This is a genomic window from Arthrobacter sp. UNC362MFTsu5.1 (assembly GCF_000685965.1).
Taxonomy (GTDB): domain Bacteria; phylum Actinomycetota; class Actinomycetes; order Actinomycetales; family Micrococcaceae; genus Arthrobacter.
Genome location: NZ_JMLE01000006.1, coordinates 54,458 through 109,384, shown reverse-complemented (window position 1 = coordinate 109,384; position 54,927 = coordinate 54,458). Strand labels below are relative to the sequence as shown.

The window sequence follows — 54,927 nt, the reverse complement described above, 5'->3', positions numbered from 1 at the left end:
TTCCTTGGAGAGCCAGACTTCGCGGAAGTCGCGCTTGCGGATATCCCGGAAGACGTGGGCGATCTCGGCCTGGTTGAGGGTTTCCCGCTCCAGGAGCTCAAGGGCCAGGGAATCGAGGATGTCGCGGTTCTCGGTGAGGATCGCGTAGGCCTCGTCGTGCGCCTGGTCGATCAGGCGGCGCACTTCCTCGTCCACAATGTAGGCGATCTGGTCCGAGTAGTTGCGCTCGTGGCCGGCGTCGCGGCCCAGGAACGGCTCCCCGCCGCCCTGTCCGAGGCGGACGGCGCCGACGCGTTCGCTCATGCCGAACTCCGTGACCATCTTGCGGGCCGTTCCGGTGGCCTTCTCAATGTCGTTGGAGGCGCCGGTGGACGGATCGTGGAAGACGATTTCCTCGGCCACGCGGCCGCCCATCGCATAGGCCATCTGGTCCAGCAGTTCGTTGCGGGTAATGGAGTACTTGTCGTTCTCCGGGACCACCATCGTGTAGCCCAGGGCGCGGCCGCGGGGCAGGATGGTGATCTTGGTGACCGGGGCGGAGTTCCGCAGGGCGGCTGCCACCAGGGCGTGTCCGCCTTCGTGGTAGGCGGTGATCTTCCGCTCGTGTTCCTTCATGACGCGGCTGCGCTTCTGCGGGCCGGCCATAACGCGGTCAATGGCTTCATCGAGGGCGCGGTCGTCAATCAGGTTGGCGTTGGAGCGGGCCGTCAGCAGGGCGGCTTCGTTGAGGACGTTGGCGAGGTCGGCGCCGGTGTAGCCGGGGGTCTTCTTGGCGACGGCCTTCAGGTCGACGCCGGGAGCCATCGGCTTGCCCTTGGCGTGCACCTGCAGGATCTGGTCGCGGCCCACGAGGTCGGGTGCCTCAACGGTGATCTGGCGGTCGAAGCGGCCGGGGCGCAGCAGGGCCGGGTCCAGCACGTCAGGACGGTTGGTGGCGGCGATCAGGATAACGTTGGTCTTGACGTCGAAGCCGTCCATTTCAACCAGCAGCTGGTTGAGGGTCTGCTCGCGTTCGTCGTTGCCGCCGCCGATGCCGGCGCCGCGGTGGCGGCCGACGGCGTCGATCTCGTCCACGAAGATGATGGCGGGCGAGCTGGCCTTGGCCTGCTCGAAGAGGTCGCGGACACGGGACGCGCCCACGCCGACGAACATTTCGACGAAGTCGGAACCGGAGATGGAGAAGAACGGCACGCCCGCTTCACCGGCGACGGCACGGGCCAGCAGGGTCTTGCCGGTGCCCGGAGGGCCGTAGAGCAGCACGCCCTTGGGGATCTTGGCACCCACGGCCTGGAACTTGGCCGGTTCCTGGAGGAATTCCTTGATTTCCTGGAGCTCTTCGACGGCTTCGTCGGCACCGGCGACGTCGCTGAAGGTCACCTGGGGCATGTCCTTGTTGACCAGCTTGGCCTTGGACTTGCCGAACTGCATGATCTTGGATCCGCCGCCCTGCATGCGGGAAAGCAGGAACCAGAAGAGGACACCCAGCAGCAGTACCGGAATCAGGAGGGAGAACAGGCCGGAGAACCAGTTGTTTTCGATCGGCTGGTCAGTGAAACCGCTTGAGGGGTTGGCGTCGGTGACTGCCTTGACCACGTCCGCGGCGCGGGCGTTGACGAAGAAGAACTGGACGTTCTTGCCCTTGTCCTGGCCGTCGATGACCAGGTTGTCCTTGAGGACCAGGTCCACGCGGTTTTCCGCGTCGAAGATCTTGGCCTGTTCCACCTTGCCGCTGTCTGCAAGAAGCTCGAGGCCCGGCTTGGTGTCGATCCGGGTAGCCCCGCCGGGGGCGAGCGTGGCAAAGGCCAGCAGGAGCATTCCGACCACAACTACGATCCAGATGCCCGGGCCCTTGAAGAAACTCTTAGCTTTCATCTGATCGGGGGCTGGCCCCGTCCCTCCTGGTAGTGCTGCACGGCGACTGGTCTGCGCGCGTGTGGTGCTGCGTCAGCTTCTAGCTATACACCGTTCGGAGTGAATCACGCACGGTGTAGGGCAAAAGTTCCCTCTAGGCGTAGCGGTGCATGGCCGCGGCCTTTTCGGGCCCAGCCGGCCGGGAGGGATCCCGGGGAGTGTGCCTACTCGTAGACGTGGGGGGCCAGGGTGCCCACGAAGTCCAGGTTGCGGTATTTCTCGGCGTAGTCCAGGCCGTAGCCCACCACGAACTCGTTGGGGATGTCGTAGCCGACGTACTTGACGTCGATCTGGACCTTCGCGGCCGTGGGCTTGCGGAAGGCGGTGCAGATTTCCACAGAGGCGGTGCCGCGGGATTCCAGGTTGGTCTTGAGCCAGGACAGCGTCAGGCCGGAATCGATGATGTCTTCAACGATCAGCACGTCCTTGCCCATCAGGTCCGTGTCGAGGTCCTTCAGGATCCGCACCACACCGGATGACTGGGTGCCGGAACCGTAGGAGGAAACTGCCATCCAGTCCATGGAAACGTGGCTGTGAAGTGCCCGCGCCAGGTCCGCCATGACCATCACCGCGCCCTTCAAAACGCCGACGATGAGGAGCTCCCGGCCCTCGTAGTCCTTGTCGATCTCGGCAGCGAGCTCGGTAATCCGCTGCTGGATCTGATCCTTGGTGTAGAGAACGTGCTTGAGGTCTGCCTGGACGTCGTTTGAATCCACCAATGGCTCCTGTGTAGATGCGGGTGCGACTATTTTTGGGGCGGCTTGTGAAGCCGGAATACTAGCTTCCCACAGCGGGCGGCTTCGCGGGGACCGCCGTTGGGAGCGTCCTGCGCCCCGGCCAGCTGATTCTGCCCTTCGCCGGCGAGGATCTGCGCTAGGGAAAGCCGGTAGGCACTCACGCCGCCGGGAAGTTCCACGGGACCGGCGGAGCCCTGCCGGCGCAGGAGCGCTTCCGCGGCGAGCAGCCGTTGATAGCTTGGTTGCTGGCCCCCGACGGCGGCGGCCGCCTTCGCGATCACCCGGAACCGGATGGCGGGGGCCAGCTCGCCCAGGGCTTTCTCAGGCAGGCTGACTTCGTCGCCGGATTGCTCGGCCAGTTGCCCATAAGTGCTGTTCGCCACGTCGTCGAGGTAATCGGCGTCCAGCTGCAGGATGGCCGCCGTCCGGGCGAGGGACTCCGCGACGCCGGGACCAAGTTTTTCCTCCAGCATCGGAAGGACCTCCACCCGCGTCCTTGACCGTGCAAAGGACGGATCGGCATTGCTCGGATCGTGCCACGGGTCCAGGCCTTCGACGGCGCAGATCTCCAGGGTGTCGGCACGGCGGAGGCCCAGGAAAGGCCGGAGCAGGAGTCCGCGGACCGGCCGCATTCCCGCGAGCGAGCGTGTTCCGGAGCCCCGGGCCAGTCCCAGCAGCACCTGTTCCGCCTGGTCATCCAGGGTGTGGCCGAGGAGGATCGCGCCGGCACCGGCCTGGGCGGCGGCTTCCTCCAGGGCGGCGTGCCGGGCGTCCCGCGCAGCGGCTTCGGGGCCGATCCCGGTGGACGCGACGTCAACCCGCCGGATGTCCACGGGAGAGAGTCCCAGGCCCCGGAGGATGTCTGCGGTCTGGGCGGCAACGCCGGCTGAGCCGGGCTGCAGCTGATGGTCCACGACGACGGCGCCCACCGATACGGGGTGCCCGTCCACGTGGCCGCGGCGCCCGAAGTAGGACGCGACGGCGGCCAGGGCCAGGGAGTCCGGGCCGCCGCTGCAGGCGACGAGCACCCGGCCGGGGTAGCCGGCGTCGGCCAGGGCGTTCTGCAACATTTTGCGCGCCTTGCCGACGACGGGCGACAGCCGGCCGGGACGCCGTCGTCCGGTTGCGGGTTGGGACAACTAGAGCCCCATCCGCTCGAGCCAGAGCTTGGCGTCATGGATTTCCGGTTCGGTGGGCAGGTTCCCGGCGGATTCCCAGACCCGGTTGAAGCCGTCCATGCCGGCGACGTCCACCACGGCGCGGACAAACTTGGCGCCGTCCGTGTACTGCCGCATCTTGGCATCGAGGCCCAGCAGGCCGCGGATGAACTTCTCCACGACGCCGCGGTCCTTGCCACGGGCGTTGAAGCGTTGCCGGATGGTCTTGACGGACGGGACGATGCTGGAATCCACGGCGTCCATCACCACGTTGGCGTGGCCCTCCAGCAGGCTCATCACGGCAGTCAGGTGCGAGAGGGAAGCTTTTTCCTCCGGGTCCTGCAGCAGGTCCAGGATGGCGCCGCGGCCGGGCGCTGTTCCGGCGGCCGTGCGGTCCTTCAGCGACCGGGCCGCGGCCGATGCTCGTTCGAGGAGCGTGTCCACGTTGCCCAGCAGGTGTTCGCTGAGATTGTCGATTTCGTTGAGCATGTGGTGGCGGAGCCAGGGCGCGGCGGCGAACTGGACGCGGTGGGTCTGTTCGTGCAGGCAGACCCACAGCCGGAAATCCTCGGGGGCAACGTTGAGTTCGCGCTCCACCTGGACGATGTTCGGCGCCACCAGCAGCAGGCGCCCGGCGGCGGGGGCGGTGGAGTCCTCGGCGAGCGCCGAGAAAGGATCGTACTGGCCCAGGACCTTGCTGGAGAGGAAGGCGAGCACGGCGCCCAGCTGGCTTCCGGTGATGGCTCCGCTCACGGATGCGGCACCGGGGCTCATGGTTCCGCGCCGGCCTTCGAGCATCTTTTCCATGGCCGGTTTCAGCATGACGGCAAAGCTCTGGGTGTTGGCCTTGGCCCAGGAAGCGCGGTCCACCACCAGCACGGACGAATCACGGAGGTCCCGTGCCGCCTCCAGCCCGGTGATGTCGTGGACGTGCGGCACGGAAATGTCCGCCATGAGGCGCAGGTTCTCCACGGCCGCCCCGATTTCGGCGGACCCCAGCGCGGGGCCCGCGGGAGCCAGCCGCGCGGCTGTTGACGCTGCGAGCTCCCAGTTGATCAGTGCCTGGGCCTGTGCTGATGAATCGCCTGCAGTTGACTCCATAGCGTCCATCAGATCACAGCACCCTGCGGTTACGCCTTAAGTTCGCTGACCGGCGAACGGGTTCAACGCACAGGCAGGGCACAGGATCGGAACAGAGGAACACAAATGTTCCGGACCAGAGTTGGTACCGAAGTCCACACCACCAAGGAGAGTCCGATGATTGCGTACCGTCCGATCCCGCCGCTGAGCCTGGGTAAGAGCACCGGCTGGAGGTCCGTCCTGTCGGCTGTGCTGATGGCTGCGCTGCTGGGCACCGCCGCGTTTGGGGCTGCGGAGGCATCACCCGGAACCGGAGTGCGGCTGAGTTCCGCTTCAGAAAACTAGCGGCACCCGCAGGAAGCCAGGGCCGACGCCGTGCGGTCCAGCGCGGTCCGGTTGCCCGCAGCGCCGGGCTGCAGCCCGTTTCCTATAAAGGAGAACACCAGGAGGCGCCCGTCGGCGTCCACCACGTAGCCGCTCAGGGCGATCACGGAATTCAGGGTTCCGGTTTTGGCCCGGACCAGCCCGGCACCGCGCTCCGTCGATGCGTCGGTGTACCTGCTGCCCAGGGTTCCGGTCAGGCCGGCCACGGGGAAGCCGCCGATGGCCGCCCGCAGGCTGGGGTCCGTGCCGGAGGTGATGGCCCGGACGATCTCGGCCAGTTGCCCGGCCGAGACCTGGTTGCCCAGCGACAGCCCCGAGACGTCGGCCACGCGAAGGCCGTCCGTGGGGATTCCGAGGTCCTGCACCTGTTTGAACACCGCGGCCGTGGCGCCGTCATTGCTGCCGGGCTGTCCGGCGGCGACGGCCGCCAGCCGGCCCAGCACCTCGGCGAGGTAGTTGTCCGAGGTCTGAAGCATCAGGTCCACCTGCTGGCGGAGCGTGGCGGACTGGACCTCGGCCAGCACCTTGCTGCTTTCCGGTGCCTGGCCACGCACGACGCCGGGCGTGACGGACAGCCCGGCGGCGGCGGCCGCCGTCGTGAGCTGGGCGGAGAACGCCTCTGCCGCTGTCATGGCGGCGTCCTGCGGACGCGGTCCGGTGGTCACTGCGGGGTCGTATCTGGCCGAATTGAGGGCGAGCGGGAACAGGGGTGCGGTCTCGCCGGCTGCCACATCGTCCGGACTCCACGTCGGGTTCAGCGCCGGACCGGTGAACAAGGAATCGTCCAGCCGTACCTGCACCGGGCCCTTGACGCCGCTTTCCTGCAGGGCCTTGACCGTGAGCTGGGCCAGCGTGGCCAGTCCGGCGTGGCCCAGCACGCCGTCCCGGGACGACTCCCCCGCACCCAGCAGGACGTCGCCGCCGCCGGTGAGAACCACCGACTCCGGCTCAGCCCCGGACACAACCTTGGTGCTGAAGCGCTGGTCCGGGCCGATGGCACGGACGGCGGCGGCGGCCGTCAGGAGCTTCATGTTGGAGGCGGGCACCCGGGCTTCCGCACCGCCGCGGTCAAACAGCACCTGCCCGGTGGCGGCGTCCTGCACCACGCCGGTAAAGGACCCGCCGCCGTCGGCCTGCAGTGTGGTGTTGAGCTGGGCGCCGAGGGCGTCCGGCCAGGGCACCGGAGCCGAGTCCTTGAGGGGGGCGATTCCCTGCGGAAGGGAGAGGTCCCGCGGGACCTGCTGCCAGGCGGGAACAGCAGACTCAGTGTTTGCCGGCTCCGGGCCGCGCCCGGTGAAGGCAGGGGCGATCAGCATGGCCGCGGGGACGGCGAGCGCCACAATCAGGATGGTGAGCAGCGCGAGCGGCAGTTGCCGCCTGATGATGGCGGCCCAGGGATGGCTGGCCACGTGGCTCATCATGCGTTTCATGCTGCTGCTGGTCCTTATAGTCCTGAAATGTCCCCACTAGTTCATGAAACCTGGGCCTATCGCTATATCCTCAATAGTAGTCGGCGGCACCGACACTCCTTTTGCTGGTCATTCTGTGTGCCGCGAACACCCTGAAGTCGAGGAGCATTCCATGAAGCATGACGTGACCATCGAGATCCCCAAGGGATCACGCGTCAAGTACGAAGTCGATCACGAGACCGGCCGCGTCCGCCTGGACCGTGTCCTGTTTACGTCCATGCAGTACCCCACCCACTACGGTTTCTTCGAGAACACGCTCGGCGAAGACGGCGACCCGCTGGACGCACTGGTGCTCCTGCAGGACTTCGATCTGCACCCGGGCGTCATCGTTGAAGCCCGCCCCATCGGCGTGTTCAACATGACCGACGACGGCGGCGGGGACGCCAAGGTCCTCTGCGTTCCCACCGACGCCCGCTTCGACCACATCAAAGAGGTCAGCGACGTCAGCGAATACCTGATCAAGGAAATCGAGCACTTCTTCACCCGCTACAAGGACCTGGAGCCGGGCAAGTGGGTCAAGGCTGAAGGCTGGGGCGACCGCGCCGCTGCCGAAGCCGAGCTGGAAGCTTCCATCAAGCGCTACGTTCCGGCAGCACACTAGTTACGCCATCGCCGCGCATTAGCGCGAACGGACACTTGAGGCCCTGGAATCTGCGGATTCCGGGGCCTCAAGTGTCCGCTCGCGCTCTGGCGGGGAGCACGGGAACCCGGCACCCGCCGTCGTCGTTCTCAGGAGTGTGCCAGCCTTCCGTGAAATCGTTGCCTTATGAGTGACGTTCCTGCCTTCAATCCTCCGTGCTTCAGTCCGCCCTGCGGGCCGGTCAGCGGCTGGCGCGACGGCGACGTCGTGCGCGCCACGGGAATCCCGTACGCCACGGCGGGCCGCTTCCAGCCGCCGGCCAGTGCACCCGACTGGACCGAAGTCCTGGCCGCAACCTCGCTCTCCCCCGCGTGCCCGCAGGGCCCGGTGCCGTTCCTCGACGACATCCTCGGAACCCGCTACGGTGAGCTTCCCGGCAGCGAAGACTGCCAGCGCCTCTCGATCACCATCCCGGCCGGCCTTGCCGACGGCGAGCGCGTTCCGGTCATGGTGTGGCTCCACGGCGGGTCCTACACCTCGGGCTCCGGCGACCTGGCCATTTTCGATCCCAAGACCCTGGTGGCCGAGAACCGGGTCATCGTTGTCTCCGTGACGTACCGCCTGGGCCTGTTCGGATATCTCGCGACCGGCACAGGCCGGCCCGGAAATCTCGGCCTGCTGGACCAGCTTGAGGCGTTCCGCTGGGTGCAGCGCAATATCCGCGCCTTCGGCGGCGATCCAGAGCGCGTGACCGCCTTTGGCCAGTCGGCGGGAGGCGACGCCGTCGCGCATCTGATGGCGACGCCGGAGGCAGCCTCGCTGTTCCAGCGCGCCATCATCCAGAGTGCGCCCCTGGGCATTACCCGGGGCCGGGAGAAGATGAACGCCGCGATGGGCGTCGCTGCGGAACATGTCACCGAAGACACCCCCGCGATGGACGTGGTTGCCATCGAAGGGCGTGTTTCCCAGGTGGCCCGGAAGTACGGGCTGAAGGCCGCCATGCCCTTCGGCACGCAGTACGGACACGCACCGCTGCCGCCGGAACACGAGATTGAAGCCGCGTGGAACTCGGCCGCGCCCGGCATCGAGGTCCTGATCGGCCATACCGCCGACGAGGCACGGATGTTCCTGCCGGGAAACCCCGTCGCCGAACGCCTGGCCAAAATCCCGGTGCTAGGAACCGCCGTCGTTAACGCAGTCAGCCGTGCCGTGACCCAAGCCGTTTACGGCCGGGCCGCCCGCAAGTTCGCCCGGCGGCATGCCCGGGCCGGAGGAAAAGCGTACAGCTACGTGCTCACGTGGGCCGCGCCCGGGAACTACTTTGGGGCCGCCCACACGGTTGACCTGCCGCTGCTGTTCGGAAACAAACAGACGTGGGCCACGGCCGGCCTTGTCGCGGGCGCCACCTGGGACGACATCGACGCCCAGGGCCGCGCCCTCCGCGCCATCTGGGCCCGGTTCGCTTCCGGGGAGGGCCTCGATACCCGGGGAGAACTCCCCGGCACGCTCCGCTACCGTTCCGCCTGACCCGTGAGGACCCTGGGCGTGGACCTCGCTGCGGCCACCAGGAAAACCGCGGCGGCGGTTCTCGAGTGGACGGAAGGTGGTGCGCGGCTTGTCCACCTCTCCCTGGACGTCACCGACGAGGAGATCGTGGAGCTGTTCGGCAGCAGCGACTTGACGGGCGTCGACTGCCCGCTGGGCTGGCCGGACGCACTCCTTCCGTTCCTTGCCGGGCACCTGGAGTTCGACCCGCATCCGGTCCTGGACCACGACGGGATTGCGGGCCGCCGGCTGCTGGCCTACAGGGACACCGACAGGTTCGTCACGGGCGCCACCGGCCTCATTCCGCTCAGCGTCTCCGCGGACCGGCTGGCCCATCCCGCCATGCGCTGCGCGGTCATCCAGGCCAAGATCGCACAGGATTACGGCCCGCAGGCCAGGGACGGCTCCGGGCGGCTGGCGGAGGTCTACCCCGCCGCCTCGCTGAAACTCTGGGGAATCCGCGCCCGCGGCTACAAAGGGCGCGGCACCGCGGAGGCGGAGCGGCTGGGCGTGATCCTGGACAGCCTGACCGCCGCTGCGCCCTGGCTGGACCTGGCCGGATACCGTGATGCCCTCGAAGCCTCCGACGACATGTTCGACGCCGTCATCGCCTCGCTCACGGCCCGCGCCGTGAGCCTCCGCCAGACCCTGATGCCGCCGGATGACCATGCCGCCGCGGCCCTCAGCGAAGGCTGGATCCATGTGCCGTCCGGCCCGCTCGCGGGCCTGCCCGGGACCGGGTAACCTGCGTTCACCGGACTACCCTTCCCGGGCTACGCCCCGAGCGCTGCCCGCCCCGGGGCTACCCGCCAAGCGTCCAGTCGCGGATCTCCGCCATGTCCTCGCCGTGGCTGCGCGTGTGGTTGTGCGCCCGGATGCGCTGGTCCTGCAGCGACTGGCGCAGCAGGGAGTGCCGCTCCGCCAGTCCGGGAACCCGGTCGATGGCGTCGATGGCCAGCTGGAAGCGGTCAATCCCGTTGAGCATGGCCATGTCGAACGCCGTCGTGGTGGTGCCTTCTTCCTTGTAGCCGCGGACGTGCAGGCCTTCCTGGTTGGTGCGCCGGTAGGCCAGCCGGTGGATCAGGGACGGGTAGCCGTGGTAGGCGAAGATGATCGGCTTGTCCGCGGTGAAGATGCCGTCGAAGTCGCGTGAGCTCAGCCCGTGGGGGTGTTCTCGGTCGTCCTGGAGCCGCATCAGGTCCACCACGTTGACCACCCGGATCTTCAGCCCGGGGGCGCCTTCCTTCAGCAACTCCGCGGCGGCGACGGTCTCCACCGTGGGTACGTCCCCGGCGCAGGCCAGCACCACGTCCGGCTCTTCTCCCGGCACCTCGGATCCGGCAAACTCCCAGATCCCCAGTCCGCGCTGGCAGTGGTGGGCGGCATCGGCGGGTCCCAGCCAGGTGGGTGAGGGCTGCTTGCCGCTGACCACGATGTTGACGTAGTCCCTGGATCCGAGGCAGTGCTCCATGACGGAGAGCAGCGTGTTGGCATCCGGCGGCAGGTACACCCGGATGACCTCGGCCTTCTTGTTGACGGCGTGGTCGATGAAGCCCGGGTCCTGGTGCGAGAAGCCGTTGTGGTCCTGCTGCCACACGTGCGAGGACAGGACGTAGTTCAGCGACGCCACGGGCTGGCGCCAGGCGAGCTCCCGGTGGACCTTGAGCCACTTGGCGTGCTGGTTGAACATGGAGTCGACGATGTGGATGAAGGCCTCGTAGCAGCTGAACACTCCGTGCCGGCCGGTCAGGAGGTAGCCTTCCAGCCAGCCCTGGCAGAGGTGTTCGCTGAGCACCTCCATAACGCGCCCGGCCCGCGCGAGGTGCTCGTCGACGTCGTCGATCCGGTACTGCCAGACCTTGTCCGTGACGTCGTAGACGTCCTGGAGGCGGTTGGACGCGGTCTCATCGGGGCCGAAAAGCCGGAACGTCTCGGGGTTCTGCGCAACAACGTCCCGCATCCAACCGCCCAGGGTGATCATGGCGCTGACCCGCTCCACGCCCGGCACGGGCACCTCGACGGCGTGCTTGCCGTAGTCCGGCAGTTTGAGGTCGCGCAGCAGGATGCCGCCGTTGGCGTACGGCGTCGCACTCATCCGCAGCTCCCCGGCGGGAGCGTTTTCCGCGACGTCGGGCATGAGCCGGCCGGCGTCGTCGAACAGTTCGCCCGGCCGGTAGGACTGGAGCCACTGTTCCAGCTGGGCCAGGTGCTCCGGATTGGTGCGGACCTCGGACAGCGGCACCTGGTGGCTCCGCCAGGTGCCCGCCACCTGCTTGCCGTCCACCTGCTTGGGTCCGGTCCAGCCCTTGGGTGAACGCAGCACAATCATGGGCCACCGGGCGGCGCCTGCGTCGTCGCCGGCGCCTGCGTCGGCTGGCGACGGGGCGCCGTCCGGCGGCACGGCGGCGGCGGCGCGGCGCTCCGACTGGATGGCGCGGATGTCAGCCAGGCACGTATCCAGAACAGCGGCGAAATCGCGGTGGGCCCTGTCGACGTCGTCGGGATCCGCCACGGTGACAAAGTACGGCTGGTGGCCGTAGCCGCGCAGGAGCTGTTCCAGCTGGGCCTCTGGCATCCGGGCCAGGATCGTGGGGTTGGCGATCTTGTAGCCGTTCAGGTGCAGGATGGGCAGCACTGCGCCGTCAGCAACGGGGTCCAGGAAGTTGTGAGAGTGCCAGCTGGCCGCCAGCGGCCCGGTTTCCGCCTCGCCGTCACCGATCACGACGGCGGTAATCAGCTTCGGATTGTCGAAGACGGACCCGTACGCGTGCGCCAGGGAATAGCCGAGTTCGCCGCCCTCGCTGATGGAGCCCGGGGTCTCGGGAGCGGCGTGGCTGGGGATGCCGCCCGGGTAGGAGAACTGCCGGAACAGCTCAGCAAGCCCCGGTTCGTCGTTGCCCACGTTGCTGTAGATCTCCGAGTAGGTGCCCTCGAGCCACGCGTTGGCCACCACCGCCGGGCCGCCGTGGCCGGGTCCGGCGATGAACAGCATCTCCTGCCGGTCCCGCCGGATGGCCCGGTTGAGGTGGGCGTAGACGAAGTTGAGTCCCGGGGTGGTGCCCCAGTGGCCCAGGAGCCTGGACTTGGCGTCCTCGGCGCGGAGTGGTTCGCGCAGCAGCGGGTTGGAGCGGAGATAGATCTGGCCCACGGACAGGTAGTTGGCCGCCCGCCACCAGCGGTCCACGAGCCCAAGTTCGGAGTCACCAAGCAGGGCATCACTCACGTCACTGGTCACTGCAGTCCTCGTTTCGCTGGGGCTCCGTCGGTGGCACAGCTCCCATCGCAACATCTCCACGCGCCTGACACAACCCCGGACACTTTCGACGAGAAGTTCATAGCGATGGGTTGGTCTCGCCGCGAGGGCAACCTTCTGGGAGGACATCGACGCCGGAACCCTTCGCTCCGTTGTGGCTCCGGCAGGAACGGACGCGGACCGGCTGCTAAAGACGCTGAACCCTGAGGACAAGATTTCACTGGGTGTGCGGGGACAGTTTGCAGTAGTGTTCCGCGCCAGGGAATCACGGGTAACAGCCACAGCGCAGCCCGCATCAGGTTCGGACGGCGCCGGGAGGCCTCTCCGTTTCTTCACCTTCACCACACGGAATAGCCCTGACCAGCTGGTGGGCATGATCCAGGAGGGTCTGAGAAATACTGGCGTCCCGGAAGCCGCAGCCGGATTACCAGCGCTGCCGCCCGCCGTCGTCCATTCCGGAACTGTCCGCCTGTCAGATTCCCGCTGAGCCCGGGCCGTCACCGGGTAGTCTGTCATCCAGAATGTTCACGCTGACCATCAATCAAACGGACAGCCGGCGCGACGGTGACCGGGTGCCGCAGTTGCTCAAGGACCTGCGGCACATACCGGCGCGCCTCGACTTCGACCGGTCGGTTGAGGACGAGGTCCAGGGCATCGTTGAGTTCCCGCACCAGGCGGTGGAGGCTGCCCTGATCGCCCTTCGCTGCGGCAGCTGGTTCGTCGGGATCGGTGTTGGGCCGGTGAATGAGCCGCTGCCCAACCAGATCAGGGACGCTACCGGGCACGGTCTGATCTACGCCCGCCGCGCCGTGGACCGCCTGCGGAACGGCAAGGAACGCGTCCCCGTTGCAGTTGACGGTCCGTTCGCAGATCTCGCCGCGGAAGCAGAGGCCGTCCTGAAGCTCCTCGGCCACATTGTGCACGACCGTAGCGCGGCAGAGTGGCGTGTCCTGGATTTGCTGACGCCCGGCGTGCGAGGCCAGCAAAAGGCTGTCGCCCAGGAGCTTGGCATCACCACCCAGGCAGTCAGCAAAGCCGTGGCCAGGGCCCAGTGGAACGAGGAGCACGCGGCCCGCCCCGCTGCGGCCCGGCTGCTGCAGCTGATTCTCGAGGTCCGCTGAGCCGGTGCTGCCCGCGCCGCGCTGCGGGCTCTGCGACTTTTACGGTGCGGCGTACTCCGCCCACACGGCGTCAAGGTCAACCTGGGTGCCGTCCGCGAACTCGAACCGCTGTCCCCCGCCAACCAGCCGGGCACCGTCCAGCGCCTGCTCCGCGCCCCTTCCACCAAGCCCGACGACGGCGGCGTAGTCACCGTCCGCCACCCGCCCCGACGTGCCAACCCACGGAATGGTCAGGCACTCCCCCATCGGGTGCGGCCCCTCACGGTGCCAGGTTCCGGCGTCGTCCAGGGGCGAGCCCCAGCCGGCAAGCGGACGGATCCGGCTGGCCACCGCCGAAGCGGCATCCACCGGCCAGCCGCCGAGGCGCAGGATAGCCTCCGTGTCCGGGGCCGCGCCGCGGACACGGACGAGCCGCAGTTCCACCGCTCCCCGCGTCAGCGACACCACTGTCACCTCGGGGCCCCGGGTTGCAGTCCCTGTGGCGCCGCTGCCGTGGTCGGGACCGCCATCGGGATCAACCGCAATCCAGTTAGTGCCGGCCCGGGACGCGCCGGCGAGGACACCGCCAAGGTCCCGCTGGCCGAGGTTCTCGAAGCCGGTGCGGTGCGTGAGCCGGCCCTCGCTGTCCACCAGAACGACGGCGTTATCCAAGGATTCCGGTTCAAGGTCCGGGAAGGTATGCGTGGAGTACCCGAGGCGCGCGTAGAGCGGTGAGTCTGCTGCTGCAACGCCGGGGTTGGCGTGGTCCGTCCCGTGGTTCCGGATGCGCACCACACCGTCTGCCGCGGTTCCGTCCACCTGCCACCCCGGGGCGGTGATGAGCCGCTGGATATCGCCTATTTCCACAGGGAGTGGCTCCTCGACCGCGGTCCACACCCGGTGATCCGCCGGTAAGGCCAACCCGAGGAAACCCTTGGCGGCCCAGTACGGTGAGCCGGCGCCTGAATAGGACTGCCTCATGCCGGGAAACTCGCCGTGCCAGCCGATGGAGAGCAGGCCGTCCTCGGTTATCGCCCCGCGGCGGGCGAAATAGTCCAGCATCCCGGAAGCCGCCCGCCGGCTCATTCCCGGGGACAGCCGGGTGTGTCCCGAAAGCTCACCCGCCCAGAAAGGCGCGGCGGCGGCGAAGCGGTAGATGAGGCTGCGTCCCTGGATCAGCGGCGCGCCGTTGCCCCCCACAAGGCAGGCGGCGTCGTCGAGGAAGTCGGCCAACCGCTCTCCGTCACGCTTTTTACGCGCCTGGACCCGCGGATCGTCCGGGGCCATGAGCGCCCAGAGCTGCGGGTAGACCTGGAAGGCCCAGCCGACGTAGTGGTCATAGGCGCGTTCCGGGCCGTCGGCAAACCAGCCGTGGCCGCGGTACAGGGAATCATGGATGGCCAGCCCGGCGTCGATGTCCCCGTCCGAATATCGTCCTCCGACGCCGGCCAGGAACGTCTCCACCACGATCTGGAACCACACCCAGTTGATGGGCGGGTATTCCTCTCCGATGACCGTTTCGAACCAGGCGATCAGTTGTGCCTGGACGCGCTCCGGGAGTTTGTCCCACAGCACGTCGCGGGTCAGCGCCAGCCCGACCGCCAGCGAGGCCGCCTCAACCTTGGCCTGTCCGAGTTCCCCGGGGGTGGGCCAGCGGTCCTCGTTGGCAGGGTTGGTCCCGGCGTCAAGGCCACGGGCATACCAGTCCGCAATCCAGCCTGTCCCCTGGGGGTCGCCTGCCATCCGGAAGGACGCCAGAAGGAAGGTCCGTGCGAACGCCTCCAGCGCATCGCTTCGCGGGCCGTAGGCGCTGTTGGCACCAGGCAGCCGGAGGTTGGCGTGGTCTTCGCTGCCGTACCGGTGGGCGGAGCGGAGCAGGAAGTCGGCGTAGGCACACCAGTGCTCACGGGTCAGGCCGGTGTGCGGCGACAACGCGCGGTCCAGTGCGGGCAGGGTCAAGGCAGCAGGAGGCGCTGTGAGTGGCATGGGTTCCTTGGGGTCGTGGAGGCTAGGCGGTGAGCCACGCAATGGCGCGCAGCAGGAGCTCGCGGTGCTCAGGAGATTCGAAGGAGGCGGCGTCGTGGCCCAGGGCGTCGTAGAACGTCCGGCCAGGGCCCCGGTCCAGGGACCACATGACCGGATGCTCGAGGCCCTCGTAAGTGTGGGTGGCGTGGACGTTGATGGCGGGCGCAGTCTGCAGGTAGCTGTAGCGCTCGTCCAGCAGCTCAAAGTCCGCGATGCCCTCGACCAGGCCACCGGATTCCGGCCGCACGCGAATCTCCGCGTGGCCGTAGTCGGGGTGCATTGACGTTCCCCGGATCCAGCGGCCGCCCAGCGCCTCCGCCCACTCCGGAAAGTCCAGGAAACTGGTGGAGCTGACGTGGCTCACCAGCATGGGCATGCCGTCCGCCAGCCAGCGCCGCAGACCTGCCATGGCTTCCGGCGTTCCGGGCGAGGGCCGGCCATCACGCGGGAGGCCGAGGTTCACCACCAGCAGCCCGGGAAGGCCGGCGTCGACGGGCCCTTCCGGCGCTGACCGGCCAGGGGCAGCCAGCCCGGCCAGGGCGGCATCGACGTCGTCGGGAGTCTCCACGCCGAAGCCGGCCTCCCGGAGGAGCACCGCCAGGGCCGCGGAAGTCTCCGCGAAAGGATGCCACGGATCCGCGTACCGCCCCGTGCCGCTCAGCACCAGCGCCCGCGGTGCAGCCGCGGTCACAGGGAGTCCTGAAGCACGCCTGCGGCAGGAACCCGCGGCGCACCGACCGATGACTCCCGGAGGATCAGCTCCGGGTTCAGTTCAATGCGGTGTACCGGCCGCAACCTTCCTTCCGCCAGGCGTGCCGCCATGAGCTGGACGGCAACCTTCCCCACATACTGTTTGGGCGGCCGCACAGCAGAGATGGCGGGCTCGGCAAGATAGGCCACTTCGTCGTCGTATCCCACGACCGCCATGTCCCCCGGCACCTGAATTCCCCTGTCCACGCAGTGCTGCACGAACGCCACCGCCTGGGTGTCCGAATGGACCAGCATGGCCGTGGTCCCCGTGGTCTTGCAAAGCTCGAGGACGTGGTCAAAGTGCGCGGCGCGGTCGCCGTTCACCAGCTGGGCCGAGTCTTCATGGACGGACTTCTCCACCGGGATTTTCAGGGCCTTCATGGCCTGCCGCCACCCCCGCACCACGTGCGGGCTGGTGGGACTGGAGGAATCGGTGAGGCAGCCGATCTGCCGGTGGCCCTCCTGCCAAAGGTGCCGGACCGCCATGCCGGCGCCGAATGCATGGTCAGTGGCAACCCACTCAAGGCGGTGGGCCGGGTTGTCGCCGGGCGAGCGGCGCTCCGCCAGCACCACCGGGATGGGCAGCGCATTGAGCCACCGAAGCAGTTCCTGGCCGCGTTCACCGGTCATGTCCGGGGCCACAATCAACCCGTCGATGTTCTGGGTGTCCAGCAGGGCCTGCACCTGCCGGCGGTTGTCGGCGGCGTCGTAGGCGGAACCGCGGACCAGGATCCGCAGGTTTTGCTCCTCGGCCTCCGCCCGGGCTCCGCTGATGACCTGCGGCCAGTAGTAGTCCAGGGAAGGGACCACCATGCCGATGGAGTAGCTGTGGGGCGACGGCAGGCCCGCAGTCGCGGAACGGTCCAGCGGGCTGGGAAGCGTGGCGCCGCCGTGCACGCGGGACACCAGCCCTTCATCAGCGAGGAGGTTCACGTCACGCCGGATGGTCAGTTCGCTGACACCCAGTTTCGCGGCGATGCCACGGACCGTGATGGCCCCGTGGGCCCGCAGTTCCTCCATGAGCCGCTCACGGCGCTGCAGCGAGAACAGGGACTTGCCGCCCGCTTCCGGGCCTGGTTCAGTGCTCATGAGTTGCCTCCACAGTGAGGGTGAACGCGCCGGAGGCGCGGGTTTCGGTTGGCATGCGGAACCGCAGGCGGGTCAGTTTTTCGCCCCAGACGTCCCGCAGGAGCGGATCGTCAAGATGCCATTCGTCCGTCAGTACGACGGCGGTGGCCGGCTTCCAGCGCAACCGGACGCCCCGTCCTCCGCTTCGGGCCGGCAGGCCGTCCGCCGGGATACCGTGCGGCAGAACAGTGGCCGCGTCACTACCGACGCTCACGGTGCCGGCGGCGAGGTACGTGATGTCGACGTCGTTCGTTCCTTCCGGCGGAAGCCCCCCAGGCGGCGGTTCGGGCAGGTTCCAGCGATCGTCGATGACAACCGTGCCCTGTTCCCGGTTGAGCAGCGATGTGCGGATCCACTGTTCGGCGTGGCCCAGCCCGTAGGCTGCGCCGAGTCCGAGGGCAAGCGCCGGTTCGTCCGCCGCGGGCTCCTGGAGGACTGTCGCGGCGAACTCCTTCCCGGTCCCCTGCTCCAGCCCGAACGGCGCCGGGACACTGTGCCAGGCGCTTTGCATGGCCCGGATTCCGTAGCGGTCGGGTCCGAAAGTCTGGGCGGTGTAGGTGGGCTGGCCGGCGTCCACGAGCAGCGGCACACCGTCGACGGCCACCACTACCGAGCCGACGTCGCGGTGGTTGTGGTGCTCGCCGTTGTGGCCGCCCTTGGCTGCCAGGGTCAGGCCGGCCACGGTGCCCGGAGTTTGCCGGGCCACCATGATCTGCACGGACGGAAGGTAGGCGAAGGCCGTCAGTGGCGGCTCAGTCGGGTGCTTCCCGCCGGCCCCCGGACGGGGCGCCAACAGCGAGTGCAAGACCCGGCCGAGTCCGGCCGCCGCATCAGGTTCCGTGCCGGCGAAGGCCGCAGCGTGCTGCGCGGCTTCCGCGTCGCCCAGGCGCACGGCCCACCGGTGCAGCATGTCCCACGGGAGCCCGCCGGCTGCGCGCGCCGGACCATCGGCAACATTGAGGAACCACCGGTGGCCGAGGTGCATGCGGTGCGGGAAGGCGGCCAGCGCACGGGTGACCGGGAGGTCGGCGTCGAGCATCCCGTCGGTGGCTTGTTCCAGGACCGCGAGGCCTTCCAGTGCCCGGCCCGCGCCGTTCCACCAGTAGGCGAAACCCTCGTCGATGGCGCCGTCGTCCGGGATGGACGCGAGGAAACGGTCAATACCTTCGATGCACCGTGCGATGGTGCGGGCCTGCAGCGCGGGATCGTCCACTAGGAGCAGCGCGGCAACGATGATGTTCGAGTGGATCCACGGGTTCCAGTTGTGGACATCCCCGTCGAGGCCGAGCCAGTGCCAGTCGAGGCGGTCCAGGAAAGGCCGGATCACGCGGTCGTGCGTTTCGTCCCGCAGGCGCTTCCGCAGCCCGGGTGCCCGCTCGTCCAGCCGTTCGCCCAGCACCAGGTCCAGCCAGGCCAGCTGCGCCGCAACCTCGCCTGCGCCAAGGTCCACATACGGGCGCGAACGGTTCGGGACCACCTCCCCGGCGCGGCTGTTGACGTCGTCGTGCGCGGCCCAGCTCCAGGAACTCTGCTCGCACAGGAGATACGCCCCGTCGATCGCTTCATCCAGCCAGTCAGGCTCTCCGGAAAGAGCCGCCATCACGACGGCGCGGGTCAGCCGCTGCTGGCGATCCGCCACGAGACCCTCATAGGCCGTGCGGTTTCCATCGCGGAAGTACCTCGCGTACTGGGACACAAGCGGCTGGGGCCACGGGCTCCCCTTCTCGTCTTTCGCGCGGGCGGCCAACTTCCCCAGCGGGCGGGAGCCGGCGGGCTGCCACGCGCCGTCGGACGCGGGACGGACGATGAGGCGCTGCCTCGAACCATGGAGCGCCTCAAGCAGCGCAGGGGCGTCAGCTTTACTGCCCCACGCTGCGCGCAGCGGGTGCGTGCTGGACAGTGGCGGCGCTTCCACGGCTGCGGTGCCGGGGGTTGTTGCCATACTGGATTCTTCCCTCGCTTGTTCGAGTCTGATCGTTTCAGATCAAGTTCGAATGGGTTGAATGAATTGTCTTGTTTATGAGTATGTACTGATTATTAGATGTGATGCAACACATAAATAACCGGCCGAGCAGGCCGCCCGAAACTCGAAGGGAGGATCCCCTCAATGTCGCTCAAGCCCCAGGCACTGCTGGTCATGAATAGCGGAACCTTTGCTGACCAGTTTGATTCCACGCGGCTGGACCGGCTGGCAGGACTGGTCGACCTCGGCGGTCAGCCGTGGACGGATTCCCTGGACTCACCCGAACTCGCAGGACGTTTGGCGGAGGTTGAAATCCTTCTTACCAGCTGGGGAGTGCCGCGGCTCAACGCAGAGCGGCTGGAGCGCATGCCCAAGCTGCGCGCCGTCTTCCACTGCGCGGGAACGGTCCGGGGCTTCGTCAGCGAAGAACTATGGGACCGGGGCATCCTCGTGACCAACGGCGCCGACGCCAACGCGATCCCCGTCGCCGAATTCACGTTCGCATCGATCGTCCTGGCCGGCAAGAAGGCCCACGTTCTCGCCAACGATGCCCGCGTCTCCCGTGATGACTGGCGCTACGCCACCGAACGGGGCGAGCTGGGAAACATCGGCCGCGTGGTGGGCGTCATCGGCTTCTCACGCATCGGCCGCAGGGTGGTCCAACTGGTCCAGCAACTCCAGGACGTCACCTGCCTGGTCAGCGATCCCTACGCCGATCCGCTCGAGGTGGCCGCCGCGGGCGGCAGGCTGGTGAACCTTGAGGAACTCCTGCCGGTGTCCGACGTCGTCACCATCCACGCACCGGCCCTGCCGGAAACACGCAACATGATCAGCACCCGGGAGCTTCGCGCCATGAAGGACCACGCAACGCTCATTAACACCGCACGCGGTTCGCTCCTTGACACCAAAGCACTCGAAGCCGAATGCGCCACGGGACGCATCACCGCGCTGCTCGACGTCACGGAACCCGAGCCCCTGCCCGCGGACTCCGTGCTGTACGACCTTCCCAACGTGATCATCACCCCGCACATCGCAGGCTCCCTCGGGACCGAAACGCGGAGGATGTCGGATGCAGCCCTGAACGACCTTGAACGGTACCTCGCCGGCAAGGACCTTCTGGCCCAGGTAATGCACGAAGACCTGGGCCTCAGCGCCTAGGCCCCACCCCGCCCCACCTCTTGACGGCCGCGCGTGCGGCAAACTTTAACCCCTACTAAGGAGAACGCAATGAAGCGCACAACCCTCGCCGGGATCGCACTGGCGGTAACTGCCGGACTCGGCCTTACAGGCTGCGCCGGCGCCGCCGGACCCGCGGAACCGCAGGCAGCCGAAGGCAAGACCCGGCTGACGGTCTCGGTCTGGAACTACGAGGGCACCCCGGAGTTCAAGGCACTCTTCGACGGCTACGAAGCGGCCCACCCCGACGTCGATATTGAACCCGTGGACATCCTGGCGGACGACTACCCGCAGAAGGTCACCACCATGCTGGCCGGTGGCGACACCACCGACGTCCTGACCATGAAGAACGTCATCGACTACTCCCGATACGCCAGCAACGGCCAGCTGCAGGAGATCAACAGTGTGGTGGACACGGTGGGCAAGGACAACCTTGCGGGCCTGGACGCCTTCAACCTGGACGGCAAGTACTTTGCCGCTCCGTACCGGCAGGACTTCTGGCTGCTTTATTACAACAAGGACCTGTTGAAGGCCGCGGGAGTGGACGAGCCCAAGGACCTCACGTGGGAGAAGTACTCCGAACTCGCCAAGAAGCTCACCAGCACCGCCGACGGCAAGAAGGTCTACGGCACGTACCACCACATCTGGCGTTCGGTGGTCCAGGCAATCGCGGCTGCCCAGAACGACGGCGACCAGGTCAGCGGCGACTACGGCTTCTTCCAGGACCAGTACACCACTGCGCTGGACCTCCAGAAGGCCGGTGCCACCCTGGACTTCGGCACCGCGAAGAGCCAGAAGACCAGTTACCGCACCATGTTTGAATCCGGCCAGGCTGCCATGATGCCCATGGGCACCTGGTACATCGCCGGCATCCTCCAGGCCAAGAAGGACGGCAAGACCAACGTCAACTGGGGCCTGGCTCCGCTGCCGCAGAAGGACGCCAACGGCAAGGTCACCACGTTCGGTTCCCCCACCGCCTTTGCTGTGAACAAGAACGCAGCGCACTCCGATGAAGCCAAGAAGTTCATCGAGTGGGCAGCCGGAGAGGAAGGCGCCAAGGCCATCTCCAAGATCGGTGTTGTGCCGGCCCTGAAGAACGACGCCGTCACGGCGGAGTACTTCAAGCTGGACGGCCTGCCCACCGACGAGCTCTCGAAGAAGGCCTTCACGCCGGACGAGACAGCCCTTGAAATGCCGGTGAGCGACAAGTCCGCAGCGACGGACAAAATCCTCAACCAGGAGCACGACCTCATCATGGTCGGCGAGCGCTCCGTCGCCGACGGCATCGCCGAGATGGGCAAGCGCGTCAAGGACGAAGTCCTGAAGTAGCCATGACTACAGAAACAATCACCCAGGCTCCCGGCCCGGCACGGACCACACCGCACAGCCGCGGCAACAGGAAGCAGGCCAGGCGCAACACGCTGATCGGCTGGACGTTCATCCTTCCGAACTTCCTGGGCTTCCTGGCCTTCACACTCATTCCCGTGCTGGCCGCTTTCGCCCTCTCCTTCATGGAATGGACCTCGTTCGCCGCACCCAAGTGGGTGGGCCTGGCCAACTTCCAGCGGATGTTCGCCAGCGACTCGTTCTGGGTGGCCCTGCGCAACACGGTGGTCTACGCACTCGGCCACGTCCCGCTCACCATGGCCCTCGCCCTGGTCCTGGCGATGCTGCTGAACCGCAAGCTCAAAGGCATCGGCTTCTTCCGCGTGGCCATCTTCTTCCCGTACATCACCTCGCTGGTGGCTGTCGCCGTCGTCTGGAACATGCTGTTCAGTCCTGACAGCGGCCCCATCAACCAGTTCCTGCACGCCGTCGGCATCGCCGAGGCGCCCGGCTGGACGTCCAGCTCCGACTGGGCCCTTCCGGCCGTCATCATCACCAGCGTGTGGCGCGACATGGGCTACTACATGGTTCTGTATTTGGCCGGCCTGCAGGCCATCCCCGCGGAACTCTACGAAGCCGCCGAAGTTGACGGCGCCAGTGCCTGGCAGCGCTTCTGGAACGTCACGATCCCCTCGTTGCGGCCCACCACCTTCTTCGTGGTGGTCATGCTGACGGTATCCAGCTTCAAGGTCTTCGACCTGATCGTGGTCATGACGAACGGCGGTCCCGGACGATCCACCACGGTTCTGTCCCAGCTCATCTACCAAGAGGGCATCGGCGAAGGGAAGTTCGGCTACTCGTCGGCAATCTCCTTGGTCCTGTTCCTCATCGTCCTGACGGTCACCGTCCTGCAATTCAAGATCCAACAGCGGAGGGAACGCTGATGACCAACATGGCCGAAGACCTCAAGGCCCCTGATCTCACAGGCGGAGTACCGTTGAGGGGCGGCGCGATTAGCCCGGAAGACCGCCGTCATACCACCCACCGGAGGTCCACCCGGGAACGGAAGAAGCGGACCACCAATGTCATCATCTACGGCGCGCTCGTGGTGCTGGTGGTCGCGCTCATGATGCCGTTCATCTGGATGGTTTCCTCCTCGCTGAAGGAGAACAACCAGGTCCTCACCGTCCCTATCCAGTGGATCCCCAGCGAGTTCGTGTGGAGCAACTACACGGACATCTGGACCCGCATCCCCATGATGGGCTACCTGCAGAACTCCCTGTACCTCGCGGTCATCATCACCTGCCTGCAGGTTCTCACCGGTTCGCTGGCGGCCTATGGCTTCTCCAAGGTCCGCTTCCCGGGCCGCGATGTCCTGTTCCTCTGCTACATCGGCACCATCGCCGTGCCGTGGCAGGCCTACATGGTGCCGCAGTACATCATGATGCAGCAGCTGGGACTGACCAACAGCTTCAACGCCCTGATCCTGTTACAGGCGTTCGGCGCCTTCGGGGTGTTCCTGATGCGCCAGTACTACATGACCATCCCGGATGAACTCTGCGAAGCCGCCCGCATCGACGGCCTCAGCGAGTACGGCATCTGGGCCCGGGTGATCCTGCCCCTGTCCAAACCGGCCCTCGCCAGCCTGGCGCTGCTGACCTTCGTCAACACGTGGAACGACTACATGGGTCCGTTCATCTACCTCACCAGCAACCGCCTCTGGACCGTCCAGCTGGGCCTGCGCTCCTTCGTGGGCCAGTTCGACGCCGAGTACGCCATGATCATGACCGGATCCGTGATCTCCGTGATCCCGATCCTCTTCATCTTCCTGCTTGGCCAGCGCTACTTCATCCAGGGCATCGCGACGAGCGGAATGAAAGGATGACGGCTGTGCGTGAGCAGCCCGCGTCGGAGCAGCCACGCCGGTGGGCGGGGCCGGGATTCGAAACCTTCGGAAGCGTCTTCGGGTTCATTTACACCTTCCTGGCCGGGAACGTCCTGCTGGCTGCTGCCAACGCGCCGTTGGTGCTGTGCCTCGCGCTGGTGGCCGATCCAGCGGCCGCCTGGCCGTTCTTCCTGGCCCTCACGGTCACCGTGGCTCCGTCGCTCGCCGGCATCTTCGCCGCCTTCCGCTCCTTGAACGACGACGGCGGCGCGGTCAAGCCGGTTGCCGCCTTCCTTCGCGGATACCAGCGCAGTTTCCGGCAGGCCGCACCGCTCGGTGTGGGTGCGGTGGCCGTGCTGATGTTCCTCGGCGTGGACCTGGTCATCGTCCAAGCCATGCCGGCAGCAGCCGTGCTGGTGCCGCTGATCGTCGTCGCGGCGGTTGTGACGGTGAGCCTCACGGTGACGGCGATTGCCGGCGTCGTGCTTCTGCCCGAGGCGGGGCTGAAAAGCATCCTCAAGGCATCCGTTTATCTGGCCGTCCAGCGCTGGTACCTGAGCGTGGCCATGCTGATCCTGCTGGGCATCATCGTCTCCGCCGCCGTCCTGCAGCCCGTTCTCGGCGTCGCGCTGGCGCCCGCACCGCTGCTGTTCGTGGTCTGGAGCAACGCTTCGTACTCATTCCACACCGCCCTACACTCCGCCTAGTACCACCGGGCGCAGTACGATTGTTAGGACCATCCTTGGAAACCTTTGCCATCGGCGATCGGGATTTCCTCCTGAACGACCACCCCTTCCACATTCTCTCCGGAGCCATCCACTACTTCCGGGTTCACCCGGACCTGTGGGCGGACCGCATCCGCAAGGCGCGGCTCATGGGACTCAACACCATTGAGACGTATGTGCCGTGGAATGAGCATTCGCCTACTCCTGGTGTTTTTGATACCTCTGGCGGGCTGAACCTGGGGCGTTTCCTGGATCTGGTGGCGGCCGAGGGCATGAAGGCGATCGTCCGTCCCGGCCCGTACATCTGCGCCGAGTGGGACAACGGCGGTTTGCCGGCGTGGCTCTACACCGACCCCGGCGTCGGCGTCCGCAGCAGCGAACCCGGCTACCTTGCCGCCGTCGACTCCTATTTCGAAGCGCTTTTGCCGATAGTGGTGGAGCGGCAGATCAGCCGCGGCGGGCCGGTGGTCCTGCTGCAGATCGAGAACGAGTACGGCGCCTATGGCAAGGACAAGGTTTACCTGCAGCACCTGGTGGACCTCGTGAAGCGGGAGGGCGTGGACGTTCCGCTGTTCACCTGCGACCAGCCCTTCGGCACCATGATCGAGGACGGTTCCCTGCCCGGGCTGCACAAGACCGGAACGCCTGGAATTCCTCCGCGAACGGCAGCCCGCCGGGCCGCTCATGTGCGCGGAGTTCTGGAACGGCTGGTTCGACAACTGGGGCACACACCATCACACCACCGATGCCGCTGCCTCCGCCGCCGAACTCGATGCGCTCCTGACCGCAGGGGCTTCGGTGAACATCTACATGTTCCACGGCGGCACCAACTTCGGCTTCACCAACGGCGCCAACGACAAAGGCATCTACGAGCCGACCATCACCTCCTACGACTACGACGCACCGCTCGCCGAGGACGGCAGCCCGACCGCCAAGTACTTTGCATTCCGGGACGTCATCGCGAAGCATTTCCCTGTGCCGGATGAGGCGCCGGCAAAGCGCCAGGAGGCGCCTGCGGCGGTCATTTCCGTGGAGAAGTCCCTGCCGCTCCTGGACATTGCGCCCCTCCTCGCTTCCCCGTCCTCCGTGCCGGGTCCGGTGCCTACGACCGAGGCCACCGGGCGCTATCGCGGCTTCTATCTCTACGAGGTGGACATTGCCCGCAGCGGCGTCCTGTCCTTCGCCGAGGTCCGGGACCGTGCCCAGTTCTTTCTGGATGACGTTCCCGTGGGCGTCCTGAGCCGCGACCTCGGCGAGCGCGCCATCACGCTGCCCGGCGGCGGGCGCCTGCGGGTCCTTCTGGAGGACCTAGGCAGGGTCAATTACGGGGAGCGGATCGGCGAACCCAAGGGGTTGATCGGGCCGGCGCTGCTGAACGGCACCGAAGTGCGGGACTGGGAGATCCGGACCGTTGATATGGGCGACTTGGGGCCCTTCCGGGATGCGGCACAGGAACTGCCGGCGGCGGGTGGCGCTGAGGCAGGTATGCCGGGCCCGTCACTGTCGTTTGCCAGGTTCGAGGCCGACGGCCCCGGCGACCGGTTCCTGCGCCTCGACGGCTGGACCAAGGGTGTTGCGTTCATCAACGGGTTCAACCTTGGCAGGTACTGGAGCCGCGGCCCCCAGCGCACGCTCTACGTCCCGGGACCTTTGGTGCGCAAAGGCCCCAACGAGCTCGCCGTCCTGGAACTGCACGGAAGCGCGACGCGTGAAGTGACGTTCGCCGTCGGGCCCGACTTGGGACCGGACGAGAAGTAGAAGCGACGCTACCTGGCGACGCCCCGGAAAGCAGTTACTTAGGACAGCAGGCTGCGGAGAACGTGCGCGGCGCCGTCGTCGTGGACGGACATGGTGACCTCGTCCGCGGCGGCAACCACTTCGTCGGGAGCTTGGCCCATGGCGACGCCGCGGCCGGCCCATGTGAGCATCTCGATGTCGTTGCGGCCGTCGCCGATCGCCACCGTGAGGTGCGACTCGATGCTCAGGTGCCCCCGGAGGTGTTCCAGGGCGCTGGCCTTGGTGACTCCTTCCGCGGCAATGTCCAGCCACGCAGTCCAGCCGACGGAATACGTGACACCGGACAGGCCGATGTGCTTGATGGCCTCGTTGAACTCCTCGGACGTGTTTTCGGAGCTGAAGACCACCACGCGCACTGCGGTGGCGTCGAGCATGGTCTGGAAATCCACACCGATGGCCTCCACGCCGAAGCTCGCGTCCTGGAAGCGCTCGGTGGAGAGGAAGTTGCCGTGCTCGTCCTCCAGCGCGTACTTGGCCATGGGGAGCCGCTTGCGGAGGGCACGGAGCGCCGGGCCGGGATCAAACGTGGCCTTGCGGATGACCTCGTAGCCTTCAGGGTGTGCCGGATCCAGCCGGAGCGTCACGCCGCCGTTGCAGCACACCGCGTAGCCGGTTTCGATACCGATCTGCTCGATGATGGGGAGGGTGGCGTTGAGGGACCGGCCGGTGGCGATCATGACCTCGTGGCCCGCTGCGACCACAGCCTGGGCCGCTTCACGGACGGGGGCCGACATGTGGCCGTCGTGGTTGACCAGGGTGCCGTCCACGTCCAGGGCCACCATGAGCTTGGGTGAGTTGTTCGTGCCGTTGTCTCGCTGGTCATCGTTGCCAGCGACTGAGGTTTCAGTCAATGTTGTCATTCACCTAGTACAGCAGACGCCCCCGGACGGCCGCTAGGACGCACGCCACAGCCGATGTTAACTTGTGGTAAACACCCACAGTTTGTCCACATTGTGAGTGTTTGCCTGCGTGTCACCCGACGCTTTGTGCGGCCGCAAAATCCTGGCCTTTCCGAACCTTGTTCGCAGTTCCTGCCCTTGAGGGTACTGATGCGCGGACTAGGGCCGGTTCCGTGGGCGCAGCCCGGCCGCCAGGAGCTTGCGCCTCAGCCGTTCAGGGTTATCCACATCCGCCCAACTCCAGCGCACGAAGCCGTACCCCAGGCCGCGGATCCGGTCTTCGCGTAGCTTTTCGAGGTAGAGGGCCTCCTCCGGCGTGACCCCGCCGCGGATCGCGGCGTCAACATACTTGCCTTTGCCGTCGAATTCCCCCACCACACCTTGTTCCGGCCACCAGCAGTCACTCCTGCCAATGAAGCCATCATGGTCGTTGAAGACGTGCTGGAGCACGGGCTGCTCGAAGCCCAGATACTCAAAGGCCGCACGGCTGAACGACTCGCCAACAGACTCAGCCAGCGGACTGGCGAGGCCGGCAGCCAGTTCCGCACGACGCCGGGCAGCTGCAAACGGGTGGGCGGCTATGCGGTCCGCAATGCCGGGCACGCTAAGAAGGCTGGCACCCGTGGCAAGGGCGCCCCCGGCGTGCAGTTTTCGGGCCACGCCGTCAGCAACCACCAGGGCGTTGCCCAGCTTGCCGGAAACCATGACATCCACCGCGGTCTGCATCAGCCCCGTGCACCGGAACTCACCGTGTCCCGCTGCGTCCGGGCAGGGTTGTTGCGAGCTCAACGCAGGCGGGGGTCCTGAGCGTGGGCAGGCCGATGGCAAGGGCTGCCGTTTCCCCGCAGAGCACGGCGTCTTTCACCGATCTGGCCACCGCCGCCGTCGACCATGCGAAGCGCTGCGACGGGTGGGCGCGGATCCAATCGGTGGTGCGCACGTAGTAGCCGCGGCGGATCCGCACCAGCTTTCCCGCCCTGAACTCGCGATGGATGAAATTGGTGCCGCCCTGGGTGCGCAGAACGGCGGCTGAGTCGATCAGTCCGGGCGGGATTTCCATGCCAACAGAATGACGCACCAGGCGGCAGCCAGCACCGGAAACGGTGGGCTATGTGGACCCGAGCGACGTGTGGAGGAACGGTCACGCCGCCTCCGTCCGGCAGATCCTAAGCTTGTCCGCGCATCAGGCCCGTGAGGGGCAGGAAACGCGAACAAGCTTAGGAGAACCCGAAAACTACAGGACCGGAAGCACTTCCAGGCCGCCGAGGTACTTCTGGAGCGCCCGGGGGACGTTCACCGAGCCGTCCTCGTTCTGGTGGTGCTCCAGGATGGCCACGATCCAGCGCGTCGTGGCCAGGGTGCCGTTGAGGGTGGCGACGGCGCGGGTGCCCTTGGGCGCGCCGTCCTCGTTCAGGACCCGCTCGCGGATGTTCAGGCGGCGGGCCTGGAACGTGGTGCAGTTGGACGTGGACGTCAGTTCGCGGTAGGCGCCCTGTGTGGGCACCCAGGCTTCGCAGTCGAATTTGCGGGCCGCAGAGTTGCCGAGGTCGCCGGCGGCGGTGTCGATCACCCGGTACGGGAGTTCGCACTTGGCCAGCATCTCCTCTTCCCACGCGAGCAGGCGCTCGTGCTCGGCAGCTGCCTCCTCCACCGTGGTGTAGATGAACATTTCCACCTTGTTGAACTGGTGGACGCGGATGATTCCGCGGGTGTCCTTGCCGTGCGACCCCGCCTCGCGGCGGTAGCAGGAGCTCTGGCCTGCGTAACGGATGGGGCCGGCGGAGAGGTCCAGGATCTCGTCCGCGTGGTAGCCGGCGAGGGCCACCTCCGAGGTGCCCACCAGGTACAGGTCGTCTTCGGCGAGGCGGTAGATCTCGGCGTCGTGCTTGACGTCGAATCCGGTGCCCTGCATCGTTTCGGGACGGACCAGCGTGGGGGTGATCATGGGGACGAAACCTGCATCGATGGCCTGTTCCATGGCCATCTGCAGGAGAGCCATCTCCAGCCGGGCGCCGACGCCGCGGAGGAAGTAGAAGCGTGAGCCGGACACCTTGGCTCCGCGCTCCATGTCAATGGCACCGATCAGCTCACCGATTTCCAGGTGGTCTTTCGGCTCGAAATCAGGGAATTCGCGGGGTTCGCCGACGGTCTTGACCACAACGTAGTCGTCCTCGCCGCCTTCGGGCACCCCGTTCACAATCAGGTTGGGAATAGCGCGGAGCAGTTCTTCCTGCTGGGCCTGGGCAACGTCGGCTTCGGCCGAGGCTTCCTTGACCGACGCGGCCAGGACCTTGACCTCCGCCAGCAGGGCCTGCTTTTCCTCGCCCTTGGCCTGTGCCACCTTCTTGCCGAAGACATTCTGCTCGGCGCGGAGGTTTTCGAAGCGGATCAATGCCGCGCGGCGGGCCGCGTCCGCTGAGATGATCGCATCCACCACGGACTCGTCGGCGCCGCGGGCGCGCTGGCTGGCACGGAACTTGTCCGGATTTTCGCTGAGGTCTTTTACGTCGATCACCAGACAAGAGTATCGAATCCGCCCGGGATGACGCGGTGGGCCGTGCGGAGGTCCGTGCGGGATAGTGTTGGAGCACCATGAACGATTGGCTGCTCTACCTCATCCTTGCTGCGGCCCTGGCTTTCGCGGTCTCCAGCTGGTGGGGTGTCCGGAGGCTCAAAGCGCTGCACACACGCAGTGCGGTCCAGGAGGACACGTACCATCCCGGCCTGGAGCAGCAGAAGGTGGCCGTGGTGATGAACCCGATCAAGGCCAAGTCGGCGGAGGCCCGCGCCCTCATCCAGCGCGCCTGCCTGTCGGCCGGCTGGGAAGCCCCCGTCTTTTTCGAAACAACAGCGGAAGATCCCGGATATGCGCAGGCCGAGGCGGCATTGAAGAGCGGTGCCGACGTCGTCCTGGTGGGCGGCGGAGACGGCACGGTACGCGTTGTGGCCGAGAAGCTGGCCCACACCAACGTGCCGATGGGCATCATCCCGCTCGGCACCGGAAACCTGCTGGCCAGGAACATCCACCTGGACGTCAACGACGTCCACGGCAGCATCCAGACGGCGCTCTTCGGGCACCAGCGGCACATCGACACGGCGCGGATGGGCATCCGGAACTCGCGGACGGGCGCGTCGTCGGAGCATGTGTTCCTGGTGATTGCCGGCATGGGCATGGATGCCGAGGTCGTCGGCGACACCAACGACGGGCTGAAGAAGGCCGTCGGCTGGCTGGCCTACACCGAGGCCGGGGTCAGGCACCTGCCCGGGCGGCGGAAGAAGGTGTCCATTGCCCTGGACGACCAGCCGGAACAGTCCCGGAAGATCCGCAGCGTGCTGTTCGCCAACTGCGGCCTGATTCCGGGTGGCATCGACTTCATCCCGCAGGCCATGATCGACGACGGCATGCTGGACGTGGTGGTGATGAGCCCGCGCAGCGCCATCGGGTGGATTGCGATGTACACAAAGATCATGTTCAAGCACAAGAGGAACTTGCCGGTGATGAGCTATTACCGCTCCGGCAAGATCGTGATCAAGTGCGCGGAACCGGTGGCCACGCAGGTCGACGGCGATCCCTCAGGCGAGGCCACGGACGTTACCGTCCAGGTGGCGCCGGGATCACTGTTGGTGCGGGTTACGGAAAGCAAGGGCGGCGAACCGTCCGCAGGGGAAGCTTCCACCCCGCAGTAGGCCTCCGGACGGACGCTTCCTGCGGGGACGCCGGAATCAGGCGCTGGCCTTCTTCTCCTCCGCCTCGGCTGCGGCCTTTGCCGCCGCACGGGCTTCGGACTGTTCACGGATCATGGCTTGCTCCTCTTCGAAGCGCAGGCGATCCGCCCTGTCTGCATCGTCGCCGTCCCAGTCCTGGTTGTCGGCAGTCGGCTTGGGATTGACAATCATTCCCTGGCCGTCATTGTCGCTGCTGGTTCCTGACATGACCCGCTCCTTCCGGTAGAGGTCTTCCCCAATGGATCAGGCAAGCATACGCACTGCTGTGCGGGCGGGGAAGTACCCCAAGGGGCATTTGCCTAAGCTGTGGGCGAACCTTGCGGGGCATGGACGGGAGCGATCGATGCTCCTCGGAGAATCCCTGCCACCCATTCATGTGCCGCCTGGAATGCTTGGTCGGAGGTGTGCGGTTCCACCTCCGGGCTCTGCTCGTCGGCCCGCGGATAGGAGCCGAGGAAGCGAGTGGCCGGGCTGATCCGGTGCAAGCCGGCCAAAGCATCGGCAACACGGGCGTCCTCCACGTGGCCGTCGGCGTCGATGCTGAAGAAATAGTGGCCGAGGTACTGGCCGGTGGGCCGTGACTCGATGCGGCTAAGGTTCACGCCGCGGGTGGCGAACTGGTCCAGGATCTCCATCAGCGCACCCGGCCGGTCCTCCGGCAGGGGCACAACCACCGTGGTCTTGTCAGCTCCGGTGCGGTGTGGCAGCGCCCCGGGCCGGCTGACCAGGACAAAGCGTGTCACTGCCCCGGGGTTGTCGCCGATGTTCTCTGCGAGCACCTGCAGCCCGGGCTGCTCGGTGGCCACGATCGGGGCGCAGATGGCGGCGTCGTAGTGGACCCCCTCCTCGTCCAGCAGCCCCATGGCCCCCGCCGCTGTGGAGGAAGCGGGAATGTATTCCACATTTGGCATATTCGCTTCGACCCAGAGCCTGCACTGGGCCCAGGCGTGTCCGTGGGTGGAGATCCGGCGGATGTCCCGGATTTCCACCCCCGGGCGGGCCACCAGGACAAAGCTGATGGGAACCAAAGCCTCGCGGACAATCCTCAGTTCCTGGCCGGACGCGATGGCATCCAGGGTTGCCGTGACACCGCCCTCCACGGAATTCTCGATGGGCACCATGGCGGCATCGGCTGACCCGTCACGTACCTTGTCCAGCGCGGTGTTCACATTGGAGGAGGGGATGCGGACGGCCTCGACGGCGCCCGGCACCTGCATCAGCGCCGCCTCAGTGAACGTCCCCTCCGGGCCGAGGAAGGTGTAGGTGACGGGCGACGCGGGCATGGACTGTCCTTCTCGATAATCTAAGCGCCGCCCGGCGGGCGGCCCGGCGGCTACTGCGGGTGCCGCAGGTACTGGCAGGAGCGCTAGAGGATGACCGGCTTGAGTCCGTTGTCCGACACAAGCGGCAGGCCCGATTCGAGCCATTGGTCCATTCCGCCGGCCACGTTGATGGCGGTATAGCCCTGTCCAACGAGCCACTTGGCCGCCCGGAAGGAGCGGCCGCCCGTGCGGCAAATAACGTACAGGTCCTCGTCCGGATCCAGTTCGCCGAGCCGGCCCGGCAGCTGGTCCAGCGGTATGTGCAGGGCACCTTCCGCGTGCCCGGCCGACCATTCGTAGTCCTCCCGCACATCAAGGATCTTGGCGTCGGCGGGAACGTCGGTCACGGTCACGGTTTCGAAGTCGCTCATGGAAATCCTCTCCGGAAAATGAAGGTCTGCCTCCAGCGTAGCCGCCGCCGGAGGCAGGCACCCCGAATCCGGAGCACGTTACGCTTCAAGGTGACCGCAAAGGAGGGAATCGCCGATGACAGCCCCACAGCCAACCATCCTGGCAACGTCCGGCGGATATAAGGCCGGCCAGCGTTCACGCCTGGAGTTCAACGCCCTGCTGCACCACGCCGTCGAACTTTCCGGCGTCACGGGACGCGCGCCGCGCGTGACGCATATCGGCACTGCCGCCGGCGACCAGCGCTGGTTCAATGCCGAGCTGGACCAGGCCGCGAAAATCGCCGGCTTCGATTTCAGCCACCTCAACCTGTTCACGATGCCCAGCATCGACGATCCTGAAGCGCACCTCATGGAGCAGGACGTGGTGTGGGTCAACGGCGGGTCGGTGGTGAACCTGCTGGCCGTCTGGCGCGCACACGGCCTCGACGAAATCCTGCGGCGCGTGTGGGAGGCCGGCGTGGTCCTCGCAGGCGTCTCGGCCGGGTCCATCTGCTGGTACCAGGGCGGCACCACGGATTCGTTCGGCCCGCAGCTGCGCCCCGTGACCAATGCACTGGGCTTCCTGCCGTACGCCAACGGCGTCCACTACGACTCCGAGGACCAGCGCCGCCCGCTGGTGCACCGGCTGGTGGCCGAGGGCACCCTCGGCGAAACGCACTGCACGGACGACGGCGCGGGGCTGGTTTACTTCGGCACGGACCTCGTGGACGCAGTCACCGAAGTGCACGGCAAGGCGGCGTACCGCGTCACCCGCCAGGCCGACGGCGGGGCACCCGCCGCCGCCGAAGAGCGGCTGGAGGCCCGTTTCCTTGGCTGACATCCACGAGCTGTCCGCGGTGGGACTCCGCGATGCGCTGCGCTCGGGCGATCTGTCCGCCCGCGAAGTGACGGAGCATTTCCTGGCCCGGATAGCGGCGCGGAATCCCGGCCTCGGCGCCTTCATCACGGTGACCGGAGAGCAGGCACTGGACGATGCCGCCCGCGCCGACGCGCTCTACGCCCACGCCCTCCACGCAGAGGCGCCCGGGCAGCTTCCGCTGCTGCACGGAATACCGGTGGCCTTCAAGGACCTGACGGATGTGGCGGGCGTGGTGACCACGCACGGCAGCGCGGCCCTGGACCACAAGCCCGCTCCCGCGGACAGTGCACTCGCGGCGGCCCTGAAGGGTGCCGGTGCCATCTCGCTGGGCAAGACCCAGGTTCCGGAGTTCGGCCTGACGGCCTACAGCGAAAACCTGATCGCGCCGCCGTCGCGTAATCCATATGCGCTGAGCCGCAGCTCGGGCGGATCATCGGGCGGCAGCGCCGCCGCGGTGGCCGCCGGCCTTGTGCCGTTTGCTCCGGGGTCCGACGGCGGCGGTTCCGTCAGGATTCCGGCGGCCGCCTGCGGACTGGTGGGCCTGAAACCCGGGCGCGGACTCGTCCCGGCCGGCGAAAGCACCGGCGACCCGGCACGGCTCGTCGTGGCCGGACCGCTGGCCCGCTCAGCCGGAGATGCCGCCCTGATGCTGGACGCCATGGTGCCGGAAGGCAACGGCCGGTACCTCGAGTCCCTGGCCCGGGCGCCGGGCCGGCTCCGGATCGGCGTGAGCCTGGACAGCCCCTGGCAGGCCATATTCCCGTTTACGCCGGACCCGGAAGCAATGGACGCCCTCAATGCGGGCATCCGGCTGCTCGAAGCCGCGGGCCATTCCACGGCCGAAGCCGCCGTCGGGCACGACAACCGCTACCCGGACGCGTTCACCACGGCGTGGACAGCCGGCGTCGGAAGTGCCCGGATTGCACCGCAGCGCGAAGCGTTGCTGACCCCGCTCACACGCACCTTCCGCCGGCGCGCCCAGCAGCGGAGTGCGTCAAAACTGAATGAGGCGCTGGGCTTCCTGCGGCAGTTTGAACGGGACACCGTGTCCCAGTACTCCCGGTGGGACCTCATGCTGATGCCCGCGCTGGCCCAGACGCCCCGGCCCGTCGGCTGGTTCACGGGCGCCTCCCACGGCGACGGTTACTGGCCGGCCTCGGAATGGGCCGGCGACGCCGACGGCGACTACCGGAAACAATGCGAATACGCGCCGTGGTCCAGCATGGTGAATGTGTGCGGGCTGCCCGCGATCAGCATTCCCGTGCACTGGACCGGCGGCTCAGCCGGGGCCGGCCTGCCCATGGGGATCCAACTGGTGGGGCCTACGGGATCCGAGGACCTGCTGCTGCAGGTGGCGGCGCAGATCGGGTTCTAGATGGGGCGTCCACCCAGCGTGTCCGCCTTGCTTCCTCGCGCCGCGAATGTGACAATCCCGCGCTCCGGTGTCACCCTTAAGTAAATGAGCACAACTCATTTATCCGATCGTCCCGCTACAACGCCGGCCGATACGTCATTTTTTGGCCACCCAAAGATGCTGGCCAGCCTCTTCTCCGTAGAGATGTGGGAGCGCTTCTCCTTCTACGGCATGCAGGGCATCCTCCTCTACTACATGTACTTCACGGCCGCGCAGGGCGGGCTCGAAATTGAGCAGGGCCTGGCTGCCAGCCTGGTCGGAGCGTACGGCGGCGGAGTCTACCTCTCCACCATTCTGGGCGCCTGGCTGGCCGACCGGCTCTTCGGCTCGGAACGGGTCCTGTTCGGCTCGGCCGTCCTGATCATGGCCGGGCACATCGCACTGGCCCTGGTGCCCGGAATTCCGGGCCTCATCGCCGGCCTGGTGCTGGTGGGCGTCGGCTCCGGCGGCCTGAAAGCCAACGCCACCGCGCTGGTGGGCACCCTGTACGGGGAGAAGGACGAACGCCGCGATGCCGGCTTCTCCATCTTCTACATGGGAATCAATGCCGGCGCACTGATCGGCCCGCTGGTCACCGGCTGGCTGCAGGAAAGCCAGGGGTTCCATTGGGGCTTCGGCGCTGCCGCCGTCGGCATGGCCCTGGGCCTGGGCATCTACGCCATGGGACGAGGGAAGCTCCCCGACGAAGCCCATCACGTACCCAACCCGCTGCCGGCCGCCCAGCGCACCAGGTACGGCCTGATCTTCCTGGGCATCGCCGTCGTGGTGGCTGTTCTCCTGGCCACCGGCACCGTGAACGCCGAAAACCTGGCCATGTCCATGGCCTACGCGGCGATCGGCGCCTCCGTGCTCTACTTCGCCCTGATCTTCCGCAGCAACAAGGTCACCGGCGCCGAACGCAAGCGGGTGGTGGCCTTCATCCCCCTGTACATCGCCTCAGCGGCGTTCTGGGCCCTCTTCCAGCAGCAGTTCACGTTCATTGCCGTCTACTCGGAAGAGAAGCTGGACCGGAACCTGTTCGGCTGGGAAATGCCGGCCGCCTGGGTGCAGTCCATCAACCCGGTGTTCATCATCATTTTCGCCGGCGTCATGGCGGCACTGTGGACCCGCCTCGGGCAGAAGCAGCCCGGCTCGGCCGTGAAATTCTCCATCGGCCTGTTCGTGATGGGGCTGGCCTTCCTGGCCTTCATCCCCCTCGCCGGCGACGGGAAAACGCCCCTGCTGGCCCTGGTGGGGATCCTGTTCCTGTTCACCCTGGCGGAGCTCTTCCTCTCCCCCATCGGCCTGTCCGTGACCACCAAGCTGGCGCCCCAGGCCTTCCACACCCAGATGGTGGCCTTGTTCTTCCTGTCGGTCTCGCTGGGCACCACCCTGGCCGGCATCCTGTCCGGGCTGTACAACCCGGCCGACGAACTGCCGTATTTCATCGGCATCGGCGGCACGGCCATGGTGCTGGCTGTCGGCCTTGCGGCTGCGTCGCCGGCCATCAAGAAGCTCATGGGCGGCGTCCGCTGACCCGACGTCACCGACGGCGTGGTGCGGGTGGGCGGAACCATCCGTCCACCTGCACCAGCCGCAGCGTTTCGCCGTGGCGGAGTACCTGGACTTGCTGGAACGCGCCGGTTTCGAAGCGGTTCTAGTAGCCATACCCCGCGTTGGCCGCGGCGAAAATCGCTGCCACGGCGAACGTGAGCACAATCGCGGTCAGGGCCAGGCCGAGGTAGCCAAGGATCAGGCCGGCGATGGCAAGTCCCCGCCCGGCAGGTTCCTTGAGCAGGGCCAGGTGGCCCAGGACCACGGCCGTAATCTGCGGCAGGATGAAGAGGCCCAGGCCAAGGAAGACGGCGATGCCGCAGCACAGGCTGGCGATGCTCAGGCCCTTGGGCTCGGGCGGCATGCCGTAATAGGACGGCTGCCCGTAGGCAGCGCCGTAGGGTCCGGCCGGCTGTGACCCTTGCGGTGGAATGTACGACGGCGGCTGGTAGCCCTGTGGCGTCCCCTCGTCGCCGGGGGCAGGCTGGTTCGACATGGGAATTCCCCTTATTGAAAGGCTAGAACCAGCCTACCAACGCACCGCCCGGAGGTGCGCGGCCGTGATACACCCGTGATACGCCAGCGGGCAGGACCTACAGGTTCCAGAGCGGCGTCGAAAGTGCGAACACCACGATCCCCAGGACCAGCAGGCTCCATAATCCGGCCACCAGCCAGCCTCTGTTGGGCTGGCTTCCCAGGGACCGGCTTCCCAAGTGCGGTGGACCAGCCACGGACCGGTATCCGGTGCGGGCCGGGACCGGCGACGGATAAGCGCCGCCCTGAAACGGGCGAGCCGGGGGATGGCGGCCCGCGCTCCCGCGGACATCCGAGGCTGCGGGCGACTGGGGCTGCGTCAGTTGCTGTCCCAGGTGGGAGTAGATTCCAATCACCGACTGCGGATCCAGCACTGCCGGGAGGGCCGCCACCCGTGCAACCACCCGGTTGACGCCCAGCACTTCGACCCCGGACCCCGTCACCTCCGCGAGGTCGGGCTGGCCGGTCAGGCAGATGATCGAGCGGACCAGGTGCCGGTGCGGCGCGTCGACCAGGGCGGCCACGGCGGCCGCCTGCCCCAGGGAGCCGTCCACGGCGGGGTTCCGTGAGTAGCCGTTCTGCCTCAGGACGCCTGCCCGGACCTCAACGGCGCCTGACCAGTTCTTGGCATCCACCACCACTATTCCGCCCGGGCCCACCAGAACATGGTCGAGATTGGCCAGGGGCCGTCCGGGCCAGTGCACGTCGTGCAGCAGGAACCAGCCGTGCGGGGTCAGCTGGCCCAGCAGGCTGGCAGTGCGGCGCTCTCCGTCCGCACCGGAACCCCACGGTTCCTCGGCGCGTTCGGCATGCTCCAGCTGGCGTTTGAGCCGTGCAATCCGTTCGGCAGCCAGCCGGGCCTGTTCCGACGCTTCGTCGCCTGCCGCCATTGGCTGTCCTCCTTTGAATTGCCGCACCCTGGATCATCCGGACCTGGACCAATCCGACGTGGATTCGCCGCCACGCTGACGGCGGCGGAGGGCCCGCCGTCGTAATTTGTTTAGAAATTAGCAGCCGCGGGACGGCCGGTATATAGGTACTTTTGGCGCCACTACTCGCTTTTCCGCAGCCAATTACTGCCCCTCAATAAATGCAAAGGGGAATGAATTGGTAAATGCCGGATGAAATTCGACGTCACAGGGGCCGGATTCCGGACATACCGTGTTGCGTCCCGCCGTCGTCTGGCATGCTGGTGCCATGGCTAGCCGCGCGGGCACAGTTGCCCAACCCCAAGACCTTGTTGACCTCACTGCGCTCCTGGATGCGTACTACGATGTTTCCCCCGACCTGAGCGACCCGGGCCAGCGCGTTGCGTTCGGCACCTCCGGGCACCGGGGATCCAGCCTGAAGGCGTCGTTCAATGAACCCCACATTGTGGCCATCACCCAGGCAATCGTGGAATACCGTGCCGGGCAGGGCATCACCGGACCGCTGTATATGGCAAAGGACACCCACGCCCTCAGCGAACCGGCGCAGAACTCCGCGCTTGAAGTGCTGGCCGCCAACGGCGTGAACGTGCTGATTGACGCCCGCCATGGCTACACGCCCACCCCGGCGCTGAGCCACGCCATCCTCACGCACAACCGGAACGCCCCCGCCGGCGCACCGCAGGCCGACGGCATCGTGGTCACGCCCAGCCACAACCCGCCCGGTGACGGCGGCTTCAAATACAACCCGCCGCACGGCGGCCCCGCAGACACGGACGCCACCGGCTGGATCGCCAACCGCGCCAACGAACTCCTGGAAAACGGACTCCGCGGCGTCAAGCGCATCCCGGTGGCGGACGCACTGGCCGCCGAGACGACCGGCAAGTTCGACTTCCTCAGCAGCTACGTGGACGACCTCCCGTCCGTGCTGGACCTGAACGCCATCCGCGAGTCCGGGGTCCGGATCGGCGCCGACCCGATGGGCGGCGCCTCGGTGGACTACTGGGGCGAGATCGGCGAGCGCCACCACCTGAACCTCACCGTGGTGAACCCCACCGTGGACCCGCAGTGGGCCTTCATGACCCTGGACTGGGACGAGAAGATCCGGATGGACTGCTCCTCCCCGTCGGCCATGGCCTCGCTGATCAACCGCATGTCCAGCGGCGCAAACTTTGACGTGGCCACCGGCAATGACGCCGACGCCGACCGCCACGGCATCGTCACGCCGGACGGCGGGCTGATGAACCCGAACCACTACCTCGCCGTGGCCATCGACTACCTGTACCGGCACCGCACCGGCTGGAACCCGGAGTCCGTGATCGGCAAGACCCTGGTCTCCTCGTCCATCATCGACCGCGTGGCCGAAAGCCTGGGGCGCAAGCTCGTCGAGGTGCCGGTGGGCTTCAAATGGTTCGTTCCCGGGCTGCTGTCCGGCGAGGGCGCGTTCGGCGGCGAGGAATCCGCCGGCGCTTCGTTCAACAAGATGGACGGCAGCGTGTGGACCACCGATAAGGACGGCATCCTGCTGGCGCTGCTGGCTTCGGAAATCACCGCCGTCACGGGCAAGTCGCCGTCGCAGCTGTACAAGGGCCTGACCGACCAGTTCGGCGATCCGGTCTACGCCCGGATCGACGCCGCCGCCACGCGCGAGCAGAAAGCCGCGCTCGGCAAGCTGTCGCCGTCGGATGTCACCGCCACGGAGCTCGCCGGCGAAACGATCACGGCCAAGCTCACCGAGGCTCCCGGCAACGGCGCCTCGATCGGCGGCCTGAAGGTGGTCACCGAGAACGCGTGGTTCGCCGCCCGCCCGTCCGGCACCGAGGACGTCTACAAGATCTACGCCGAGTCGTTCAAGGGCGCCGACCACCTCAAGCAGGTCCAGGCCGAAGCCAAGGCACTGGTTGACGGGGTTATTTCGTAAGTTCCCACAAGTGGAGGATGCGCCGGACGGAATGGTTTCCGTCCGGCGCCATGTCCACCAGGGCCACGCGGTCCAGTACGACGGCGTCTCCCGGGCGGGTGCGCTTGTCACCATGGTGCGACACATGGGGACGATAGTTGGCCAGGGTGTGGTCCGGCGTGGGCACCCGGCCGGGCAGCGCCGCCACGACCTCCACAAGTGACTCGTGAAGTTCCTGCAGGGGCCGGCTGGGCTCAACGAGACTGACCGGGATGGACTCCCGCCGGCCGAAGCCGGCGTCTGCGCCGATGGTCAGCCGGGCGCCAAGGGCCGCCCGCACGGGCAGGTCGATGAGTCCGGCGATCCGTTCGGTGGGGTCGGCGCCCGAGGTCGGGTCGACGTCGAACTTCACCAGGGTGATATGCAGGGGCCAGTCGTCGCGGGGAAAAACGAGCCCGTCGGTGACGGGCTCGGTGAAAGCCACCAGAATCAGGTTCCGCATAGGGCCAGTGTGCCACTGCGCAGGCCGGCTGTGCCCGTCCGCGAGCGCGGACGGGCACAGTAGCCAGCGTGGCGATTTGGACTAAAATGGGAAGTGGCCCAGGACACATGCCATGCATTCAACTGCAAAAATGTGTCTAGAGTGCCTCCGGCGTGTCCCCCATCGTGCCGGGGGCCTCTCTGCGCATCAGGGCTCGCCCAACCCGTTGATACTCCGGACCCGGTGACACTCCGGACCCGTTGACACTCCGGGCCCGGACGCTAGGGACCTAGACGGTGCGGACTACATCCTCGTAGGCGAACTTCGGCTTGGCTTCGCCCCAGGCGTCGGGACCGGGCTGGCCGATGTTGACCACCAGGAAGCTCTTCTGGTCCCCGGCGGGGAAGAACGCCGCATCGATGGCGGAGAAATCGGCTCCGGTCATGGGGCCGGCAGCGAACCCGAGCGAGCGGACCGCCAGGATGAAGTAACCGGCCTGCAGGTGGGCGTTGTTGTTGCCCGTGCTGGCGGCCAGTTCCGGGGAGGCGTCGTACATGGCCTTGGGGGCGTTGTAGCCGGGGAGGAAGTTGTCCCACTGCCCGGCCCAGTCGGTGTCGTAGCTGAGGATGGCCACGAGCGGGGCGGACGCGGTCTTGGCCTTGTTGCCGTTGGCCAGGGTGTCCACGAGCTGTGCGCGGGCCTCGTCGGAGCGGACGTAGGTCACGCGCAGCGGCTGGGAGTTGAACGCCGTGGGGCCGAACTTGGTCAGCTCGTAGATGGCGCGGGCCTGCTCGTCCGTGACCTCTCCGGTGAATGCGTTGGCCGTACGGGCTTCGGCGAAAATCGCGTCCACTGCGGCTGCGTCGATCACTGCTTCTTCATGGGCAATTGTCATCTGCATACCTTTCGCTGGGCCCGCTCACCCGAAGGCGGCCGGCAGTTCTGCTATCCATAGTTGCAACTTCAAGCGAATCATTCCTCTTCCCGTGACCCCGCGTGACCTTCCCCACAGCGGCGACCTGCCTGGCGGGCAGCCCGGCGGCCGGGCTCCCCGGCGGGCGGCCCGGAGCGCAGGCTCCCCGGGGGCCGGGCGGATTGCGGGGCGCACTGGCGGACCTGCGCGGTAATGTTGCTCCGGAAGATTCCTTCCCCGCTCCCGACACATCCTCCTTTGAAAGGCTCCCGGCCATGAGCATGCTTGGTACCAAATGGAAGCTCCACGGCAACGGTAAGTCGGTCCGCCCGGGCGAGGTGGTGGCCCCCGGCGAAAGGCTGACCTGGCCGCTGACCATCGGGGTGGGAATGCAGCACGTCGTGGCGATGTTCGGGGCCACGTTCCTGGTGCCCATCATCACCGGCATGCCGCCGGCCACCACGCTGTTCTTCTCCGGCATCGGAACCCTGCTATTCCTGGTGATCACCCAGGGCCGGGTGCCCAGCTACCTCGGTTCGAGCTTTGCGTTCATAGCCCCGATCATGGCCTCCCAGCAGCAGTTCGGGATTCCCGGGGCCCTGGGCGGGGTGGTGCTCGCCGGCGCGGGCCTGGCCGTCATCGGCGCGGTGGTCCAGAAGTTCGGGGCCGGCTGGATCAACCGGCTCATGCCGCCGATCGTCACGGGCGCCATCGTGGCCCTGATCGGACTGAACCTGGCCCCGGCCGCGAAAAACAACTTCGACGCCGCCCCGGTCACCGCCGTGATCACCCTGGCCACCATCATCCTGGTGAGTGTGCTGTTCAAGGGCATCCTGGGCCGCCTCAGCATCCTGGTGGGCGTAGTGGTGGGCTACCTTGTGGCCATGCTCCGCGGCGAAGTCAACTACAGCAAGATGGACGCCGCAGCGTGGGTTGGGCTGCCGCATTTCCAGACCCCCGAATTCCACCTGGGCGTGGTAGGCCTCTTTGTTCCCGTGGTGCTGGTGCTGGTTGCGGAGAACATCGGCCACGTGAAATCCGTGTCCGCCATGACGGGCCAGAACCTCGACGGCGTCTCCGGACGCGCCCTGATGGCCGACGGCGCCGCCACCGTACTGGCCGGCTTCGGCGGCGGTTCGGGAACCACCACGTATGCCGAAAACATCGGCGTGATGGCAGCCACGAAGGTCTACTCGACGGCGGCCTACTGGGTGGCCGGCACCTTCGCGATCATCCTCAGCTTCTCCCCCAAGTTCGGTGAACTGATTGCCACGGTTCCCGCCGGGGTGCTGGGCGGCGCGGCCACCATGCTCTACGGCATGATCGGCATCCTGGGCGTCAAGATCTGGGTCCAGAACAAGGTCAACTTCTCCAACCCCGTCAACCTGACCACCGCAGCGGTGGCGCTGATCATCGGCATCGCGGACTACACCTGGACCATCGGCGAGCTGACGTTCACCGGCATCGCCCTGGGCTCCGCCGCCGCGCTGGTGATCTACCACGGCATGAAGGCGATCGCGAAGGCCCGCGGCAGCGTCGCTGAGCCGGAGACCGAACAGGCCGGCCTGCCCCCTGCAGTCAAGGCCGCCATCAACGCCGCCGCCAAGCGGACTCCGAAGAAGCGGCCTTAAGCACCGCGTGCGGGCGGCCGCCTCGGCAGCCGCCCGCACGGGCCGTTTACCGGCGGAGCGTTATCCGGCGTCGAAGGCATCGTCCTCGCGGTCCTTGGGGGCTTTGCTGTCCGGCAGGTCCGTGCCGCTGCCGTCGGGGATCCCGGCGGCGTCCTGCGGCGGTTCAGACGAGAAGGGCCGTCCGGCGTCGGGATCCTCGGTGTTGGATCCATCCATTTCCGCCTCCGCGGACGGCACTGCGGCGTCGCCTTCAGCCGGCTCAAAGCCGGGGTCCGTGCTTTCACTCTCTGCGTGCAACTGATCCTCCGTTCCTCCGAAACGGCCGGCGCCGGGTTCGCCGGCGCTGTCCTGGTCTTCACCGCCGAGCTGGCTGAGGTCCGGCGCTCCGGCAGGATAGGTTTCGCCGTCCGGGCTGTCCTGGCTCAGGCCCGCGGCGTCGAACGCCTCTTGCTCACGCGGCTGGGCGAACTTCTTCGTGTCAGCGCCACCCATTTCCTGCTCCACAGTGGGCGTACCGTACCCGCCCTCTTCCTCGATGGGTGTTCCTTGGTTATCCTGCGTCATTTCATTCCTCCTGGGTGGTAGGGATTGCTGGCTTGCTGGATGCGGGCCTGGATCCAAAGTCTGGACCCTGGACCTGGACGGGATCAGAGACCCTTGCCGCCTGTCACCGGAAGCACGGCCCCGGAGATATAGGAGCCGTGGTCCGAGGCCAGCAGGACGTAGGCGGCCGCCAGTTCCGCGGGTTGTCCCGCGCGTCCCAGAGGAGTGTCCTGGCCGAACGTCGGCAGCTTGTCGGGCCATTCCGTCGCGGGAATGAGCGGTGTCCAGATGGGGCCCGGGGCCACAGCATTGACCCGGATGCCCCTGGGTCCAAGCTCCTGGGCAAGCGCCTTGGTGAACGCCACCTGGGCGCCCTTTGTCATGGCGTAGTCAATGAGTTGCGGAGAAGGGTTGAAGGCCTGGATGGAGGCGGTGGTGATGATGGAGGCGCCTGCCTTGAGATGGGGCACCGCGGCCCGTGCCGTCCAGAGCAGGGAATACAGGTTTGTCTTGAACACACGGTCGAATTCCTCGGTGGGCAGCGATTCAAAGCTGTCGCGGTTCTTTTGGTAGGCGGCGTTCAGCACCACCACGTCCAGGCGACCGAACTCCGCGAGCGTGTCCGCCACGATCCCGGTGCTGAAGTCTTCACGGCGCCCATCGCCCGGCAGCAACAGCGCGCGTTGCCCGGCCTTGCGGATCCACGCGGCGGTGTCCTGGGCGTCCGCTTCCTCCTCGGGAAGGTATGAGATGGCGACGTCGGCCCCCTCGCGGGCGAAGGCAATGGCCACCGCCCGTCCGATGCCGGAGTCTCCCCCGGTGATGAGCGCTGCCTTGCCGGGGAGCGCGTTGCTTCCTTCGTAGCTTTCCTCGCCGTGGTCCGGCTGTGGCTCCATGGGCGCCGTGAGCCCGGGCTGCTTCTGGACTTGCTCCGGGAACGGTCCGTCATGGTAGCCCGCCCTGGGGTCCCGGGGCTGGTGATCCTGCTTTTCGTCGGTCATTTCCACCTCGCTAACGTCTCAGTTCGTTTCTGGTCCGGTGCGTGACTGGCTCTTCGAAACTATCCCAGCGCACAAGGCAAGTCCACGGTTTTGGCCAAATTAGTCAGTAAACTTAGTAGTGCTTGATAATAGGGGCCTTCAAGCCTAGGTTGAGACATAGTTGCGGCCATGCTCGGCCGCTCGCGGCAACCGGAGGTGGGCAATTGTCGGACCCGGAGGTGACGCCGGGCAACGGTAGGAACGAAACGGTCGAGCAGCAAATGGACCGCAACTGGATGGAGCTAATCCAGGAGCTGCGCGTGCTCCAGACCGGCGTCCAGATCCTTGCCGGCTTCCTGCTCACGCTTCCCTTCCAGTCCCGGTTCGAGGACCTCGACACTTTCCAGGTGGGCCTCTACCTGACCAACGTGGTGCTGGCCGCCCTGACCACAGCACTGATCCTCTTGCCGGTCAGCGTCCACCGCAGGTTGTTCCGGCAACGGCTGAAGGCCACCCTGGTTTCGAGCGCGGACAGCATTACGAAGGTTGCCCTCGGCGGCGTCGCACTCCTGAGCGTCGGAACATCAGCCCTGGTCTTCGACGTAACCGCAGGACGCAACGCGGGACTCACGGCAGGCGGATTGCTGCTGGCAGTCCTGCTGATCCTGCTGGTAATCGTCCCGATCCAGCTCAACAAACGCGCCAGGCGAGGATAGTTCGAAGGCTGTCTTCAATGAAGTTCACCAGTCAAATTCGGGAGGCGCCATGAAGAAGTGGGCCAAGGAACACGGTCTGATGCTTGCCAACGTGGGGCTGTTCCTTGCGTTCTTCAGCGGCATGGTGGTCAGCGGAGCCAGCGATTACAGCGAGGACCAGCTCGCCCACGGCCAGCCGGCAGTGACCGTGGCCGAGTACCTCGCCACCGGGGCGTTCCTGGAAGCCACGTTCGAGAACTGGGAATCGGAGTTCCTGCAGATGGGAATGTATGTCATCCTGACGGTTTTCCTTTTCCAAAAAGGCTCTTCGGAATCGAAGCCGATGGGTAAAGCAGCCCCGCAGGACGAGGACCCCCGAGATGCAGCCATGAAGGCCGCCACGCCGTGGCCCGTACGTCGCGGCGGCTGGGTGCTCAAGCTCTACGAGCACTCCCTGTCCATCATGTTCCTGGTGCTGTTCCTCGCCTCATTCATCCTCCACGCGGTTGGCGGCAGCGAGGAGTACAGCCAGGAACAACAAAGCCACGGCCAGCCGGGCGTGACGCTGCTCGGCTACCTCGGCACCAGCCGGTTCTGGTTCGAGTCGTTCCAGAACTGGCAGAGCGAATTCCTGGCGGTCGCCGTGCTGGTTGGCGCGTCCGTCTACCTGCGCGAACGGGGCTCGCCCGAGTCCAAACCTGTGGCCGAACCGCATTACGAGACCGGGGCTTAGCGGCCCGGGTCAGGCCCCTTCGAGGACCTGGCTGGTGGCCCAGGTGAGGTACTTGGCGGCATTGGCGACGGCATCTTCCGGGCTGGCAGCGACGTCCAGCAGCTGCGCCGCGGCCACCACCCCGTGCCTGGCCAGATCCTCCGGTGTGACCAGGATGCGGCCGGCCACCACAATCACCGGGATGCCCCGCTCGCGCGCTGCATCGGCCAGAGCGATGGGCGCCTTGCCCTCCAGCGACTGCGAGTCCATGGATCCCTCGCCGGTGATCACCAGGTCCGCCTCGGCCAGCTGGACCGCCAGGCCCGTGAGGCCCGCCACCAGGGCGAAGCCTCCTTCGAGGGCGGCATTGCTGAAAGCCAGGAACGACGCCGGGAACCCGCCGGCCGCGCCGGCTCCGGGAACGTTGACGTCGCGTCCCGTGGCCTCCCGCAGAACCGACGCCCAGTTGCGGAGCCCCGCATCCAGCAGTTCCACGGCGTCCGCGTCGGCACCCTTCTGCGGACCGAAGACGTACGCAGCTCCGTCGTTTCCGAACAGCGGGTTCTGAACGTCCACGGCGATCCGGAATTTCACGGCAGCCAGCCGGGGGTCCAGGCCGGAAACGTCAACGCCTACAACATCCCCCAGTGAACCGCCGCCCAGCGGAACCACGTTGCCGCCGGCGTCCAGCGGCTTCAGTCCCAATGCGCGCAGGGCGCCGCTGCCGCCGTCGGTCATGGCAGAGCCGCCCACGCCCAGCACGATTTCGGTGGCCCCGGCGTCCAGCGCGGCCGCGATGAGCTGGCCGCAGCCGTAGCTGTGCGCGCGCAGCGCGTTGGCGGGCGTCGGCTCCATGTGCGCCAGCCCCGAGGCCTGGGCGGTTTCAATCACAGCGGTGGCTCCGCCGAAAGCATCCTTGCGGAGTGCCCAGGCCGCGCCTATGGGCGCCAGGATGGGACCGACGACGGCGTTCAGCCGTTCCTCGTAGCCGGCGGCAACGGCGGCCTCCAAGGTGCCTTCCCCGCCGTCGGCCACGGGGAACTGCGTGGCCACCGCGTCCGGATAGACGCGCAGCGCCCCCTCGGCGATGGCACTGGCAGCCTCCGCAGCAGTCAGTGACCCTTTGAACTTGTCCGGAGCGATGAGAATGCGCATGGGTCTATCCTGCCAGCAACCGCCGGAAAGCGCTTGCCTGCGAGTAACACGGGGCTTGCTCAAGTCATGACACGACGGGTGCGGGTGAAGCCTGTATCCGCGAAACAGTCCTCCCGGGAACGGATTAAGGGAACTTCTCCCAGTTCCGTGCTTTGAGCACCGCGAAGTAGCCGGGGATGAGGTCAGCCCGCGTCGGGTGGGACAGGGGCATCGTCTCGATTGTCGTGGGACCGTCCTCGATCAGTTCCCAGCGGCCCGCGGGGAAGGCCAGGTTCCGTTCTTTCGCGCCGAAGCGTCCTGGCATCGGCAGCCCGCGGATGGCCCCTTCGAGAGGCGACGGGATGGACCGGAGCGTTGCGCCGAGGTGTGAGACGTATTCGACGGCGTTTCCCTGGAAGTCGGTTTCGGCAAGGAACACCCGCCCGTCGGCTCCGGCGATGGCACGAACGTTTTCGGCAAGGGCGTGCCGGTCACGTTCCCCCAGGACGTGGAGTACGCCCCGGATAAAGACATTCGCCCCTGCCCCGGCTCCCCCGCCAAGCAGCCGCAGCTCTTCCCCGAGCCTGCCGCCGGCGCCGGGGGCCGTCATGTCACGGACGAGGTACGACACGTTCGCCAGCCCGGCTGACTCGCTGAGCGCCCGCCGCACTGCGTGGGCGGAGACATCAACTCCCATGGCGTGCGGAAAGAGCGCGGCCAGTTGCCGGGTGAAGCTGCCGTTGCCGCAGCCGATGTCCACCACCGGCAGCCGGGGGTCCAGGTGCTGGTGCAGCCTGTGCACGTAACCCTGCATCTCGTGGTCGCTGCCGGAGTCCCACAGAACGTCGCCGGTGGCCCCAGTGGTTTTCACGGAGGACCAGAACCGGTCCCAGGCAACATGGTGGTCCCGTGGTGCGCCGGCGGACAATCGCACCAGCCTGGGGATCATCAGATATTTCTTTAGGGCGGCGAGCATGGTCCAAATATAAGGGCACGTCTGTTGATGCCCGGTCAGCCAGGTCCGGAGATCAGGTCACAGACAGCCAGGCGATGGCGTCCCGCTCCGACGTGAAGAACTTCGTGGGACACGGCACCGCGTTGATTCCCAAAAAGAAATTCGCCAGGACGCGGTCAACCGGCGATGCCCCCAGCAAGGCGATCCGGGAGGCCTGGCACGGGCGGCCAAAAACGGCGCGCGCGCCCCTGCTCACATCGGCAGTGGTGGCCATGTCCACCAGCATGGGATGCCGCTCGTCGCCGCACAACTGGTTCACCCTGAGCATGGCACGCTCCGCGTCCTCGGCCGTGATCACGGCGCCGCGCGGCCACGTTAACCGGAGCACTCCGTCGGCTCCCAGAGCCAGTCCCGCTTCCGTGCCCATCTCGCGATTTCCGGACATATCCACCCTTCCTCCCGCCAGGGTAAGCACCGCACGGAATGCGTGCGACCTATGTCACCCTACAATGTACTCAACCGGGGACCGAGGGGGGCAGTGTGGCAATTCAGGCGGCGCAGGAATCACTTGTACAACGCACGGCTGTCGTGGCCGATCCGGACAGCGGGCGCCTGTCCGCTACAGCGGCCGTTTTGGCGGACGCAGGGTTCGAGGTTTCCACGGCCTCCAGCCACGAAAGCCTCGCCGGGCTGCTGGACCGGCACCATCCCAGCATCGTCGTCGCGGACCATTCGCTGGCCGGCCCGCCGGTGGATGCACCGCTGCTCCTCCTGATCGATCTGGACGACGAATCCGCGGCCGAAAGCGTGCGGTCGCTCCCCATGGCGGACTACATCGCGAAACCCCCGGCCCCGGCCGAACTTGTCCATCGGGCGGACGTCCTGATCAGCCGCGCTGCGCAGCGCTCCGATGCCCGGCAAAGCGCTGAGCGGCTGCGCGAGAAGCTCCGCGGAGTGTCCTCTGCGGTCCGCGCCACCCACGATCCCCTCCTGATTTCGGATTATCTGGTGACGGGATTCGGGGAGACGTTCGGCGCCGACCGCGTCCTGTTCACCACTTTCGACGACGACCGGGTCCCGCGGATAGCTGCCCAGTGGCACCGGCCCGGGCTTGCCCCGGTCCCGGACGGCCTCGGCATCCAGGAATCCTCCGCGCACCGCGTTGCGGACCGGCTGTGGTCGGAAGCCGAAGTCCTCGCGGTGGAGGACCACCGGTTCCACGAGTGGTCCCCCGAGGACCACGAACTGGCGGCATGGTCGGAGCATATGGCCCCCTGGGCCTCTGCCTTCGTTCCCGTGGGCGAGGGCAAGTCATCGCTCGGCGTCATCTGGATCGCACAGCTGGACGAGCCGCGGGTCTGGACGCGCACCGAAATTTCCCTGATTCAGCATGTGGCCGGAAACGTTGCGTACGGGCTCATCCAAAGCCACTTGATGAGCGCGCAGCAGCGGGTGGTCAAGCAGCTGCGGCAGCTCGACCAGGCAAAGACCGATTTCCTTGCCACCGTCAATCACGAACTCCGTACTCCGCTGACGTCCATTTCCGCCTACCTGGACATGATCCAGGACGGCGTGGGAGGGCCGGTGCCCGCGGAAGTGGACAGGATGCTGGACATCATTGTCAGGAACTCGGAACGGCTGCGGCGGCTGATCGAAGATATGCTCACTGTTTCGCGCCAGGATTACGACGGCGCCAACCTCCACCTGGGGCCCGTCCAGCTGGGCCACACTCTCCAGATCGTGACAGTGGCGCTGCGCCCGCTGGCCGAACTGGGAGATGTTTCCATCTCGCTGGAGCTCTGCGACGGCGATTCCGCGATTATGGCCGACGAAGTTCAGCTGGAGCAGGTGTTTACGAACCTTGTTTCAAATGCCATCAAATTTACGCCTCGCGGAGGCGGGATTGTTGTCAGTTGCAGCCTTGAGTCAATGACGGATGGCGAGCCCGGCATTAATGTCCACGTGCGTGATACGGGGGTTGGAATCCCGGAGGAAGAAATCCCGCATCTTTTCACCCGCTTCTTCCGGGCATCCAACGCGACCTCGGCCGCCGTCCCCGGCAGCGGCCTGGGACTCGCCATTGCGTACGACATCGTCAAGGCGCACCGGGGAGATGTGGCGGTCAGCTCGGAACTGGGCAGGGGCACCACCATCACCGTAAAACTGCCGGTTTCCGGGCCTTAAACGAAACTGCCCCCGGATCGGAGATCCGGGGGCAGTCTTGGCGCATGGAGCTTAGTCTGGCCACCAGCCGATGTGTGCCTGCGTGGTGGGCGCCTTGCTTGACGTGCTGACGGTGGTATCCGACTTGGGAGCGGCCGTGGCGGGCGCAGCAAAACCTGCGACAGCCAGGACGCCGGTGAGCAAGAATGTAGCGGCTATTTTCTTCATCCGCGGGTCCTTTCAATCAATTGGGCGCAAAAACTCATTACGAGCGTCAGTATACGGTCACAAGATCAACATTTAACTCCAGTAACACCAGCAAAATATTGACGCGGATGGACGATGCAGAACCATTCCGGGGGATAATTGAAAAATGCCGATTCCCCGGAAATTGTTACCGCATGTGGTTGCGGAGCTTCAGGCCCGCGAAAGCTGGAAAAGCCGCGAGTACTCGCGGGCGCGGGACGAAGCACGCAGGGCAGCGGAGCTCGCCTTGCTGGAGGGGGACCAGACCGCCTGGTGGAACATGACGCTCTTCCAGGCTGAATGCCTCAAGGACATGGGTCAGATCCACGAGTGCATGGAGCTGATCACGTACCTGTCCGGCCACCCGCTCTCCACGGCGGAACCGGCCCTGGGAGCACGGGCCTTCATTCTGTTGGCGCTCTCGCAGCAGGGGCTGGGGCGGCTACCTGACGCCGTCGCCGCAGCCACCTCCGCCGCCGACCTCGTTGCCGGCAACCCCGAGTACGTCTACCTCCACATCCAGGCCCAGCGTGCGCTCATCGCCGCCCTCGCGGAAAGCCGCCGGCTGGATGAGGCGTGGGAGCAGTGCCTCCTGCTGGAGGGCCTGCTGACGGACCTCGTGGACGAGGACACTGCCGGAAAAGCCTACTGGGTGATTGGAAACGTCGCGTTCCTCACCGGCCGGGTGATGGACGGCGGCCGCTACCACGACATGGCGGCAGAGAGCCTGTCACCGTCGAAGGACGTGGACCTCTGGGCCCGGTTCAACCGCGCGTCGGCCGTGATGCGCCTCGAGGCGGAGCTCACCGACCCCGCAACCCTTCGCTGCATCGAGCGGGCCGAGCTCGCCACCGAAGTGGTCGGCGGCAGTGACCGCGACCTCCTTGAAATGTCGTTCGTGCGCGCGCACTGGCATTTCCTGACCGGCGATATGGCCACGGCCATCAACATGCTCCGGCCGCTGTGCACCGAAGCAGGAATCCTGGCCACCCAGACAGCGGGTGAGGCCTCGTTCCTGCTGGGCAAATCGCTCCTTGCCAACGGTGAACACGAGGAAGCACTCCAACGCCTGGCTGATGCGGCCGAACTCTTCGACAATGCTGCCGCTTCCGAACGAAGCGCCCAGGTCCGTGCGTATGCGGCAGGTGTCAGCTAACGCACTCCGGAGGGACGGACGGTGTATTTTTAGTTTCAAAGCCTCGCCGGAGGTTAGGTGGCGCCAGGGAGGCCGAACGGCTCTTCTCATATGTTCGGGGGATTAATGTCTAAGCCGCTTGGATTGATGCAAGAGCAAATAGTCAGGATCGTGCTTCCCCGGGACGAACACCTGGATGAGCAGTCAGCGAGGCTGCTCGCTGCCGGCCTTCAGCGCCCGCGCTCCGGCTCTCCGCTGGCCGTACTCCTGGATGTGACGGACGTAGCGTCGGTCAGCAGGGCGGCGAGGGCGGTGTTCAGCAATGTGAGCACGGTGGCCGCCTGGGCGCTGCTGGGACGGACGCCGGTGGACCGGATCCTGGCGCACTTCATCCTTGGCGGCGACTTCAAGTCCGGGCCTGCCAGTTACTTCACGTCCGAGCCCGAGGCCCTCAAGTGGTTGAAGGAAAACGCCCATGTTCACTGAGGGCGACCCCCGCCTGGGGAAGCTGCTGGACGGAATCGTCCGCCTTGCCGCAGGGGAGCTTCACTCGCGGATTGAAGTATCCCCCGCGAGGGATGAGCTGGATGCCGTCATCATGGGCACCAACCTCCTCGCCGAAGACCTGCAGATCATGTACCAGGAGCTGGAACAGCGGGTGGAACTGCGCACCCGGCTGCTCAACGAAGCGCACCTGGAAATGCAGAAGATGGCGCTGACGGACTCGCTGACCGGCCTGGCCAACCGCACGGCACTGGTCAGCGCCCTCAACGACACCCTGGCGGAGGCTGAGCGGGGCGACCTTCCGCCCGCCGTCCTCCTGCTGGACCTCGATGCTTTCAAAGGCATCAACGATTCCCTCGGCCACGCCGCCGGGGACCAGGTGCTGGCCGCCGTCGGGGAACGGATCAAGGCATCGGTCCGGGACACGGACACGGTGGCCCGCCTGGGCGGTGACGAATTCGCCGTCCTGATGCCCGCCACCACCCTTGCCCGCGCCGCGGGCGTGGGCAACCGCATCCTCGCTGCCCTGGACAGCCAGGTGGAGCTCGACAACGATTCCGTCCAGTGCGGCGCCAGCATGGGGCTGTGCATCGGTGGCGCCGGGCAAAGCGCCGAACAGCTCCTCATGGAAGCCGACGTGGCCATGTATGCCTCCAAGGCCGGCGGGCGCAACAGGCTCAAGGTATTCGAACCGGCCATGCTGCACGCGCGCCAATTGCGGAGCCAGCTTATTGAGGACCTGCGGACGGCCATTTCCGAGTCAGAGCTGGTGCTTTTCTACCAGCCCGTGGTCGCGCTGGCTTCCGGCCGGATCGAGGGCGCGGAAGCCCTGGTCCGCTGGCAGCATCCTTCCCGCGGCATGGTGATGCCGGACGAGTTCATTCCCCTCGCTGAGGATGCCGGACTCATTTCCGAGCTGGGCGGCTGGGTGCTCCGCACCGCCGTCAGGCAACTGCAGGACTGGCGGGCGGAGGGCCGCGCGGGGGACGACTTCTCCATGCGGATCAACATCTCGCCCACGGACCTTCAGCGCCTCGAGTTCATCGAAGAGGTCCGGGATGCCCTCAGCGGGGCCGGAATCAGCCCGGAGCTGCTCGTCCTGGAGCTCACGGAGGGCGCGATTGTCAGCGGCAATGAGCTGGACCGGTACTCCCTGAGCAGCCTGCGGAAGCTCGGGGTGGGCCTTGAAATCGACGACTTCGGTACGGGCTATTCCTCCATCAGCTACCTGCGCAAGCTTCCGGTGGACAAGGTCAAGGTGGACCGCTCGCTGCTGAAGGACCTCGGAACGGACCCGGCACAGCCGGACCTGATCGCAGCGATTCTCCAGCTGATCCGGGCGTGCGGCCTCGAAGCGGTCTGGGAAGGGGTGGAGACGGCGGAACAGGCACAGCACCTGGCCAGCATCGGCTGCGTGAGCGCCCAGGGGTATTACTTCGGCCGCCCGGTTCCTGCGGACGAGTTCGCGGCCGTGCTGGAAGCGCAGCGGGCTTCACACCACGGCAGTTAGTCCCACTGCCCCCGGTCCTGCAGCACCGTCTTGAGGAGATCGGCCCGGTCCGTCACGATGCCGTCAACGCCTAGGTCCAGGAGCCGGTGCATCTCCGCGGGGTCGTTGATGGTCCACACATGGACCTGGAGGCCGTGCCGGTGGGCGCGGCGGACAAACGCCGGCGTCACCACCCGGACGGCACTGTAGCTGACCGGCACCTGCAGCGCGTGGATGCCCCGCACCACCCGCCGGATGACCGGCGCGGGAAGCACCGGCCCCAGCATGGTGAAGAGCGCATTGGATACGACGCCGGCCGACGCCGCGACCGGCCGGCTCAACCGTCTGAGCACCGCCCGGCGGCGGCGGTCCGAGAAACTCGTAATCAGCACCTGATCGTGAACGGCGTACTTCTCAATCGCGGCGGCGAGCCCGTGGACGGAGTTCCAGTCCTTGACGTCCAGGTTCAGCCGGACGCCGGGGAAAGCCCGCACCATCTCCTCAAACAGCGGGATGGGTTCCAGGCCGCCGATCCGGGCCTGGGCCACCGTTGCCGCAGGCAGCCTGGCAATGCGTCCCTGCCCGTCCGTGACACGGTCCAGTGCGGGGTCATGGAACACCAGCAGCACGCCGTCGGCGGTGGTATGGACGTCCATTTCCAGGTACCGGTAGCCGAGTTCGACGGCGGCACGGAACGCCGCCATCGAATTTTCCAGCCCGTCCGGCGAAAATCCGCGGTGCGCCATCGCGATCCGCGCGGACGCGCTTCCGGCGGTGAAGAAAGGCTGGGGCTCGGTCATTCCAGGCGCCTGCCTAGGCGCTCTTCACGCCAAATTCGGCCAGTTTGGCTTCGAGGATCTGGGCCACGCCGTCGTCGTCGAAATGTGGCGCCTGCTGCCCTGCGGCGCGGATGGCCTCCGGGTGGCCGCTGGCCATCGCGTAGCCGTCACCGGCCCAGCGCAGCATCTCGATGTCGTTGGGCATGTCCCCGAACGCCACCACGTCCGCTGCGTCAATCCCCAGGGTGGCGGCGTATTCGGCGAGGGTCACCGCCTTGTTGACGCCCGGGAGGGCCAGCTCCAGCATGGCCACGGTGGGTGCCGAGTGGGTGGCGGAGGCGAGGTGCGCGACTGCGGGCGACACTTCGGCCAGGAAGTCGTCCGCCGTGCCTTCGCGGACGATGGCCAGGAACTTCACCACGGCGTCGTCGGCGGTGAGCGTGCTGGCCAGCGGGGCGGGGGTGAATTCGGTCAGGAGTTCGCTGGAGTCGTTTTCGATGAAGCCCGGCTCCAGGTGGAAGCCGGTGAGCGTTTCCGCCGCGAACAGCGCGGACGGCCGGAGCTGCTTGATGATGCGGCGCGCTTCGAAGACAGCCTCCAGGGCGAGGGCGCGCGCGGAGACCAGGCGGCCTGCCTCGAGGTCCCACACGACGGCACCGTTGGAGCAGATCACGGTTCCGGCGTGCCCCAGCTGGTCTTCCAGGGGGTGCAGCCAGCGGGGCGGGCGTCCGGTCACGAACACCAGTTCGACGCCGGCATCGCGGCACGCGTGGAAGGCGCGGATGGTCCGGTCACTGATCTTGCCGTCATGCCCGAGGATCGTTCCGTCGATATCACTTGCTACCAGCCGCATACAGCCAGTCTACGTTGGCCCGGCGGCGGACCCGTCCGGGTCAGGCGGGCTCAGCGCTCGAAGATGCCGGTCAGCGTCCCGCGGCCCAGCACGTGCGGGGCCAGCTTGGATTCCAGCTTGCCCGGGCTGGCTCCCGCGTCCACCCCGAGGCGCTCCACATCAAGGGCGTAGACCGTGACGATGTACCGGTGCGGGCCGTG

The 54,927-nt window shown here is 66.8% G+C and carries 53 protein-coding genes and 1 pseudogene (2 of these 54 only partly in view); 24 read left to right on the top strand and 30 right to left on the bottom strand.

The features are described 5' to 3' along the window. From ftsH to BS38_RS0107980, 4 genes are all read right to left on the bottom strand, one after another. Positions 1-1,872: the 5' portion of an ATP-dependent zinc metalloprotease FtsH gene (gene ftsH / locus BS38_RS0107995; RefSeq protein ID WP_028270321.1), read on the bottom strand. Its footprint begins 198 nt before the window's first position; only the first 1,872 of its 2,070 coding nucleotides appear in the window; the start codon lies at positions 1,870-1,872; the stop codon falls past the left edge of the window. Positions 1,873-2,075: 203 nt separating this feature from the next. Next, entirely contained in the window at positions 2,076-2,627 is a 552-nt protein-coding gene (hpt, locus tag BS38_RS0107990) for a hypoxanthine phosphoribosyltransferase (protein WP_028270320.1), read from the bottom strand. A 29-nt stretch (positions 2,628-2,656) separates the two neighbouring features. Beyond that, positions 2,657-3,718 carry a tRNA lysidine(34) synthetase TilS gene (tilS, locus tag BS38_RS0107985; RefSeq protein ID WP_028270319.1) on the bottom strand — a complete coding sequence of 354 codons (1,062 nt, stop codon included), beginning with the start codon at positions 3,716-3,718 and terminating at the stop codon, positions 2,657-2,659. 69 nt (positions 3,719-3,787) lie between these two features. After that, positions 3,788-4,906 (bottom strand): zinc-dependent metalloprotease, encoded by a 1,119-nt coding sequence (locus BS38_RS0107980; RefSeq protein ID WP_028270318.1) that lies wholly within the window; start codon positions 4,904-4,906, stop codon positions 3,788-3,790. A 105-nt stretch (positions 4,907-5,011) separates the two neighbouring features. Here BS38_RS0107980 and BS38_RS0107975 point away from each other — a divergent pair, with 105 nt between their 5' ends. Continuing rightward, positions 5,012-5,230, top strand: a complete 219-nt coding sequence (locus tag BS38_RS0107975; RefSeq protein WP_028270317.1) for a hypothetical protein — start codon at positions 5,012-5,014, stop codon at positions 5,228-5,230. Here the strand turns inward: BS38_RS0107975 and dacB are convergent. Further along, positions 5,227-6,690 (bottom strand): D-alanyl-D-alanine carboxypeptidase/D-alanyl-D-alanine endopeptidase, encoded by a 1,464-nt coding sequence (dacB, locus tag BS38_RS0107970; protein ID WP_442853339.1) that lies wholly within the window; start codon positions 6,688-6,690, stop codon positions 5,227-5,229. The two genes, BS38_RS0107975 and dacB, sit on opposite strands and share 4 nt — an antisense overlap. Before the next feature lie 160 nt (positions 6,691-6,850). Here dacB and BS38_RS0107965 point away from each other — a divergent pair, with 160 nt between their 5' ends. From BS38_RS0107965 to BS38_RS0107955, 3 genes are all read left to right on the top strand, one after another. Then, the gene (locus BS38_RS0107965) at positions 6,851-7,339 is read left to right on the top strand and encodes an inorganic diphosphatase (RefSeq protein WP_028270315.1); all 489 of its coding nucleotides are present in this window, start codon (positions 6,851-6,853) and stop codon (positions 7,337-7,339) included. Between the two features lie 165 nt (positions 7,340-7,504). Beyond that, positions 7,505-8,845: a carboxylesterase family protein gene (locus BS38_RS0107960; RefSeq protein WP_028270314.1), complete on the top strand. Its 1,341-nt coding sequence runs from the start codon at positions 7,505-7,507 to the stop codon at positions 8,843-8,845. Between the two features lie 3 nt (positions 8,846-8,848). Further along, positions 8,849-9,607: a DUF429 domain-containing protein gene (locus BS38_RS0107955; RefSeq protein ID WP_028270313.1), complete on the top strand. Its 759-nt coding sequence runs from the start codon at positions 8,849-8,851 to the stop codon at positions 9,605-9,607. 58 nt (positions 9,608-9,665) lie between these two features. On the opposite strand, the gene BS38_RS0107950 is transcribed toward BS38_RS0107955, so the two are convergent. Next, positions 9,666-12,152: a phosphoketolase family protein gene (locus BS38_RS0107950; protein WP_442853337.1), complete on the bottom strand. Its 2,487-nt coding sequence runs from the start codon at positions 12,150-12,152 to the stop codon at positions 9,666-9,668. Between the two features lie 485 nt (positions 12,153-12,637). Here BS38_RS0107950 and BS38_RS0107945 point away from each other — a divergent pair, with 485 nt between their 5' ends. Continuing rightward, a complete protein-coding gene (locus BS38_RS0107945) occupies positions 12,638-13,237 on the top strand; it encodes a MarR family transcriptional regulator (RefSeq protein WP_028270311.1) in 600 nt (199 codons plus the stop codon). A 39-nt stretch (positions 13,238-13,276) separates the two neighbouring features. Here the strand turns inward: BS38_RS0107945 and BS38_RS24705 are convergent, their stop codons facing one another. From BS38_RS24705 to BS38_RS0107925, 4 genes are read right to left on the bottom strand one after another with little or no spacing between them, the layout of a single operon-like run. Next, positions 13,277-15,202 (bottom strand): DUF2264 domain-containing protein, encoded by a 1,926-nt coding sequence (locus BS38_RS24705; protein WP_028270310.1) that lies wholly within the window; start codon positions 15,200-15,202, stop codon positions 13,277-13,279. A gap of 22 nt (positions 15,203-15,224) precedes the next feature. Continuing rightward, the gene (locus BS38_RS0107935; RefSeq protein WP_028270309.1) at positions 15,225-15,932 is read right to left on the bottom strand and encodes a ThuA domain-containing protein; all 708 of its coding nucleotides are present in this window, start codon (positions 15,930-15,932) and stop codon (positions 15,225-15,227) included. Beyond that, positions 15,929-17,080 carry a LacI family DNA-binding transcriptional regulator gene (locus tag BS38_RS0107930; protein ID WP_028270308.1) on the bottom strand — a complete coding sequence of 384 codons (1,152 nt, stop codon included), beginning with the start codon at positions 17,078-17,080 and terminating at the stop codon, positions 15,929-15,931. Before BS38_RS0107930 ends, BS38_RS0107935 begins: the two co-directional genes overlap by 4 nt. Then, on the bottom strand, positions 17,070-19,061 hold the full coding sequence (locus BS38_RS0107925) for a heparinase II/III family protein (RefSeq protein WP_081818846.1): 1,992 nt from the start codon (positions 19,059-19,061) through the stop codon (positions 17,070-17,072). Before BS38_RS0107925 ends, BS38_RS0107930 begins: the two co-directional genes overlap by 11 nt. Before the next feature lie 165 nt (positions 19,062-19,226). Between BS38_RS0107925 and BS38_RS0107920 the strand changes: the two genes are divergently transcribed. The 7 genes and pseudogenes from BS38_RS0107920 (at position 19,227) to BS38_RS27885 (ending at position 25,952) form a co-directional block, all read left to right on the top strand. After that, positions 19,227-20,240 carry a hydroxyacid dehydrogenase gene (locus tag BS38_RS0107920; RefSeq protein WP_028270306.1) on the top strand — a complete coding sequence of 338 codons (1,014 nt, stop codon included), beginning with the start codon at positions 19,227-19,229 and terminating at the stop codon, positions 20,238-20,240. 69 nt (positions 20,241-20,309) lie between these two features. Next, positions 20,310-21,587: an ABC transporter substrate-binding protein gene (locus BS38_RS0107915; RefSeq protein ID WP_028270305.1), complete on the top strand. Its 1,278-nt coding sequence runs from the start codon at positions 20,310-20,312 to the stop codon at positions 21,585-21,587. A 2-nt stretch (positions 21,588-21,589) separates the two neighbouring features. Continuing rightward, positions 21,590-22,528 (top strand): carbohydrate ABC transporter permease, encoded by a 939-nt coding sequence (locus tag BS38_RS0107910; protein ID WP_028270304.1) that lies wholly within the window; start codon positions 21,590-21,592, stop codon positions 22,526-22,528. Beyond that, positions 22,528-23,469, top strand: coding sequence for a carbohydrate ABC transporter permease (locus BS38_RS0107905; RefSeq protein WP_028270303.1), 942 nt, complete (start codon positions 22,528-22,530; stop codon positions 23,467-23,469). Before BS38_RS0107910 ends, BS38_RS0107905 begins: the two co-directional genes overlap by 1 nt. 5 nt (positions 23,470-23,474) lie before the next feature. Continuing rightward, on the top strand, positions 23,475-24,176 hold the full coding sequence (locus tag BS38_RS0107900) for a hypothetical protein (RefSeq protein WP_231511128.1): 702 nt from the start codon (positions 23,475-23,477) through the stop codon (positions 24,174-24,176). Between the two features lie 20 nt (positions 24,177-24,196). Then, positions 24,197-25,544 (top strand): annotated as a pseudogene (locus tag BS38_RS24700) (glycoside hydrolase family 35 protein); the annotation flags it as partial. Positions 25,545-25,610: 66 nt separating this feature from the next. Beyond that, positions 25,611-25,952, top strand: coding sequence for a hypothetical protein (locus tag BS38_RS27885; protein WP_331280046.1), 342 nt, complete (start codon positions 25,611-25,613; stop codon positions 25,950-25,952). Positions 25,953-25,990: 38 nt separating this feature from the next. Here the strand turns inward: BS38_RS27885 and BS38_RS0107890 are convergent, their stop codons facing one another. The 4 genes from BS38_RS0107890 to serS all read right to left on the bottom strand — a co-directional run bounded on the left by BS38_RS0107890 (position 25,991) and on the right by serS (position 29,405). Next, entirely contained in the window at positions 25,991-26,851 is an 861-nt protein-coding gene (locus BS38_RS0107890) for a Cof-type HAD-IIB family hydrolase (RefSeq protein ID WP_028270301.1), read from the bottom strand. Positions 26,852-27,049: 198 nt separating this feature from the next. Further along, the gene (locus tag BS38_RS27600) at positions 27,050-27,616 is read right to left on the bottom strand and encodes a hypothetical protein (protein ID WP_231511127.1); all 567 of its coding nucleotides are present in this window, start codon (positions 27,614-27,616) and stop codon (positions 27,050-27,052) included. A gap of 19 nt (positions 27,617-27,635) precedes the next feature. Further along, complete coding sequence (locus BS38_RS27595; protein WP_043438041.1) at positions 27,636-27,950, bottom strand: hypothetical protein; 315 nt, start codon at positions 27,948-27,950, stop codon at positions 27,636-27,638. 174 nt (positions 27,951-28,124) lie between these two features. Then, a complete protein-coding gene (gene serS, locus BS38_RS0107880; protein WP_028270300.1) occupies positions 28,125-29,405 on the bottom strand; it encodes a serine--tRNA ligase in 1,281 nt (426 codons plus the stop codon). A 77-nt stretch (positions 29,406-29,482) separates the two neighbouring features. Here serS and BS38_RS0107875 point away from each other — a divergent pair, with 77 nt between their 5' ends. Then, entirely contained in the window at positions 29,483-30,577 is a 1,095-nt protein-coding gene (locus BS38_RS0107875) for a diacylglycerol/lipid kinase family protein (RefSeq protein WP_028270299.1), read from the top strand. Positions 30,578-30,613: 36 nt separating this feature from the next. Here the strand turns inward: BS38_RS0107875 and BS38_RS0107870 are convergent, their stop codons facing one another. From BS38_RS0107870 to BS38_RS0107860, 3 genes are all read right to left on the bottom strand, one after another. Then, positions 30,614-30,823, bottom strand: a complete 210-nt coding sequence (locus tag BS38_RS0107870; protein WP_028270298.1) for a hypothetical protein — start codon at positions 30,821-30,823, stop codon at positions 30,614-30,616. Positions 30,824-30,915: 92 nt separating this feature from the next. Further along, positions 30,916-31,899 (bottom strand): prephenate dehydratase, encoded by a 984-nt coding sequence (pheA, locus tag BS38_RS0107865; RefSeq protein ID WP_028270297.1) that lies wholly within the window; start codon positions 31,897-31,899, stop codon positions 30,916-30,918. Positions 31,900-31,982: 83 nt separating this feature from the next. Then, positions 31,983-32,309: a rhodanese-like domain-containing protein gene (locus BS38_RS0107860; RefSeq protein ID WP_028270296.1), complete on the bottom strand. Its 327-nt coding sequence runs from the start codon at positions 32,307-32,309 to the stop codon at positions 31,983-31,985. Between the two features lie 115 nt (positions 32,310-32,424). Here BS38_RS0107860 and BS38_RS0107855 point away from each other — a divergent pair, with 115 nt between their 5' ends. The 3 genes from BS38_RS0107855 to BS38_RS0107845 all read left to right on the top strand — a co-directional run bounded on the left by BS38_RS0107855 (position 32,425) and on the right by BS38_RS0107845 (position 36,136). Continuing rightward, entirely contained in the window at positions 32,425-33,165 is a 741-nt protein-coding gene (locus BS38_RS0107855; protein WP_028270295.1) for a peptidase E, read from the top strand. Continuing rightward, positions 33,158-34,582 (top strand): amidase, encoded by a 1,425-nt coding sequence (locus tag BS38_RS0107850; RefSeq protein WP_028270294.1) that lies wholly within the window; start codon positions 33,158-33,160, stop codon positions 34,580-34,582. The genes BS38_RS0107855 and BS38_RS0107850 overlap by 8 nt, the downstream gene beginning before the upstream one ends. A gap of 84 nt (positions 34,583-34,666) precedes the next feature. After that, positions 34,667-36,136 carry a peptide MFS transporter gene (locus tag BS38_RS0107845; RefSeq protein ID WP_028270293.1) on the top strand — a complete coding sequence of 490 codons (1,470 nt, stop codon included), beginning with the start codon at positions 34,667-34,669 and terminating at the stop codon, positions 36,134-36,136. A 121-nt stretch (positions 36,137-36,257) separates the two neighbouring features. Here the strand turns inward: BS38_RS0107845 and BS38_RS0107840 are convergent, their stop codons facing one another. Both BS38_RS0107840 and BS38_RS0107835 read right to left on the bottom strand, forming a co-directional pair. After that, complete coding sequence (locus BS38_RS0107840; protein WP_028270292.1) at positions 36,258-36,650, bottom strand: DUF4190 domain-containing protein; 393 nt, start codon at positions 36,648-36,650, stop codon at positions 36,258-36,260. 97 nt (positions 36,651-36,747) lie between these two features. Next, positions 36,748-37,578 (bottom strand): nuclease-related domain-containing protein, encoded by an 831-nt coding sequence (locus BS38_RS0107835; RefSeq protein WP_028270291.1) that lies wholly within the window; start codon positions 37,576-37,578, stop codon positions 36,748-36,750. Between the two features lie 307 nt (positions 37,579-37,885). Here BS38_RS0107835 and pgm point away from each other — a divergent pair, with 307 nt between their 5' ends. Further along, the gene (gene pgm, locus BS38_RS0107830; RefSeq protein ID WP_028270290.1) at positions 37,886-39,535 is read left to right on the top strand and encodes a phosphoglucomutase (alpha-D-glucose-1,6-bisphosphate-dependent); all 1,650 of its coding nucleotides are present in this window, start codon (positions 37,886-37,888) and stop codon (positions 39,533-39,535) included. Here the strand turns inward: pgm and BS38_RS0107825 are convergent. Both BS38_RS0107825 and BS38_RS0107820 read right to left on the bottom strand, forming a co-directional pair. Further along, the gene (locus tag BS38_RS0107825; RefSeq protein WP_028270289.1) at positions 39,525-40,016 is read right to left on the bottom strand and encodes a 2'-5' RNA ligase family protein; all 492 of its coding nucleotides are present in this window, start codon (positions 40,014-40,016) and stop codon (positions 39,525-39,527) included. The genes pgm and BS38_RS0107825 overlap by 11 nt on opposite strands. 268 nt (positions 40,017-40,284) lie before the next feature. Then, positions 40,285-40,890: a malonic semialdehyde reductase gene (locus tag BS38_RS0107820; RefSeq protein WP_028270288.1), complete on the bottom strand. Its 606-nt coding sequence runs from the start codon at positions 40,888-40,890 to the stop codon at positions 40,285-40,287. A 293-nt stretch (positions 40,891-41,183) separates the two neighbouring features. Between BS38_RS0107820 and BS38_RS0107815 the strand changes: the two genes are divergently transcribed. Next, complete coding sequence (locus tag BS38_RS0107815; protein WP_028270287.1) at positions 41,184-42,539, top strand: uracil-xanthine permease family protein; 1,356 nt, start codon at positions 41,184-41,186, stop codon at positions 42,537-42,539. Between the two features lie 60 nt (positions 42,540-42,599). On the opposite strand, the gene BS38_RS0107810 is transcribed toward BS38_RS0107815, so the two are convergent. Together BS38_RS0107810 and BS38_RS0107805 are read right to left on the bottom strand one after the other, a co-directional pair. Continuing rightward, positions 42,600-43,103 (bottom strand): hypothetical protein, encoded by a 504-nt coding sequence (locus tag BS38_RS0107810; RefSeq protein WP_028270286.1) that lies wholly within the window; start codon positions 43,101-43,103, stop codon positions 42,600-42,602. Positions 43,104-43,186: 83 nt separating this feature from the next. Continuing rightward, positions 43,187-44,083, bottom strand: a complete 897-nt coding sequence (locus BS38_RS0107805) for an SDR family oxidoreductase (RefSeq protein ID WP_028270285.1) — start codon at positions 44,081-44,083, stop codon at positions 43,187-43,189. 203 nt (positions 44,084-44,286) lie between these two features. Between BS38_RS0107805 and BS38_RS0107800 the strand changes: the two genes are divergently transcribed. Then, positions 44,287-44,778: a DUF6328 family protein gene (locus BS38_RS0107800; RefSeq protein ID WP_028270284.1), complete on the top strand. Its 492-nt coding sequence runs from the start codon at positions 44,287-44,289 to the stop codon at positions 44,776-44,778. A gap of 49 nt (positions 44,779-44,827) precedes the next feature. Continuing rightward, the gene (locus tag BS38_RS0107795) at positions 44,828-45,490 is read left to right on the top strand and encodes a DUF6766 family protein (protein WP_028270283.1); all 663 of its coding nucleotides are present in this window, start codon (positions 44,828-44,830) and stop codon (positions 45,488-45,490) included. Between the two features lie 9 nt (positions 45,491-45,499). Here the strand turns inward: BS38_RS0107795 and BS38_RS0107790 are convergent, their stop codons facing one another. The 3 genes from BS38_RS0107790 to BS38_RS0107780 all read right to left on the bottom strand — a co-directional run bounded on the left by BS38_RS0107790 (position 45,500) and on the right by BS38_RS0107780 (position 48,003). Continuing rightward, entirely contained in the window at positions 45,500-46,624 is a 1,125-nt protein-coding gene (locus tag BS38_RS0107790; protein ID WP_028270282.1) for a glycerate kinase, read from the bottom strand. Positions 46,625-46,748: 124 nt separating this feature from the next. Then, positions 46,749-47,579, bottom strand: coding sequence for a class I SAM-dependent methyltransferase (locus tag BS38_RS0107785; protein ID WP_028270281.1), 831 nt, complete (start codon positions 47,577-47,579; stop codon positions 46,749-46,751). 52 nt (positions 47,580-47,631) lie between these two features. Continuing rightward, a complete protein-coding gene (locus tag BS38_RS0107780) occupies positions 47,632-48,003 on the bottom strand; it encodes a DUF7793 family protein (protein ID WP_028270280.1) in 372 nt (123 codons plus the stop codon). A 38-nt stretch (positions 48,004-48,041) separates the two neighbouring features. Between BS38_RS0107780 and BS38_RS0107775 the strand changes: the two genes are divergently transcribed. Beyond that, a complete protein-coding gene (locus BS38_RS0107775; RefSeq protein ID WP_081818845.1) occupies positions 48,042-49,742 on the top strand; it encodes an ATP-binding protein in 1,701 nt (566 codons plus the stop codon). A 51-nt stretch (positions 49,743-49,793) separates the two neighbouring features. Here the strand turns inward: BS38_RS0107775 and BS38_RS27060 are convergent, their stop codons facing one another. After that, entirely contained in the window at positions 49,794-49,949 is a 156-nt protein-coding gene (locus BS38_RS27060; RefSeq protein WP_156037087.1) for a hypothetical protein, read from the bottom strand. A gap of 145 nt (positions 49,950-50,094) precedes the next feature. On the opposite strand from BS38_RS27060, the gene BS38_RS0107765 reads away from it, so the two are divergent. From BS38_RS0107765 to BS38_RS0107755, 3 genes are all read left to right on the top strand, one after another. Further along, a complete protein-coding gene (locus tag BS38_RS0107765; RefSeq protein ID WP_028270278.1) occupies positions 50,095-51,123 on the top strand; it encodes a hypothetical protein in 1,029 nt (342 codons plus the stop codon). Positions 51,124-51,249: 126 nt separating this feature from the next. Then, positions 51,250-51,588, top strand: coding sequence for a DUF7793 family protein (locus BS38_RS24685; RefSeq protein ID WP_156037086.1), 339 nt, complete (start codon positions 51,250-51,252; stop codon positions 51,586-51,588). Then, positions 51,578-53,116, top strand: coding sequence for a putative bifunctional diguanylate cyclase/phosphodiesterase (locus BS38_RS0107755; RefSeq protein WP_028270277.1), 1,539 nt, complete (start codon positions 51,578-51,580; stop codon positions 53,114-53,116). Before BS38_RS24685 ends, BS38_RS0107755 begins: the two co-directional genes overlap by 11 nt. Here BS38_RS0107755 and BS38_RS0107750 read toward each other — a convergent pair. The 3 genes in view from BS38_RS0107750 to BS38_RS0107740 are tightly spaced (at most 50 nt apart) and all read right to left on the bottom strand, a layout consistent with a single transcriptional unit that may run on beyond the window. Beyond that, positions 53,113-53,895 (bottom strand): glycerophosphodiester phosphodiesterase, encoded by a 783-nt coding sequence (locus BS38_RS0107750; RefSeq protein WP_028270276.1) that lies wholly within the window; start codon positions 53,893-53,895, stop codon positions 53,113-53,115. The genes BS38_RS0107755 and BS38_RS0107750 overlap by 4 nt on opposite strands. Before the next feature lie 13 nt (positions 53,896-53,908). Then, a complete protein-coding gene (locus BS38_RS0107745; RefSeq protein ID WP_028270275.1) occupies positions 53,909-54,727 on the bottom strand; it encodes a Cof-type HAD-IIB family hydrolase in 819 nt (272 codons plus the stop codon). Positions 54,728-54,777: 50 nt separating this feature from the next. Continuing rightward, positions 54,778-54,927: the 3' end of a YbhB/YbcL family Raf kinase inhibitor-like protein gene (locus tag BS38_RS0107740; RefSeq protein ID WP_156037085.1), read on the bottom strand. Its footprint extends 360 nt past the window's final position; the window shows 150 of its 510 coding nt (coding positions 361-510); its start codon lies beyond the right edge, outside the window; its stop codon occupies positions 54,778-54,780.

Excerpts from the sequence above, each read along its gene's own strand:
- BS38_RS0107755 (WP_028270277.1), top strand. The coding sequence starts at position 51,578 with ATGTTCACTGAGGGCGACCCCCGCCTGGGGAAGCTGCTGGACGGAATC.
- BS38_RS0107870 (WP_028270298.1), bottom strand. The coding sequence starts at position 30,823 with ATGTCAGGAACCAGCAGCGACAATGACGGCCAGGGAATGATTGTCAAT.
- tilS (WP_028270319.1), bottom strand. The coding sequence starts at position 3,718 with ATGTTGCAGAACGCCCTGGCCGACGCCGGCTACCCCGGCCGGGTGCTC.
- pheA (WP_028270297.1), bottom strand. The coding sequence starts at position 31,899 with ATGCCCGCGTCGCCCGTCACCTACACCTTCCTCGGCCCGGAGGGGACG.
- BS38_RS0107975 (WP_028270317.1), top strand. The coding sequence starts at position 5,012 with ATGTTCCGGACCAGAGTTGGTACCGAAGTCCACACCACCAAGGAGAGT.
- BS38_RS0107815 (WP_028270287.1), top strand. The coding sequence starts at position 41,184 with ATGAGCATGCTTGGTACCAAATGGAAGCTCCACGGCAACGGTAAGTCG.
- BS38_RS0107785 (WP_028270281.1), bottom strand. The coding sequence starts at position 47,579 with ATGCTCGCCGCCCTAAAGAAATATCTGATGATCCCCAGGCTGGTGCGA.
- BS38_RS0107805 (WP_028270285.1), bottom strand. The coding sequence starts at position 44,083 with ATGACCGACGAAAAGCAGGATCACCAGCCCCGGGACCCCAGGGCGGGC.
- BS38_RS0107835 (WP_028270291.1), bottom strand. The coding sequence starts at position 37,578 with ATGGCGGCAGGCGACGAAGCGTCGGAACAGGCCCGGCTGGCTGCCGAA.
- BS38_RS0107745 (WP_028270275.1), bottom strand. The coding sequence starts at position 54,727 with ATGCGGCTGGTAGCAAGTGATATCGACGGAACGATCCTCGGGCATGAC.
- BS38_RS0107825 (WP_028270289.1), bottom strand. The coding sequence starts at position 40,016 with ATGCGGAACCTGATTCTGGTGGCTTTCACCGAGCCCGTCACCGACGGG.
- BS38_RS0107965 (WP_028270315.1), top strand. The coding sequence starts at position 6,851 with ATGAAGCATGACGTGACCATCGAGATCCCCAAGGGATCACGCGTCAAG.
- dacB (WP_442853339.1), bottom strand. The coding sequence starts at position 6,690 with ATGATGAGCCACGTGGCCAGCCATCCCTGGGCCGCCATCATCAGGCGG.
- BS38_RS0107860 (WP_028270296.1), bottom strand. The coding sequence starts at position 32,309 with ATGAGCGACTTCGAAACCGTGACCGTGACCGACGTTCCCGCCGACGCC.
- BS38_RS0107795 (WP_028270283.1), top strand. The coding sequence starts at position 44,828 with ATGAAGAAGTGGGCCAAGGAACACGGTCTGATGCTTGCCAACGTGGGG.
- BS38_RS0107960 (WP_028270314.1), top strand. The coding sequence starts at position 7,505 with ATGAGTGACGTTCCTGCCTTCAATCCTCCGTGCTTCAGTCCGCCCTGC.
- BS38_RS0107810 (WP_028270286.1), bottom strand. The coding sequence starts at position 43,103 with ATGACGCAGGATAACCAAGGAACACCCATCGAGGAAGAGGGCGGGTAC.
- BS38_RS0107790 (WP_028270282.1), bottom strand. The coding sequence starts at position 46,624 with ATGCGCATTCTCATCGCTCCGGACAAGTTCAAAGGGTCACTGACTGCT.
- BS38_RS24685 (WP_156037086.1), top strand. The coding sequence starts at position 51,250 with ATGCAAGAGCAAATAGTCAGGATCGTGCTTCCCCGGGACGAACACCTG.
- BS38_RS0107765 (WP_028270278.1), top strand. The coding sequence starts at position 50,095 with ATGCCGATTCCCCGGAAATTGTTACCGCATGTGGTTGCGGAGCTTCAG.
- BS38_RS0107910 (WP_028270304.1), top strand. The coding sequence starts at position 21,590 with ATGACTACAGAAACAATCACCCAGGCTCCCGGCCCGGCACGGACCACA.
- BS38_RS0107775 (WP_081818845.1), top strand. The coding sequence starts at position 48,042 with ATGCGTGCGACCTATGTCACCCTACAATGTACTCAACCGGGGACCGAG.
- BS38_RS0107875 (WP_028270299.1), top strand. The coding sequence starts at position 29,483 with ATGAACGATTGGCTGCTCTACCTCATCCTTGCTGCGGCCCTGGCTTTC.
- BS38_RS27885 (WP_331280046.1), top strand. The coding sequence starts at position 25,611 with ATGGGCGACTTGGGGCCCTTCCGGGATGCGGCACAGGAACTGCCGGCG.
- BS38_RS27600 (WP_231511127.1), bottom strand. The coding sequence starts at position 27,616 with ATGCAGACCGCGGTGGATGTCATGGTTTCCGGCAAGCTGGGCAACGCC.
- BS38_RS0107855 (WP_028270295.1), top strand. The coding sequence starts at position 32,425 with ATGACAGCCCCACAGCCAACCATCCTGGCAACGTCCGGCGGATATAAG.
- BS38_RS27595 (WP_043438041.1), bottom strand. The coding sequence starts at position 27,950 with ATGGAAATCCCGCCCGGACTGATCGACTCAGCCGCCGTTCTGCGCACC.
- BS38_RS27060 (WP_156037087.1), bottom strand. The coding sequence starts at position 49,949 with ATGAAGAAAATAGCCGCTACATTCTTGCTCACCGGCGTCCTGGCTGTC.
- BS38_RS0107950 (WP_442853337.1), bottom strand. The coding sequence starts at position 12,152 with ATGTTGCGATGGGAGCTGTGCCACCGACGGAGCCCCAGCGAAACGAGG.
- BS38_RS0107945 (WP_028270311.1), top strand. The coding sequence starts at position 12,638 with ATGTTCACGCTGACCATCAATCAAACGGACAGCCGGCGCGACGGTGAC.
- BS38_RS0107905 (WP_028270303.1), top strand. The coding sequence starts at position 22,528 with ATGACCAACATGGCCGAAGACCTCAAGGCCCCTGATCTCACAGGCGGA.
- BS38_RS0107780 (WP_028270280.1), bottom strand. The coding sequence starts at position 48,003 with ATGTCCGGAAATCGCGAGATGGGCACGGAAGCGGGACTGGCTCTGGGA.
- BS38_RS0107930 (WP_028270308.1), bottom strand. The coding sequence starts at position 17,080 with ATGAGCACTGAACCAGGCCCGGAAGCGGGCGGCAAGTCCCTGTTCTCG.
- BS38_RS0107920 (WP_028270306.1), top strand. The coding sequence starts at position 19,227 with ATGTCGCTCAAGCCCCAGGCACTGCTGGTCATGAATAGCGGAACCTTT.
- BS38_RS0107750 (WP_028270276.1), bottom strand. The coding sequence starts at position 53,895 with ATGACCGAGCCCCAGCCTTTCTTCACCGCCGGAAGCGCGTCCGCGCGG.
- BS38_RS0107840 (WP_028270292.1), bottom strand. The coding sequence starts at position 36,650 with ATGTCGAACCAGCCTGCCCCCGGCGACGAGGGGACGCCACAGGGCTAC.
- BS38_RS0107980 (WP_028270318.1), bottom strand. The coding sequence starts at position 4,906 with ATGGAGTCAACTGCAGGCGATTCATCAGCACAGGCCCAGGCACTGATC.
- BS38_RS0107845 (WP_028270293.1), top strand. The coding sequence starts at position 34,667 with ATGAGCACAACTCATTTATCCGATCGTCCCGCTACAACGCCGGCCGAT.
- pgm (WP_028270290.1), top strand. The coding sequence starts at position 37,886 with ATGGCTAGCCGCGCGGGCACAGTTGCCCAACCCCAAGACCTTGTTGAC.
- BS38_RS24705 (WP_028270310.1), bottom strand. The coding sequence starts at position 15,202 with ATGCCACTCACAGCGCCTCCTGCTGCCTTGACCCTGCCCGCACTGGAC.
- BS38_RS0107890 (WP_028270301.1), bottom strand. The coding sequence starts at position 26,851 with ATGACAACATTGACTGAAACCTCAGTCGCTGGCAACGATGACCAGCGA.
- BS38_RS0107925 (WP_081818846.1), bottom strand. The coding sequence starts at position 19,061 with ATGGCAACAACCCCCGGCACCGCAGCCGTGGAAGCGCCGCCACTGTCC.
- BS38_RS0107915 (WP_028270305.1), top strand. The coding sequence starts at position 20,310 with ATGAAGCGCACAACCCTCGCCGGGATCGCACTGGCGGTAACTGCCGGA.
- BS38_RS0107820 (WP_028270288.1), bottom strand. The coding sequence starts at position 40,890 with ATGACAATTGCCCATGAAGAAGCAGTGATCGACGCAGCCGCAGTGGAC.